48 protein-coding genes, 1 tRNA gene and 1 riboswitch (1 of these 50 running past the window's edge) are annotated in these 57,671 nt (G+C 40.3%); of the genes, 31 read left to right on the forward strand and 18 right to left on the reverse strand.

Going from position 1 to position 57,671, the window contains the following annotated elements; all coding sequences use genetic code 11:
- Positions 1-300 precede the first annotated feature (300 nt).
- From ACESQI_RS10635 to ACESQI_RS10655, 5 genes are read right to left on the reverse strand one after another with little or no spacing between them, the layout of a single operon-like run.
- A complete protein-coding gene (locus ACESQI_RS10635; protein ID WP_002559196.1) occupies positions 301-945 on the reverse strand; it encodes a MarC family protein in 645 nt (214 codons plus the stop codon).
- 58 nt (positions 946-1,003) lie between these two features.
- Positions 1,004-1,696 (reverse strand): YjjG family noncanonical pyrimidine nucleotidase, encoded by a 693-nt coding sequence (locus ACESQI_RS10640; protein WP_007483954.1) that lies wholly within the window; start codon positions 1,694-1,696, stop codon positions 1,004-1,006.
- The gene (locus ACESQI_RS10645; protein ID WP_007483952.1) at positions 1,696-2,553 is read right to left on the reverse strand and encodes a hypothetical protein; all 858 of its coding nucleotides are present in this window, start codon (positions 2,551-2,553) and stop codon (positions 1,696-1,698) included. The genes ACESQI_RS10640 and ACESQI_RS10645 overlap by 1 nt, the downstream gene beginning before the upstream one ends.
- 35 nt (positions 2,554-2,588) lie before the next feature.
- Entirely contained in the window at positions 2,589-3,263 is a 675-nt protein-coding gene (gene rsmI, locus ACESQI_RS10650) for a 16S rRNA (cytidine(1402)-2'-O)-methyltransferase (RefSeq protein WP_044095025.1), read from the reverse strand.
- Between the two features lie 13 nt (positions 3,264-3,276).
- Entirely contained in the window at positions 3,277-3,852 is a 576-nt protein-coding gene (locus ACESQI_RS10655) for a hypothetical protein (RefSeq protein WP_002559192.1), read from the reverse strand.
- 113 nt (positions 3,853-3,965) lie between these two features.
- On the opposite strand from ACESQI_RS10655, the gene ACESQI_RS10660 reads away from it, so the two are divergent.
- The 7 genes from ACESQI_RS10660 (at position 3,966) to ACESQI_RS10690 (ending at position 8,852) form a co-directional block, all read left to right on the forward strand.
- The gene (locus ACESQI_RS10660) at positions 3,966-4,565 is read left to right on the forward strand and encodes a thymidine kinase (RefSeq protein ID WP_002559191.1); all 600 of its coding nucleotides are present in this window, start codon (positions 3,966-3,968) and stop codon (positions 4,563-4,565) included.
- A 13-nt stretch (positions 4,566-4,578) separates the two neighbouring features.
- Positions 4,579-5,718: an AI-2E family transporter gene (locus ACESQI_RS10665; protein ID WP_025867977.1), complete on the forward strand. Its 1,140-nt coding sequence runs from the start codon at positions 4,579-4,581 to the stop codon at positions 5,716-5,718.
- Positions 5,719-5,811: 93 nt separating this feature from the next.
- Positions 5,812-5,884, forward strand: a tRNA-Lys gene (locus ACESQI_RS10670).
- 274 nt (positions 5,885-6,158) lie between these two features.
- Positions 6,159-7,370 (forward strand): site-specific integrase, encoded by a 1,212-nt coding sequence (locus ACESQI_RS10675; protein WP_195660453.1) that lies wholly within the window; start codon positions 6,159-6,161, stop codon positions 7,368-7,370.
- A gap of 328 nt (positions 7,371-7,698) precedes the next feature.
- Positions 7,699-8,178, forward strand: coding sequence for a hypothetical protein (locus tag ACESQI_RS10680; RefSeq protein WP_195660454.1), 480 nt, complete (start codon positions 7,699-7,701; stop codon positions 8,176-8,178).
- A complete protein-coding gene (locus ACESQI_RS10685) occupies positions 8,175-8,393 on the forward strand; it encodes a hypothetical protein (protein ID WP_373126038.1) in 219 nt (72 codons plus the stop codon). The genes ACESQI_RS10680 and ACESQI_RS10685 overlap by 4 nt, the downstream gene beginning before the upstream one ends.
- Before the next feature lie 57 nt (positions 8,394-8,450).
- The gene (locus ACESQI_RS10690; protein WP_373126039.1) at positions 8,451-8,852 is read left to right on the forward strand and encodes an HK97 family phage prohead protease; all 402 of its coding nucleotides are present in this window, start codon (positions 8,451-8,453) and stop codon (positions 8,850-8,852) included.
- Positions 8,853-9,213: 361 nt separating this feature from the next.
- On the opposite strand, the gene ACESQI_RS10695 is transcribed toward ACESQI_RS10690, so the two are convergent.
- Positions 9,214-10,071 (reverse strand): RteC domain-containing protein, encoded by an 858-nt coding sequence (locus ACESQI_RS10695; protein WP_229127623.1) that lies wholly within the window; start codon positions 10,069-10,071, stop codon positions 9,214-9,216.
- Positions 10,072-10,229: 158 nt separating this feature from the next.
- On the opposite strand from ACESQI_RS10695, the gene ACESQI_RS10700 reads away from it, so the two are divergent.
- Positions 10,230-11,648, forward strand: coding sequence for a PLP-dependent aminotransferase family protein (locus ACESQI_RS10700; protein ID WP_195660456.1), 1,419 nt, complete (start codon positions 10,230-10,232; stop codon positions 11,646-11,648).
- On the opposite strand, the gene ACESQI_RS10705 is transcribed toward ACESQI_RS10700, so the two are convergent.
- A complete protein-coding gene (locus ACESQI_RS10705) occupies positions 11,640-12,836 on the reverse strand; it encodes a PLP-dependent aminotransferase family protein (RefSeq protein ID WP_195660457.1) in 1,197 nt (398 codons plus the stop codon). The genes ACESQI_RS10700 and ACESQI_RS10705 overlap by 9 nt on opposite strands.
- A gap of 245 nt (positions 12,837-13,081) precedes the next feature.
- Between ACESQI_RS10705 and ACESQI_RS10710 the strand changes: the two genes are divergently transcribed.
- The 9 genes from ACESQI_RS10710 (at position 13,082) to ACESQI_RS10750 (ending at position 21,382) form a co-directional block, all read left to right on the forward strand.
- Positions 13,082-14,170, forward strand: a complete 1,089-nt coding sequence (locus ACESQI_RS10710; RefSeq protein WP_195660458.1) for a YhcG family protein — start codon at positions 13,082-13,084, stop codon at positions 14,168-14,170.
- 7 nt (positions 14,171-14,177) lie between these two features.
- Positions 14,178-15,809 (forward strand): ATP-dependent endonuclease, encoded by a 1,632-nt coding sequence (locus ACESQI_RS10715; RefSeq protein ID WP_195660459.1) that lies wholly within the window; start codon positions 14,178-14,180, stop codon positions 15,807-15,809.
- A gap of 790 nt (positions 15,810-16,599) precedes the next feature.
- Positions 16,600-17,277 carry an HNH endonuclease gene (locus ACESQI_RS10720; protein WP_007483885.1) on the forward strand — a complete coding sequence of 226 codons (678 nt, stop codon included), beginning with the start codon at positions 16,600-16,602 and terminating at the stop codon, positions 17,275-17,277.
- Positions 17,274-17,654: a hypothetical protein gene (locus ACESQI_RS10725; protein WP_007483884.1), complete on the forward strand. Its 381-nt coding sequence runs from the start codon at positions 17,274-17,276 to the stop codon at positions 17,652-17,654. Before ACESQI_RS10720 ends, ACESQI_RS10725 begins: the two co-directional genes overlap by 4 nt.
- Positions 17,651-17,917: a nucleotidyltransferase domain-containing protein gene (locus ACESQI_RS10730; RefSeq protein WP_002559187.1), complete on the forward strand. Its 267-nt coding sequence runs from the start codon at positions 17,651-17,653 to the stop codon at positions 17,915-17,917. The genes ACESQI_RS10725 and ACESQI_RS10730 overlap by 4 nt, the downstream gene beginning before the upstream one ends.
- A 74-nt stretch (positions 17,918-17,991) precedes the next feature.
- Positions 17,992-18,117 (forward strand): hypothetical protein, encoded by a 126-nt coding sequence (locus ACESQI_RS10735; RefSeq protein ID WP_255346502.1) that lies wholly within the window; start codon positions 17,992-17,994, stop codon positions 18,115-18,117.
- Between the two features lie 566 nt (positions 18,118-18,683).
- Positions 18,684-19,511 (forward strand): lysophospholipid acyltransferase family protein, encoded by an 828-nt coding sequence (locus ACESQI_RS10740; protein WP_373126094.1) that lies wholly within the window; start codon positions 18,684-18,686, stop codon positions 19,509-19,511.
- Positions 19,511-20,866: an MATE family efflux transporter gene (locus tag ACESQI_RS10745; protein WP_002559184.1), complete on the forward strand. Its 1,356-nt coding sequence runs from the start codon at positions 19,511-19,513 to the stop codon at positions 20,864-20,866. Before ACESQI_RS10740 ends, ACESQI_RS10745 begins: the two co-directional genes overlap by 1 nt.
- A 276-nt stretch (positions 20,867-21,142) precedes the next feature.
- The gene (locus ACESQI_RS10750) at positions 21,143-21,382 is read left to right on the forward strand and encodes a hypothetical protein (RefSeq protein ID WP_195348885.1); all 240 of its coding nucleotides are present in this window, start codon (positions 21,143-21,145) and stop codon (positions 21,380-21,382) included.
- 136 nt (positions 21,383-21,518) lie between these two features.
- Here ACESQI_RS10750 and ACESQI_RS10755 read toward each other — a convergent pair whose 3' ends face one another.
- Both ACESQI_RS10755 and ACESQI_RS10760 read right to left on the reverse strand, forming a co-directional pair.
- Positions 21,519-23,936 carry a glycoside hydrolase family 3 N-terminal domain-containing protein gene (locus tag ACESQI_RS10755; protein ID WP_373126043.1) on the reverse strand — a complete coding sequence of 806 codons (2,418 nt, stop codon included), beginning with the start codon at positions 23,934-23,936 and terminating at the stop codon, positions 21,519-21,521.
- 188 nt (positions 23,937-24,124) lie between these two features.
- Positions 24,125-25,027, reverse strand: coding sequence for a mechanosensitive ion channel family protein (locus tag ACESQI_RS10760; protein ID WP_002559181.1), 903 nt, complete (start codon positions 25,025-25,027; stop codon positions 24,125-24,127).
- A gap of 135 nt (positions 25,028-25,162) precedes the next feature.
- Positions 25,163-25,261: riboswitch (TPP riboswitch) on the forward strand.
- Here ACESQI_RS10760 and ACESQI_RS10765 point away from each other — a divergent pair.
- The 4 genes from ACESQI_RS10765 (at position 25,259) to ACESQI_RS10780 (ending at position 31,183) form a co-directional block, all read left to right on the forward strand.
- Positions 25,259-27,532, forward strand: coding sequence for a TonB-dependent receptor (locus ACESQI_RS10765; RefSeq protein WP_373126045.1), 2,274 nt, complete (start codon positions 25,259-25,261; stop codon positions 27,530-27,532). Its footprint overlaps the riboswitch before it by 3 nt.
- A 180-nt stretch (positions 27,533-27,712) precedes the next feature.
- Entirely contained in the window at positions 27,713-29,926 is a 2,214-nt protein-coding gene (locus ACESQI_RS10770) for a T9SS type A sorting domain-containing protein (protein ID WP_373126047.1), read from the forward strand.
- Positions 29,927-29,951: 25 nt separating this feature from the next.
- Entirely contained in the window at positions 29,952-30,518 is a 567-nt protein-coding gene (pnuC, locus tag ACESQI_RS10775) for a nicotinamide riboside transporter PnuC (protein WP_373126049.1), read from the forward strand.
- A gap of 56 nt (positions 30,519-30,574) precedes the next feature.
- The gene (locus ACESQI_RS10780) at positions 30,575-31,183 is read left to right on the forward strand and encodes a thiamine diphosphokinase (protein ID WP_122202252.1); all 609 of its coding nucleotides are present in this window, start codon (positions 30,575-30,577) and stop codon (positions 31,181-31,183) included.
- Between the two features lie 324 nt (positions 31,184-31,507).
- Here ACESQI_RS10780 and thrC read toward each other — a convergent pair whose 3' ends face one another.
- The 3 genes from thrC to thrA form a co-directional block, all read right to left on the reverse strand.
- Positions 31,508-32,809, reverse strand: a complete 1,302-nt coding sequence (gene thrC / locus ACESQI_RS10785) for a threonine synthase (RefSeq protein WP_263666183.1) — start codon at positions 32,807-32,809, stop codon at positions 31,508-31,510.
- 135 nt (positions 32,810-32,944) lie between these two features.
- Complete coding sequence (locus ACESQI_RS10790; RefSeq protein WP_373126052.1) at positions 32,945-34,168, reverse strand: cofactor-independent phosphoglycerate mutase; 1,224 nt, start codon at positions 34,166-34,168, stop codon at positions 32,945-32,947.
- Positions 34,169-34,261: 93 nt separating this feature from the next.
- The gene (thrA, locus tag ACESQI_RS10795; RefSeq protein ID WP_002559174.1) at positions 34,262-36,697 is read right to left on the reverse strand and encodes a bifunctional aspartate kinase/homoserine dehydrogenase I; all 2,436 of its coding nucleotides are present in this window, start codon (positions 36,695-36,697) and stop codon (positions 34,262-34,264) included.
- A gap of 394 nt (positions 36,698-37,091) precedes the next feature.
- On the opposite strand from thrA, the gene ACESQI_RS10800 reads away from it, so the two are divergent.
- From ACESQI_RS10800 to ACESQI_RS10825, 6 genes are all read left to right on the forward strand, one after another.
- Entirely contained in the window at positions 37,092-38,129 is a 1,038-nt protein-coding gene (locus tag ACESQI_RS10800; protein ID WP_373126054.1) for an asparaginase, read from the forward strand.
- A gap of 231 nt (positions 38,130-38,360) precedes the next feature.
- The gene (gene radA / locus ACESQI_RS10805; RefSeq protein WP_195660466.1) at positions 38,361-39,728 is read left to right on the forward strand and encodes a DNA repair protein RadA; all 1,368 of its coding nucleotides are present in this window, start codon (positions 38,361-38,363) and stop codon (positions 39,726-39,728) included.
- Between the two features lie 51 nt (positions 39,729-39,779).
- Positions 39,780-40,154 carry a GxxExxY protein gene (locus ACESQI_RS10810; RefSeq protein WP_007483873.1) on the forward strand — a complete coding sequence of 125 codons (375 nt, stop codon included), beginning with the start codon at positions 39,780-39,782 and terminating at the stop codon, positions 40,152-40,154.
- Positions 40,155-40,196: 42 nt separating this feature from the next.
- Positions 40,197-41,813, forward strand: coding sequence for an NAD(P)/FAD-dependent oxidoreductase (locus tag ACESQI_RS10815; RefSeq protein WP_278512434.1), 1,617 nt, complete (start codon positions 40,197-40,199; stop codon positions 41,811-41,813).
- 17 nt (positions 41,814-41,830) lie between these two features.
- Positions 41,831-42,559: a hypothetical protein gene (locus tag ACESQI_RS10820; RefSeq protein WP_002559169.1), complete on the forward strand. Its 729-nt coding sequence runs from the start codon at positions 41,831-41,833 to the stop codon at positions 42,557-42,559.
- Between the two features lie 4 nt (positions 42,560-42,563).
- Positions 42,564-43,157 (forward strand): response regulator transcription factor, encoded by a 594-nt coding sequence (locus tag ACESQI_RS10825; protein WP_007483870.1) that lies wholly within the window; start codon positions 42,564-42,566, stop codon positions 43,155-43,157.
- Here ACESQI_RS10825 and ACESQI_RS10830 read toward each other — a convergent pair.
- The gene (locus tag ACESQI_RS10830) at positions 43,154-43,924 is read right to left on the reverse strand and encodes a phosphatase PAP2 family protein (protein ID WP_002559167.1); all 771 of its coding nucleotides are present in this window, start codon (positions 43,922-43,924) and stop codon (positions 43,154-43,156) included. The two genes, ACESQI_RS10825 and ACESQI_RS10830, sit on opposite strands and share 4 nt — an antisense overlap.
- A gap of 794 nt (positions 43,925-44,718) precedes the next feature.
- Here ACESQI_RS10830 and ACESQI_RS10835 point away from each other — a divergent pair.
- Both ACESQI_RS10835 and ACESQI_RS10840 read left to right on the forward strand, forming a co-directional pair.
- Positions 44,719-46,155, forward strand: a complete 1,437-nt coding sequence (locus ACESQI_RS10835) for a polysaccharide lyase 6 family protein (RefSeq protein WP_002559166.1) — start codon at positions 44,719-44,721, stop codon at positions 46,153-46,155.
- Between the two features lie 86 nt (positions 46,156-46,241).
- Positions 46,242-48,656: a TonB-dependent receptor gene (locus ACESQI_RS10840; protein WP_221651398.1), complete on the forward strand. Its 2,415-nt coding sequence runs from the start codon at positions 46,242-46,244 to the stop codon at positions 48,654-48,656.
- A gap of 507 nt (positions 48,657-49,163) precedes the next feature.
- On the opposite strand, the gene ACESQI_RS10845 is transcribed toward ACESQI_RS10840, so the two are convergent.
- The 4 genes from ACESQI_RS10845 to ACESQI_RS10860 form a co-directional block, all read right to left on the reverse strand.
- Positions 49,164-50,096, reverse strand: coding sequence for a hypothetical protein (locus ACESQI_RS10845; RefSeq protein WP_369880925.1), 933 nt, complete (start codon positions 50,094-50,096; stop codon positions 49,164-49,166).
- Between the two features lie 80 nt (positions 50,097-50,176).
- Positions 50,177-52,006 (reverse strand): U32 family peptidase, encoded by a 1,830-nt coding sequence (locus ACESQI_RS10850; RefSeq protein ID WP_007483868.1) that lies wholly within the window; start codon positions 52,004-52,006, stop codon positions 50,177-50,179.
- Complete coding sequence (metA, locus tag ACESQI_RS10855; protein WP_007483867.1) at positions 52,003-52,920, reverse strand: homoserine O-succinyltransferase; 918 nt, start codon at positions 52,918-52,920, stop codon at positions 52,003-52,005. The genes ACESQI_RS10850 and metA overlap by 4 nt, the downstream gene beginning before the upstream one ends.
- A 159-nt stretch (positions 52,921-53,079) precedes the next feature.
- The gene (locus ACESQI_RS10860) at positions 53,080-53,781 is read right to left on the reverse strand and encodes a porin family protein (protein ID WP_007483866.1); all 702 of its coding nucleotides are present in this window, start codon (positions 53,779-53,781) and stop codon (positions 53,080-53,082) included.
- A 153-nt stretch (positions 53,782-53,934) separates the two neighbouring features.
- On the opposite strand from ACESQI_RS10860, the gene ACESQI_RS10865 reads away from it, so the two are divergent.
- Together ACESQI_RS10865 and ACESQI_RS10870 are read left to right on the forward strand one after the other, a co-directional pair.
- Complete coding sequence (locus ACESQI_RS10865) at positions 53,935-54,105, forward strand: DUF362 domain-containing protein (RefSeq protein ID WP_002559159.1); 171 nt, start codon at positions 53,935-53,937, stop codon at positions 54,103-54,105.
- A gap of 169 nt (positions 54,106-54,274) precedes the next feature.
- Entirely contained in the window at positions 54,275-56,548 is a 2,274-nt protein-coding gene (locus ACESQI_RS10870; RefSeq protein WP_373126059.1) for a CotH kinase family protein, read from the forward strand.
- Positions 56,549-56,676: 128 nt separating this feature from the next.
- Here ACESQI_RS10870 and ACESQI_RS10875 read toward each other — a convergent pair whose 3' ends face one another.
- On the reverse strand, positions 56,677-57,671 hold the 3' portion of the coding sequence (locus tag ACESQI_RS10875; RefSeq protein WP_002559157.1) for a pyridoxal phosphate-dependent aminotransferase. The gene runs 199 nt beyond the window's last position; the window shows 995 of its 1,194 coding nt (coding positions 200-1,194); the start codon falls outside the window, past its right edge — the gene reads right to left on this strand; it ends in the stop codon at positions 56,677-56,679.

Here is a 57,671-nt window from a genome sequence, read left to right on the forward strand (position 1 = left end):
TCTTTAAATTCATAGATCGTTAATTTATGGAAATTGGATTATAAGACAGCTCTTTTCAACTAAATTGAAGAAGAACCCCAAGAGTGTACAATATAGTGTGGCAAAAGTGTACAATTAACACTCGCATAAATGTACACTCTTACCTGCCTTTAAGCAAGAGGTCTGTATGCGCTATAAATCAAGAGATTACATAAGGAAAAACATTCTAATCCTGCCTCACATCTCTCCTTAAAAAAATCTTGTAATTACTTTTTTGACAATCATGCATCCATCGGATGATCTTAACAACAATGCAATTCCCTACATCATTCCTTCTTTCAATATCCCGACTAAAATAGGTCTTAATCCACTGACAAAACACTCCACAGCAATCACCATCAGGATAAGTCCCATTAAACGCATCATTACATTATTGCCCGTTTCACCTAAAACTTTAACCAACCGGGTTGAAGCACGAAGAATGAGAAAAGTAATAAAGTAAATCAATGCAATCATCCCTATCAGGACACTTTTCATTTCGATAGTGTGAGAATCCTCCATCAGCACAATGGCATTGGCAATGGCACCCGGTCCACACAACATCGGAATAGCTAAAGGGGTAATCGAAATATCATCGGCATAAGTTTTAATCTCTTCGTCTTTCAATTTCATAGGCGTATAACGCGCCTGCAACATATCAAAACCAATCTTAAAAATAATGACCCCACCAGCAATACGGAATCCATTGGTAGAGATACCGAAAAATTTAAAAAGGAGTTGCCCTGCAAACACAAAGACCATAAGGGTAAGAAAAGATACAATCGTGGCACGCCGCACAATTGCACGCCGCTCTTTATCCGTCATTCCATGTGTCATCGTCAGAAATACAGGCATCGTACCCAAAGGATTTGTCAACGTAAAAAAGGAGGTAAAACACAGTAAAGCAAAAGGCAAAAGAGTTTCCATAACAGTTGTATCTTTATACGTTATTTTTCAACGCAAAAGTACGACTTATCTATAAATACTACAATATTTCCAACAAATCTTTCAGGTCTTTCAGTTGATAAGTGGGCTGGAAAGGAAATTCGGTGCGACCGGAAACATTGTAAAAGGCCTGGTGCATCCCTACCCCATTGGCTCCTACGATATCGGCCTCCCAACTATCCCCGATCATCAATGATTCACGCAACTCTGATTGAGTAGCCGAAAGTGCAAAATGAAAGATCTGCGAAGCTGGTTTCAAAAGCCCAATGTCATCTGAAAGAATTACTTTTTTAAAATAAGATTCAATTCCCCCGGAACACATTTTACGGTATTGAAGCTCCCGAAAGCCATTGGACAAAATATAAAGATTATAACGCGAAGCCAAATTATCAAGTACCTCCTTCGCATGAGGCATCAACCGTCTTTTAGTTGGGATAACAGCAAAAAAGTCATCCGAATATGCTTTCGCTAAAGCAAAATCGCCAGCGCCCACTGCCGCAAGAGGATACAGAAAGCGCTGACGATTGAGTTCCTCTTTGGTGATTTGACCGTTACCATATTCCATCCACAATTCTATATTACGCCGTTGATAAAGCGAATAGAAATGCTCAAAGGAATCAAAGAAAGCATCCAGCTTATACTTATAATACATCTCTTCGAATGTATCACGTGCATTTGCCGAAAATGCCCAAAGTGTATCGTCTAAATCAAAAAAGAGATTTTTATACTTCATTATTTAACCTGGATAACTAAATATCTGGATACACTCCAAAATTCTTTTGGATTTGTAATCTTCAAAGTCAGTTGTCCCTTATCGTCTTTTACCAATTCATAAGAACCGGCAGGATGAGTAGTTAATAACTCTGCACGTTTTGAATACAATTTAATTTCTTTAGTAGTACGGATATCAATCTGAGTAAAATAATCTTTATTGAAATCTGCATTTTTCAATACATCACCACTTTGAAGAATCTTTTGAGACTTCAATTCTGATTTCGTTCCAAATACAAACCATGCAGCGTTGATTGCTTTATCCTGTTCTGCCACAGTCTTAGCTTTCGCTTCATTTTCAGCAGCAAGAGACTCTTTATCAGCAGCAAGGCCACTAACAGCAGCATCCAATTCCTGAATACGGATATTTTTAGAAGCAAGTTCAGCCTGCAATTCTTCGATACGTTGTTGTTTAGCAACCAACTCCTGAGTTAAAGACTCAACCGCTTTCTTCAGCTGAGCAGAATTGTTCTTACTACTCTTCAACATAGCCTGCAATTTAGCAATCTGAGCTTTGTTCTCTTCCATTTGTTTAGTGATGAATTCAATATCAGAAGCAATCTGCTGTTTTGCAGATGATGAATTTTCTGTTATTGTGCCACGTTGCAAGTCTACACGGCTCTCAGCATCGTTTATCTGGCGGAAACCTTCCTGAATTTCATTGAATGTTCCCATCATTTCGTCCAATTCGGCATTACGCTGTGTCAGTTCTATCAATAAAGAATCATTTTCAGCTTTAAGGTCTTTACTACCACCTTTAAAACCATCACACGAAGCCAACATGGCTGCGCATACAATTAAAACTGCTAACTTTTTCATACGTTTACGTTTTTACGTTTTTTAAATGAAGTTATTTAATCGTCTATTCCTGCAATTACAATTACTATCTCGCCACGAGGATCAGTCTCGGTAAAATGCTCGATTAGTTCAGTCAAATTACCCCGAACAGTCTCTTCATGGACTTTAGAAATCTCCCGGGACACACTGGCCTGACGTTCCGGACCAAAATATTCCGCAAACTGCGTCAATGTTTTCAACAAACGATGGGGAGATTCATAAAATACCATCGTACGGCGTTCCTCTACCAGAGACTTCAGCTTCGTCATACGCCCCTTTTTCTGGGGAAGAAAGCCTTCAAAACAAAACTTCTCGTTGGGCAATCCTGAAGCCACCAATGCCGGAACAAAAGCTGTTGCACCAGGTAAACATTGTACTTCAATGCCATTACGCACACATTCGCGTACTACAAGAAATCCCGGATCAGAGATACCAGGCGTACCAGCATCCGAAATCAAAGCCACCGTTTCACCAGCCTTTATTCTATTAACAACGCTCTCCACCGTTTTATGTTCATTAAACTTGTGGTGAGATTGCATTGCATTCTTTATTTCAAAATGTTTCAGCAATATTCCGGAAGTACGTGTATCCTCAGCCAGAATGAGATCAACCTCCTTCAGTATCCGGATAGCCCGAAAAGTCATATCCTCCAGATTTCCTACCGGCGTGGGTACTACGTATAATTTTCCCATATTCATTATCCGATTAATTAAAATACTTTTTGAGAAGTTCCTGGAAATCAATCATAGCCTCATTCTCTTCATCAACATTTACCTTTGAATACAGAAAAGCAATGGCAGTATCCAAAGAACTCATCTCAGAGATCTGCTCTATAACCCGATTCATCTGTTCACTATCACCATTAAATAATTCACGTGAAAAACGGAAAGAATCATTCAAACTAATAGATCGCCGTAAGTCCGTCACTGGTCTGATACGCTCTCCCAATATAGATCCTGCAGAAACATTTTTTATTGTCTCCTGCACCTCTATTTGTGATTGAGATTCTACTACTTGTAAAGTCTCTTTTTCTTCTTCCACCTCTTCGAGAATAGTTTCCTCTATCTCTTTTTCTGTTAGAATGGGTTGAATACTCTCTCCTTCAACAGGTTTCTGTACAGTATCCAGCTCTGTCAACATCTGGTCCAACCGGTCACGCATTTGCAGAATATTCCGCTTCAACACTTCGCGTAAGGTCCCATTAGGCTCACGTTCGAAAGCCTTCATCAGGTACTTTAACTCCTGAATATCCAGTTCTATGTTGGTCAATAGTGCTTGCATAGCCTTCTTGTTTACCTTTTTGTAGATGCCGCAAATGTAGAAATAAATAATGAAAAAACATCAGAAAGCGAACAAAAGTGTTATTTTTGCAACCAAATATAACACACTAAATCATGGTATTATTTTCAGAAGATCACATACAGGAAACTAGAAGAAGAGGAAGAATAGAAGTTATTTGCGGCTCCATGTTTTCGGGAAAAACAGAGGAGTTGATACGTCGTCTCAAACGTGCTAAGTTTGCTCGCCAACGTGTAGAAATTTTCAAACCTTCTATTGATGTGCGCTATTCTGAAGCCGATGTCGTTTCACATGACAGTAACGCAATCTCCTCTACTCCTATTGATTCGTCAGCCAGTATATTATTATTCACATCTGAGATTGATGTAGTAGGTATAGATGAAGCACAGTTTTTCGACAGCAGTCTGATCGATGTATGTAATCAACTGGCAAATAATGGGATAAGAGTAATCATTGCCGGACTGGATATGGATTTTAAGGGTAATCCTTTTGGCCCAATGCCCGGACTGTGTGCCATAGCCGATGAAGTTTCAAAAGTACACGCCATTTGTGTTAAGTGCGGCCAATTGGCTTCCTTTTCACATCGAACTGTAAAAAACGACAAGCAAGTAATGTTGGGAGAAACAGCCGAGTATGAACCCTTGTGCCGCGAATGCTATTTGCGTGCTTTAGAAGAAGATAAAGAAAAAGGATAAAAAATCAATAAATATGGAAAGGAAGAAAATAACATTCGACAGCTTTATACGTGGTTCAATCTGTTGTATTCTTATTGTTGGAGTATTAATGCTGGTTGAAAGGCTGAGCGGAGTATTGTTACCTTTCTTTCTGGCATGGCTCATTGCTTATTTGATTTATCCGTTAGTCAAACTTTTCCAATACAGGTTACGTTTAAAAAGCCGGGTACTTTCTATCTTTTGTGCATTATTCTCCATTACAGTAGTTGGAGTTACCGCTTTTTACTTTCTGGTACCTCCACTGTTAGAAGAATTTGGAAAAGTGAAAGATCTTTTGGTCATGTACTTCACCCATGGTATAGCCGACAATTCAAATGTGCCGAAAAGCCTTGCCGATTTTATTCAGGAAAATATAGACATGAATGCCTTGAGCCGTATTCTCAGCGAAGAAAATATAGTCAACGCTGTAAAGAGTACAGTGCCTAAGCTTTGGATGCTGTTATCTGAATCTATAAACTTCTTATTTAGTATTCTGGCGTCTTTTATCATCCTATTATATGTAGTGTTCATCTTATTGGATTACGAGTCTATTGCCGAAGGCTGGATACACTTACTACCTGCTAAATATCGTACTTTCACTACCAACCTCATTAAAGATGTCCAGAATGGTATGAATACTTATTTCCGTGGGCAAGCCCTCGTGGCTCTCTGTGTAGGTATATTATTCAGTATCGGTTTTCTCATTATAGATTTTCCAATGGCTATCGGATTAGGGTTATTTATCGGTGCTTTAAACATGGTCCCCTATCTTCAGATTATTGGTTTCCTGCCTACGATCATGTTAGCCATTCTTAAAGCGGCCGATACCGGACAGAATTTCTGGATAATCATTGCTTCGGCCTCAGCTGTATTTATAGTTGTTCAAATTATCCAGGATACATTTATTGTTCCCAAAATTATGGGAAAGATAACTGGATTAAATCCTGCCATTATTCTACTCTCACTTTCTATTTGGGGATCATTGATGGGAATGTTAGGTATGATTATAGCACTCCCACTAACAACATTGATGCTCTCTTATTATCAACGTTTCATTATTAACAGAGAAAGAATAAGTGAATCAAATCTGGAATATACTGAGGATCAGCAACGTGAAGAAGAAATTGAAAAATAGTACAAACTTTTTTATAGTTTTTGCTTGCAAATATAAAAAAAGTCACTACCTTTGCACCCGCAATCAGGAAATAACTGATTTGCAACAAGGATTGATTCGCTAGCTCAGCAGGTAGAGCACAACACTTTTAATGTTGGGGTCCTGGGTTCGAGCCCCAGGCGGATCACTGAAAGACAAGTCAAAACAAGACTTAAAAAAGACAACTCCTACAATATCAAGGTATTGCAGGAGTTTTTTCTTTGTATAATGTCCGTGACCAAAGACACCAAAAGGTCACGAAAAGACACACTTCTATGACCAATTCGTGACCAATACAAAAGCATGGAAAAATAGGTCACGGAATGTCCCAAAATGGCTAACCTCTGTCTACATTTGTCTACCATGCAAATATCTCATTTACAATCAATAAAATTAATTTTGCAACCAAAAAAAATGAGATTATGAGGACTACTTTCAAGCTACTATTTTTCGTTAAGCGAAATGCAGCGAAGAAAAACGGTAATGTGCCAATTATCGCGCGTATCACCATCGACCAAATTGTGTCGCAGTTCAACACACAAATGGAAATAAACCCCGCCAACTGGAATGTCAGTACAGGAAAGGCTTCCGGTAGAAGTGCCGAAGCTGCAAGTATCAATTCGATGTTAGACAGCATCCACAGCACCGTACACCAACATTACCATGCTCTATTGGAACAAGACGGTTATGTGACCTCTGAACGGGTAAAAAACGCCTTTTTAGGTAAGATTGAACGGGGTAAAACCTTAATTGAGTTCTTTGAGATGCACAACGAGCAATATCTTCAAAAGGTAAAGATGAACACTACCGACAAGACGTATTCACGTTACGAACTGACAAAGAAACGTCTTATCGAGTTTATGAAGTTTAAGTATTCGGTTTCGGATATGCTTATCAAAGAGATAAATGTCGTGTTCATTGATAATTTCCTGTTGTACATCAAAAACCATCATGGATGCAGCCACAACACAGCGATGAAGTTTATACAGCGTTTCCGCACGATTATAAACTTTGCCAAGAACACAGGGCTGGTTACTGCTGACCCTTTCGGGAATTATAGGGTTAAGTTTGAACAAACCGACAGGGATTATCTTACGATGGAAGAGATAACCACCATCTACAACAAGAAGTTTGCTTCTAAAAGGTTGGAACAGGTACGGGATTTGTTTGTTTTCAGTTGCTACACGGCTCTTTCGTACATTGATGTATGCGAACTTACCCAAGAAAACATTCGCACTGCATTTGATGGCAATCTTTGGATTATGACCAAGCGCCACAAAACCAATGTTGCTTCTAACATTCGATTGCTTGATGTACCCAAAGCTATTCTTGAAAAGTATAAAGACCAGTTGCCAAACGGGATGATTTTACCGATTATAAGTAACCAAAAAGTTAATGAGTACTTGAAAGAAATTGCGTCTATTTGCTCGATAAACAAGAGCTTGACATTTCATGTTGCACGTCATTCGTGTACGACTTCTGTACTGATAGCCAATGGCGTACCGATTGAAACGGCATCTAAAATCTTAGGGCATACCAATATTAGAACTACCCAAATCTATGCGAGAATTACTGATGTAAAGGTCAGTAATGATATGGAATTATTGGTGCGGAAATTAGATATGGCTAAATAATTTCAGGTGACTGAAATTGGTTATCGTCAGATAACAGCAAGGTGTGTTCAGAGCTGCTGAGATTTATCCCAGCAGCTCTGAACCTTTTTAGAAAAGCACTCCGAAGTCGTGTTTCCAATGAAAAAGAAGTTATTCAACTTAATCTCACTCATCACTTAGAAATTCCATTTTTCCCGAACTCACTCCTTACTTTACAAAATATTTCAGACCCTTTATCAGATTTTTATTGACGGCCATTTACAATGATATACATATTATTAGTATTTTTGCTAATGGCTTGAACGCTATTTCAGTGCATTAATGTGTTTTTAAATAAAGAAACTAAAAGATGGATTATAAAATTGAAGATATTAACTTACAAGCTAAGCTTGAAGAGTTGAATTTAAAACTTCCAAGTACATTAACTTTTTTTCCAGAGAATATCGAAGAGGTAAAGCAGAAAGAGGACTTTGTTTTTACAGATAGTATGCTCGATTTAAACAAGATTTTCAGACAAGAAAATCTTGATATTACTGTATTAGGAACTGATACAGAGCTCTACCGAACTAGAAAAAATGCAGATATTTATCTACCTGCAATTTTTTTTAGTCTTTCACTAGTAACAGAAAACCCATCAATAGTTTCTATCTCTTTAAATGTATTATCAAATTATATCTATGATCTTTGCAAAGGTTCATTTGGTAAAAAGACAGCTAAAGTAGACTTTTATATCGAAACAGAGGAAGAGGGAAAAATAAAGAGGATTAGTTATAGTGGAGACTCTGAAGGTTTAAAAGACTTACCCAAAATAATAAAAGCAATGAAATGAAAGATAAATTAAAAAACATCAACTTGTTAATTAACGAATTCAATAAAATAGCATCTATTGCCCAAAGAAAAGCATTTATAACTATTGCTTCCGAAATACAAAAAGAAGAAATAGAAACACTAGAAGCATATAGGAACTGTCTGTTTGAATTAAAAAGAAAATATGTTGAACACGAATTAAATGATGAGGCAAATCTTACCTTTTGTCTTGAGTAATCCTTACAATCAATACAGTACGAGTTGCAAATGCTCATAAATATAAAGGAGGATAATATGAGCGAAGCTTGGAATAATTTAGTAAAGGCACAAGTCACATATGAGAGTGTCGCTAGAAACTGCCCATATGAATCCATATCTGCTAATGGATACATGAGAAAACTTGAATGTTATGAAAAAACACTATTCCCCAGGATGATGTTTGCAAGTGTTGGTGGTATTATCAAAAAAAGTCACTGTTCGATATGCAATGAAAGCTATAACAAATGTAATCATATAAAAGGTAAATTATACAATGGCGAAATGTGTGTAAGGATGATTACTGAAATGGAATTAGAGGAAGTCTCATTAGTTGATATCCCTGCTAACAAACAATGTAGAGTATTGACTACAACCTATAATGGAAAAACCGTTGATTCTTTAACATTAAGAGAAGTAGAGAAAACAAACGATGGGTAATTTAGAATAAATTAGTCCAATTACCATTCAGCATTAAATAAAATTCTGTTGTTTATTCAAATATTCTTCGCTCGTCGAGACGGGTGGTCCCGCCCCTTGCCGCTGGGCGTTCCCCGACCGATGAGTTTTTTAGTACAGCATTGAAGTATTGTTTTCTTGAAATATTGATAGCTTGATTTCTTGATTGCAAGATGTCAAGATTGCAAGGCTGTATGAAAGTAAGACTGAAAGACTGACAGGTAGATAAACATCATTCTATCATTCATGTATAGACAAAAAATATTTTCTCTTTTCAAAAGTCCATGTAGTTTATGAGGGACTTGCGAAAAGAGAAAATAATTAGCAGAACCTTACAAGGAGGTTAATTGTCGTTTTCGTCCATCTTCCGAAGGAGTTTTTCTATTAAGCTGTTAAGGAAGGCTGTTCTATCCCTTTTGCGCTCCCTGATGGTGAGATAAGTACGGTAGTAATCACCTAAGTCTATTTTGAAAGATGCTTCTATATAGGTCATTATTTCCTTTATATCAGCATTTCCATTATTTAGCACTCCGGCAGCATATATGGCATACCCCAATTCAATGGCAGCGACCTTAGTACCCGTCCATCGAAATGGATTATCGGGAAGAGAAGCCCGACTAGTTTCTACTACTTCTATCTTTTCTACGTCTTGTAAACGTTGTTGCAGGTAAATTTCCAGCATATCATAAGCCAACATCTTGGCTACTCTATGATCACAGCAAGTAGAAAACAAAGGATCTTTGTCCAATAGCCCACAATTATGGCACAACTTGTAGTTCTCATGCCCTCTAAGGAAATAGTATCGGTCTAAATGTGTCGCTTTGGAACGATAATACTGGTAAAAATCAAGATTGTTATTGCAGAAATCTGTTATCGCAGTCTGTTTTTTCTTGTAATACTCCTTAACCACTTCTTTATTACCATTAGGTTTTCTCAATTCAAGTGTATAAATATCGTTGTAGTATATTAATTTGCTTAAAATTAACGGTTTGCTGTTTTTAAAGAAGTCTATCTCTTCCTCATTATCCCGAAAGTTATATTTGTGTATATACTCTCTTAGCTCTTCAAACAACGGTCTGATGAAATCAATCATATACAAAGCCTTATCAGAAGATATGTCACAGTCTATACAGGATGTTTCTATCTCTGCATTAATCTTCAATATTAGTTCATTAGAAACCTGTTTTACTATCATTTTCATTATATGAGTTTATATTATTTGGCTAAATGCAATACTCTATATTTCTATTATTTAGAATATTAGAAGAGCATTAAAATCAGTTTGCAAAAGTAACTCAAAATCAGCAACAGATACAGATATAGTTTTTGTATATTTGCAGGGTACAGATTATGTGGATTATGAAAAAGGAAGTTTTATATCAAGAAATTGCGAGAAGTATTGCTTGGCAGATAAAAAAGGGTGTGTGGAAAGTTGGTGAGAAATTGCCCTCTTTACGCACTATCAGCAATGAAAATGGGGTAAGTCTAAATACGGCAATTCAAGCATATTATGAACTGGAAAAGGACGGCTACATAATATCACGTCCAAAATCGGGATATATCGTCAATTATAAGCCAATACGTTTATCTGCTCCTGCTACCACACAACCATCAGTGAAAAATGAAAGTAAAGAGGTTGTAGAATTAATAGCTGAAGTGTATCGTTCATTAGAAATTGGGGATAAGTCTATTACCCGTTTTTCTTTAGGGATGCCCGAAGATATTTTACTACCAATAGCAAAACTCAATAAGGAACTAATAAGAGCAATGCAAACACTTCCGGGTAATGGTACTCGGTATGATGAAACACAAGGAAACATTCACTTGCGTAAGGCTGTAGCTCGCTTCACTTATAGTTGGAATGGTAATTTGACAGAAGATGACATAGTAACTACGGCTGGGGTTACTAATGCCGTCGCTTTAGCTTTATCTGTAATTACTAAGGCAGGAGATACGATTGCCGTCGAAAGTCCGGTTTATTTTGGAATGTTACAACTTGCCAATAGCTTGGGATTACGTGTTTTAGAACTACCTACAAATCCCCTGACAGGCATTGATCCCGACGCGCTAAGAAGAGCGTTACCACAAATTAATGCTTGCCTGCTTATAAGTAATTTCAATAATCCGTTAGGAAGTTGCATGCCTGATGAGCACAAAAAAGCGATTGTCAATATGCTGGCTGAACATGATATTCCATTAATCGAAGATGATTTGTATGGCGACATTTTCTTTGGTAACTCACGGCCTAAACCCTGTAAAGCTTTTGATAAAGAAGGAATTGTATTGTGGTGTGGAGCTGTGTCTAAAACGTTGGCTCCGGGCTATCGAGTAGGATGGATTGCTCCCGGAAGATTTAAAGAGGCTATTATTCGCCGGAAGAATATACATCTAATCTCTACGCCTACTCTTAATCAGGAAGCTGTCGCTAACTTTATGGAAAATGACAGATATGAAAATCATTTGCGTAAACTTCGCCGGGAGCTTTGTGCAAATAGTATTCATTTTGCTCACTCTATTATGGATCATTTTCCTGAAAACACAAAGATTGTAACTCCACAAGGGGGATTTATGCTTTGGGTAGAGTTAGACAAGCGGATTGATACGACAGAGCTTTATTATAAAGCTATGCAACGGAAAATAAGCATAGCCCCCGGACGTATGTTTACATTGCAAGAACAATACACAAACTGTATGCGTCTAAGTTACGGGCAACGATGGACACCACTCCTTGAAGAGCGTTTAAAACGGTTAGGCGATATAATCAAAGAATCACTTTGATGGACTGACGTATGCCTGTAACACTTCTCCGATTATTTGAAGCCCTTTTATAATTCGATCCTCTGGCATATTAGAATAATTTAGTCTAAACGTATTTTCTTTGTGCTCGACAGGATAGAATGAACCACCAGGCACGAAAGCTATTTTTCGTTCTATACACTTTTGCAGAATATCACGTGCTGAAATTCCTTCGGGTAATTCAACCCAAGTGAATAATCCGCCTTGCGGATAGGTATATCTGATGTTATGGGGGAAATAGCGTTCTATACATTCCATAGCTATATCTCTGCGTTTTCTGTATACCTCTATGATTTTACCGATATGCTTATCAATATCATATCGTTTCAAATATTCGGCAATAGTCATTTGAGCCATCGTATTACATTGAAGATCTGTACCCTGTTTAACCAAAACATACTTGCGGATAACCTCTTTATCGCCTGCAATCCAACCAATCCGGAAACCAGGACAGAATATCTTGGAGAAACTACCGGTACACAAAATATTGCCAACCTTATCAAATGATTTTATAGAGAGCAAAGCTTCTCCCTCAAATCTTAATTCTCCGTATGGATTATCTTCAATAACAGGAATGTCATATCGGGCAGATAGTTCAGCAAGTTTTTTGCGTCTTTCCAAGCTCCATGTTCTACCTGTTGGATTTTGGAAGGTTGGTACAACATAGATTAGCTTTATATGCTCTGTCGTATTCAGCACATCTTCCAAAACAGCCATATTCATACCCTCTTCATCCGTAGGAATCTCTACAAAACTACACCCGTATGATTTAAACGCACTGATTGCTGCCAAGTAGGTAGGACTTTCACATAATACTATATCGCCATTATCCAAGAAAACCTTACCTGATAAATCCAGCCCTTGCTGTGAACCATGTGTGATAAGAATATTGTCTTTATCAAACGATGTTCCTAAACGGTCATTCATCCGTTGAGAAATCCACTCTCTTAAAGGTGCGTACCCCTCTGTAGTAGTGTATTGAAGAGCTTTTGTTCCTGCCTCTTTCAGTACAATCTGGTTTACCTCATTAATTTCATCTATAGGGAATAATTCAGGAGCAGGTAGCCCACCAGCAAATGAAATAACATCTTCTTGTTCTGTTACTTTGAGTATTTCTCGTATTTCCGAAGCCTTTATATAAGACATTCTACTTGCAAATTTCAACTTCATGATGATTAAATCTATTTGAGAATTAAAATATTGCAAAGTAAAGCATAAAAGGAAAACAGAAACAGATACAAATTATATAATATTGATAGATACAGATTTCCGGTATAAGGCACAAATGCAATACTTTTTAATTCAGAGAAATACTTCAAGAACGTTTCATGACTTTCATCTAAAACGTGCTAAAAGAATGTATTTCAAAAACATACTATCATAAATTTATTTACCTTTGCAAAAAACATAGTTACATGAAGGATTATCCTATTAACGCAATAGATAGCGAATACATAGAGTGGCTGAAAACCATCAAACAGCAAATTCGTTCTACCAAAATACGAATGATAAAAACAGCCAATACAGAGTTGATACACTTTTATTGGCGGTTGGGACAAATGATTTCTCAAAAGCTGAAAGAACAGAATTGGGGTGACAAAGTAATAAATAAGCTTTCAGTAGACTTGCGAAATGAGTTTCCTGATATGCAGGGTTTTTCTCGTCAGAACCTATATTACAGTAAGAACTTCTATGAGTTCTACGCAGAGAAAATACACTTTTCATCCAATAATGTAATTGTCCCCCAAGTTGAGGGACAATTACAAGTGGCTGATAATTATAAAATTATATTCGATATACCTTGGGGACATCAAAAGGTAATAATTAGTAAAGCCCAAAACGTAGAAGAAGCATTATTTTATGCACACCAAACCCTATCTAACAGTTGGAGCAGAAGCGTTTTAGAGAATCAGTTGAAGCAACAATTCTATGAGCATTACGGACAAGGACAAACAAACTTCTCGCAAACCTTACCAGCCCTAACAGCAGATATGGCGCAGGAAGTAGTAAAAGACCCGTATTGGTTTGATTTCGTGTCTGTATCTCAAAAAGCACGGGAGCGAGATATTGAAAAGCAACTTGTCAAGCATATCACCCAGTTTCTTCTTGAACTGGGTAAAGGCTTTGCATTTGTAGGGGAGCAATACTGTTTGAACCTGAACAACAAAGAATATTTTTGCGACCTATTGTTCTATCATATCCCGTTGCGGGCTTATGTAGTTATAGAGTTGAAGAATGGCAATTTCAAACCGGAACACTTGGGACAGCTAAACTTCTATCAGAACCTAATCAATAACACACTAAGAGGAGAATATGACAATCCCACTATAGGAATGTTACTTTGTCGAGATAAAGATAGGATTGAAGTAGAATATGCATTGCAGAATATTTCGTCACCGATTGGAGTTAGCGAGTTTAATGTTAAAGAATTACTTCCTGATAATCTAAAAAGCAAGTTACCTACAATTGAAGAGGTAGAAGAGGAACTAAATAAAATTATATAAATACAACATGAAGCTTATAAGACTAATTATATCAAATTTCAGAGGGTTAAAAGGAAGTAATGTTATCGATTTTACGAACTCCAATATTATATTCCTAATTGGTCAAAATAACATAGGAAAATCTTCTTTTCTAAGAGCCTATGAATTCTTTATTGATTCAAGACAAGTTGCTAAGATTGACGATTTTAACAATTATGATTACTCAAATCCAATAATCATTGAAGGTATATTTGAATTAGACAAAGAAGATTCCGATGATCCTGACCTTAAGGAAAAAAAGGAACCTAATTGGATTGAAAAATGGGTTGATCAAAACAACCTTGTCAAAGTAAGAAAAACTTGGAAAAAGCCAGATTACACTTTTGACAAAGAGACATATTCTCCACATGAAGCAAAATGGATCGAAAATGGATTTGGCGGGTTGCATACCAAACTAACAAAATATACTCCGACTCCAATTGCCATTAATGCAATGGAAGATCAAGCTTCTTTGGAAGAAAAAGTGAATAAGCTCATTCAAGATGACTTTATAAAGAAAGTAAGGTTAGAATATCCTAAAGAGTTTAAAAGCATAATAGATGGAGTAAAAAAACTACAAGAACGCATCACAGGTTCTGAAGCAGTCGAAAAATTAAATGTAGACCTTAATAAACATTTCCAAGAAGTTTTTACTGAACTTACATTGAAAATTCAACCTTCAAAAGAAGAGAATATCAAGTTAGAAGATGCATTCAAGAAAAATCATTCTATTTCTGTGGAAAGAGTTGGGACAGATAGAAAAGAAACCTTTCTTCAAAATGGGCATGGAGTAATAAGACAAGCTCTATTCAATTTCCTTACTTTCTTAAAAAGAGAAAATGAGGGAAACAAAAAGCAATATATAATATTGTTTGAAGAGCCTGAACTCTTTTTGCATCCTAAAATTGCATTCAAATTGCGACAAAGCTTGTACGAATTGTCAAAAAATAGCCCATACCAAATTCTTTGTGCAACTCACTCTCCATTGATGATAGACATATCTCAACCACATTCATCATTAATTAGAGTCGTTAAAAACACCAATGAGGAAACACAAACATATCAAGTAGGAGAAAACTTATTTGGTAGAGATGAGGAAGCTAAAAAATGGGTGCAAATGGTAAATAGATTTAATCCTCATATATGTGAAGCATTTTATGCAGATAAAGTTTTGTTAGTAGAGGGTGATACAGAAACAATCGTATATAGAGATTTATTGACTCGTTTTTTCCCTGATGAGGAAATATTTGTTCTCAATACAGGTTCTAAAATGAATATACCTTTCTTTCAAGAAATTCTCACTGCATTTCATATAGAACACTATATCATACATGACTCGGACGATAAGACAAAAAAGGCAGCCTGGGCTATTAATACCAAAATTTGGGATAATATACAAGCTAGCAATAATTTATCAAAACGATATGTACATATTCATAATTTTGAGGATGCACATGGAATCAAGGTGAAGTCAGATGATGGCAAACCCTTAACTGCTTATAATTTTGCACAAACAATTAAAGATGTCAATATGAAATTACCATGTTTAGAATGGATAAAAGATATTATCTATAATAACGGGGTTAATCATGATCCGCAATTTATTGAAGATAATGTTTAGGTGCAAGGTGCAAGCATATATATGTATATATAGCTTGCACCTTGCACCTAAGTTGAAATATTAATAATCAAAGACTTGCGTAATTTGAAAAGAATGTATACTTTTGAACCCAAGATATAAGCAGACAGACACCGGACAGAAGCGGACTGTTTTTAAGGACTAAAGCGTGACTGATACAAAGCTTATAATTCCGAAGATATTGATTTTTAGGAGAATATACCGCAAGGTTCACGAACCAGGCGGATCACTGAAACAACAAGAAAAATCAAGCAAATCCCTGATAATTAGACATTATCAGGGATTTCTTTTTTTTTGGCAGATAGCAAAAATAGCCGTTTCAAGTATATTATCGGTGGATAAATCGTGGGACTAAAATTTAATCGAAAAATCTCCAAACCGTATGTAACTGCGAACATAATTCATGCGTAAAGTATTTATAGTATCTGAAACCAACAAGCTACATTGTTCTAAAGAACAAATATGTCACCATAAGATTCTGTTCCAACAGACAGAACAACGATTTAAAAAGCCATTCGGCTACCAACGGGAACTGTACCATATCTTTTAAATACTACAATGCTATGAAGAACAGAAGAATCCCCGGCCAACTCAACATACAAGAACAATAAATCTCCGATAAAAGAAGAAAGACAGATATATAGAACTAAATTAGACTGTTTTACAAATAATTGCTACTTTTGCGAATATTAGTGTTATGTTATTCTTACTGTATATTATATACTTTGGATAACTTATTGCATCAATCTCGAAATTATGCATATTTCTTAATATGAGTATAAGTACAGAAGTTAAAAGAAAGTTATGGGCCTCTTCAGGAGGCTACTGTGGCAAGCCAGATTGTCATGCAGACTTATTCCCATTTTTTGAAAGTGGAGAAATAACAAATATAGAAGAGCTTGCACACATTATAGGACAAAGGGAAAATGGACCAAGGGGCAAAAATAATTTACCCATAAGTCAGCGAGATGAATTTGAAAATATAATACTGCTATGTCCAACTTGCCATACAACTATTGACAAAAACCCACAGCTATTCCCTAATGATACTATAAAACAATGGAAAAAGAACCATGTGGAAAGTATCAAAAATCTTTTTCATGCACCCAAATTTGATTCACGAAAAGAAGCAGCGAAATACCTAAGACTATTATTTGCAGAGAATAAGGCAATATTTGATAAATATGGTCCTTACTCTGAAAATGCGAAAACGAAGCCGATGGAAACCGAATTTATGTGGGAAAAGCTATCGATACAAAAGTTATTACCCAATAATAGAAAAATAGAGTCAACAGTTGAACAGAATCAAGAACTTTTAAGGGATAATGAATTCGGTTTATTTATAGAATTTAAATTGCATAGAGCAGGTTTTGAGTATAATAAAATTTCCGGAGATGTAAATTCTACAGTTCCGACCTTTCCAATTGACTTTGAAAATATATTTCAATGAGAGAAAAAAACATAGAAAAAGTCGCTCCATCAAGTAAAACCTTTTTTAAGAATGGTATGAATGGGCATTCAGCAGTAAGATGTATTACTGATTTAGGAAACAACATGTATCTAATAAACAGAACCGACAATAAACCAGATATTAAGGTTTTAGTAGCTGATATCTACATTGCAGGCGAAGCTGATATACTTGAAATCAGCTCTAATTTGCATGATATAGATTGTATTGTCCTAATTGGATTTTATAATCGGTACTCAAATGAAGCCAAAAAATTGGCCAAATCAATGAATGTAGGTTTATTTAACTATAGAGAGTTCTTTGGAGCTATCCATTATAGTGGCAATGCTTTTATTGATTATACACAAAAGGAAAGATGATTAAATTAAGTATTCCCCCTCAAAAACACTTTGACCATTACCTTTTTGGATCGGTTTTATACTCAGAGAATCCTTCTGATATTGATATTGCAATAATCTATGACAAAAAATTTATCAGCTTACAAGACGCTATTCACTATCGGCACAAATTGATTGAAAGGCTGTCTGAGTTTACACCGTTAGAAATTGACACAATCCTTCTTTCAAAAGAAGAAGAAATTGAAGTTGAATTTTTATCAAATGCTAAACACCTAAAGATTTAAGACTACGTATTACACACGGTTTGTCGGTAACCTCGGACAGAATATTACGTAAAGTATGTATGACTCAATAGGATATGCTTTCTGAGATTCCCGAATTACCTGACACTGAATTCCGGGGAAGTAATATTGCCTGGTTAAGAGACGGTTCTGTAAGTGGCTCTCTGGATTTCTTTTCATTGGCAGTCACAGAGACCTTTTAAAACCCGGTGAAATGCAGTACGTTTAAGTGAGAATTTTCTCTGTCGTTTACAAGTGCTGTTATACTCCGTATCCTACATTAAACAAGATACAGAGTATAGTAGTAGAAGTGTAATCACTAAAAAAGACTAAAAAAGGTGCTTCGGAATTTGGTTGTCACAGAAACAATGCCCAACTTTGCACCGCAAAACAAGAATAAACATATAATTCCTCATCGGAGGGCATTATGTACAACGATAGTGCCGGATAAGATGAATGGTAGAAAAATCATTCATTTTATCCGGCACTTTCTTTATCAAAGAACGAACCAGAGTGAAAATTAAATATTGAAAGATATGGAAATAGTAAGTAGTAAAAAGACAAAGTTAGCGAAACCAGGTTTTGTATTTATCCAAACAGTGGTGATGAAAACACTGTATTCTGTTCCACACAACTTTATGTATAACCATCTAAATATATAGAATTATGAATATCTTGTACTCAACGACCTATCTGATCTGCTATACGATATCCTTACTGGGTTTTATATCGGATATCCGACATTCTTTACGTTCTACTCTATCATCTTATTAAATACAAGAGAAAAATCGTTCGCAATAACCTTCATATATCTTTTCCTCATAAGGAAAAGCATGAAATTCTTACCATAGAAAAAGAATTCTATTCCTTTCTATGCGATCAGTTTGTTGAGACTATCAAGCTATGCTCCATCTCAGAGAAAGAAATAAGTAAACGCATGCTCTTTGAAGGACTCCCTGAAATGCTAAATGGACTAAAAAATGAAAACAAGAATTTTGCTTTTCTCTATATGAGCCATTATGGTAACTGGGAATGGTTATCACTGCTCGCAACCAAAGTACATAAGCAAAACTCACAGATAGTCAACGGATATATCTATTATCCTTTGAAGAACAAGGTGTTTGATAAAATACTCTTTAAACTGCGGAATCGATTCGGTGGAAAAAGTATCACGATAAAAGAGACTATCCAACGAATCATTGAATTAAAAGAAAATTCCCGGAAAGCAATAATCGCTTTTGTATCCGATCAGGCACCACTATGGAGTGGGAAATACCATTGGAGTAACTTCTTCCAGTGGGAAACCCCGGTGGTTACCGGTGCCGAACAAATAGGAAAACATGTGGACGCACTCATCTTTTATGCAGAGATGGAGCGCATCAAAAGGGGATATTACCGATGCAAAATTAGTCGTATGATAGACGATATACAGCAATATGCTGACTACGAAGTAACCGACTTATTTATGAGCAAACTAGAACAATCCATACATAAAGCTCCATCATACTGGTTGTGGACACATAATAGATGGATACGTACCCGGGAAGAAATTATGGTCTGGTACAAAAGAATTATACATAAAAAAGAAAACGTTTGATGAAAGAGTTAAATCTGACACAAGGCAATGTACCTAAAGTACTATTACAATTTGCAGTACCTTTTCTAATAGCGAATATACTACAGGCACTCTATGGAGGGGCCGATCTTTTTGTTGTGGGTCAATATGACGACTCGGCAAGTGTGGCAGCCGTAGCTATCGGCAGTCAGGTAATGCAAACCATTACGGGAATTATCCTCGGCATTACAACAGGCACTACCGTACTGATCGCTATAGCGACCGGCTCAAAAGACAACCGGCAGGTAGCTTCCACAATCGGATCATCCGTGTGGTTGTTCTCAATTATCGGGGTTGTACTAACCCTGACAATGACACTTTACCACAGTCAGATAGCCGAATGGATGCATACTCCATCCGAAGCAATGTCTGATACAAAAAGTTATATTCTGGTCTGCTCAACCGGCATTCTGTTTATTGTGGGATACAACGTTGTATGTGGTATCCTACGTGGTTTAGGCGATTCAAAAACTCCACTTTATTTCGTAGCATTGGCGTGTGTTATCAATATTGTTCTCGACTTTATATTAGTCGGATATTTCCATCTTGGAGCTACCGGAGCAGCCATTGCCACCGTAACGGCACAAGGAGTCAGTTTTGCCACCGCACTTTGGTTCCTTTACCGAAAAGGGTTTCATTTTGAGTTTACACGACGTGATATCCGGCTAAACAGAAGTTTATCGAAGAGAGTTCTGACATTGGGGGCTCCCATTGCATTGCAGGATGCCCTCATCAATACCTCATTTCTATTAATTACCGTTATCGTAAACCAAATGGGGGTTATCGCATCAGCATCTCTGGGTGTTGTCGAAAAAATCATCGTATTCGCGATGTTACCTCCAATGGCCATATCATCTGCAGTAGCAACGATGACAGCACAAAATTATGGAGCCGGACTTGTACAGAGAATGAATCAATGTCTTCTCTCCGGAATAGGGTTCGCCCTTATCTTCGGAGTAACAGTTTGCCTATATTCGCAATTCCTGCCAGAAACACTTACGGTATTTTTCACCAAAGACCCTATGGTAGTAGCAATGGCCGCTGAGTATCTGAAGGGATATAGTATCGACTGTGTCATCGTTAGTTTCGTGTTCTGCATCAATTCTTATTTCAGCGGACAAGGAAACTCAATATTCCCTATGATTCATAGTTTAATAGCCACTTTCCTGTTTCGCATCCCACTCTCATACTGGTTCAGTCAAATAGACAGTTCCTCATTATATATTATGGGATTTGCACCACCTATATCAACAGTTGTATCCTTACTGATATGCATCTGGTATTTGAGATATACAAAAAACAGACGTTTGAAAGAAGGTATAATAACAGCCATTTAAACAACTTTATTAACAGCTTATCCTGGTTATTCACAACATTACTCATTACTATTGTTCATAAAGTATAAACAACCGATAGAAGATTCGGATAATCAAGAGATTACCCTGTTAATAACTTTGTTTAAACACTGATTTTCCTCGCAATAAACGGTGAGAGTCGCGCATATAAAACCGATGAATCAACCCAATTGCCCAGTGATACATTACCCCCGATGAACTGAACTTTCTTCATTGCTGGTATGTTATAACAATATAAACATTAAAAACATTGCGGTTATGGAAAAATATCTAATTCACAGTAACGAGCTGCACCTGATTGATAAGGCAAAAATCCATCAGGCTGTAGAAAAGATGGTAGAGTCTCTCGACATGGCAGCAGGGTCAACTTCTTGTTTCGACTTGTACAAAGTAGTGGAAACCTATTTTACAGACCTGGATAAACGGAAAAAGATGAACTATCTCCTGGGTATCACAGATACAGCCGAAGAGATAGAAGAAGAATTTGGAGTATGCTAACTTAATAAAAAACATCAGTACATATAAAGAAAAAGAGTCTTTAAAAAACTTTATACACTCAATAAAAAACAGCGTCACGAAGATTGCCATAATCTTCGTGACGCTGTTTTTTCACATCCTATATCATCCGTTTTTATTACTCGATGAGCGTAAACTTCTTTTTAAGACGAATATCCTCCGAACTGGCTCCCACGCGTACTTCAAATGTACCCGGTTCAACTGTCCATTCCATATTCCGGTCAAGTAGTTCCAAATCGGCGGGTTTCAGGGTGAAATGTATACGTTTCGTTTCATTGGGTTGCAATAAAACGCGTTGGAAACCACGCAAACGCGAATCATAGGTCACTACACTACTAACCAAATCACGTACATAAAGCTGCGCCACTTCCTCTCCTGCATATTTCCCTGTGTTAGTAATATCAAAAGAGACCTGTACTTCACCCTGTGTCCCTTTGTCAGGAGCTGTCACTTCAAGATTACTATAAGCAAAAGTTGTATAGCTAAGTCCATAACCGAAAGGATACAAAGCCCCCAGTACCCGTGTACTTCCGCTACCATTGGGGCCGGATGAAGGTTGAGTACCATGCGATCCTTTCTTAAACGGGAAATTTAATTCAATCTGTCCAACAGATTTCGGAAAAGTAACGGTCAGTTTACCTCCCGGATTATAATCACCAAACAGCGTTTCTGCAATAATCTTCCCACCCTGGAAACTCGGGAACCAGGCCTCAAGAATAGCCGGCAAATTCTGATCTTCCCAATTGATAGTAAGTGGCTGACCATTGATAAGTACCAATACTACCGGTTTCCCCGTGGCATGCAGTGCTTGCAGAAGTTCACGTTGACGCCCTGGTAACTCAAGTGAGGTACGAGAGCGGCTCTCTCCTACCCGGTATTCGTCTTCACCCATCACGGCAATGATCACGTCGGCAGACTGTGCCTCCAAAGCAGCCTTATCCATATCCGCCACTTCCTCTGCTGTAAGCACTGCCGGCAATACTTCACTGGCAGGCCATTCTTTATCTATTATATTACACCCCTTTGAGTAGACAACTTCCACATCTCCTTTTAAATAATCTTTGATACCCTGAAGTACAGTAATCGTTGACAAACCATTCGGTCCATAGCGGCTAATCATAAAGTTATCTTCATCTGCTAACGGTCCGGTAACCAATACTTTCTTTATCTCTTTCTTATTTAATGGTAACAGTTGTCCGTCGTTTTTAAGTAAGACCAAAGACTGACGTTGCATCTCCTTTACAAAGTCCGAATGCTTGTCTGCACCTGCCACTTCATCTGCCTCTTTCGGATTATCCCGGTAAGGAGCATCAAACAACCCCAGACGAAACTTCACTGCCAACACTTCACTTACACGCTTGTCAATCGTTGCCATTGATATCTTGTTTTCTGCCAGCAAACGACGAATTGGCAAGATGAAATCAGCCGGAGGTGTAAAATGAGTACGCACATTCAATCCCGCTTCCAACACCTGTCGTACAGCTTCGTCATAATCTTCGGCTACCTGATGCTTGGTATGCACAAATTCCACTGCCTGGCTATCGCTCACCACGTATCCGTCAAAGCCATATTCTTCACGCAATAACTTTGTCAGGAAATAGTAACTTGAAGTCACCGGCTCTCCATTCCAATCATTATAACTACTCATCACCCCCATCGGATGCGATTGTTGTATCACATGTTTAAAAGGATACAGATAAATTTCGTGCAACTCACGGGGAGTAACATGAGGATCGGTCCGGCAGTTTCCATCCCGGCCACCTTTAGGACTACTGTATACAGCAAAGTGCTTCAGAGTAGCTGCCACTCCCTGTGACTGAATACCATCTACCATTTGCACACCCAGTTCGCCAATAAGATAAGGATCTTCTCCATAACATTCCAGTGTACGCCCCCATCTCGGATCACGCACCACATCAAGAATAGGCGCATATACATTGGTATATCCTAATACGCGAGCTTCTTTACCCACAATTTCTCCCGCTTCACGTACCAGTTCTGTATTCCAGGTACTTCCAATCGCTATCGGAGCCGGAAGCGGTGTTGCTTTTGTATGATTAAGTCCGTGAATACCCTCATTAGAGAAATCGACGGGAATACCCAAACGGGTCTCTTCAATAAACCAACGCTGAGTTTCATTGATAGCCTTTACATGATTGGAAAAAGGAACAATAAGATGAGGCGCCCGTTTGGCACCTCTACCTACTCCGTTGAGTTGTTCATCGATATTCGCAATACCATCTTTCCAGATAGCTTCTTTCCAGGCAGGAGTAGGCAAAGAGTCTTTCAGAACGCGTCCAAAGCCATAGAGTGTAGCAAGCTGACAACTTTTCTCTTCTACCGTCATCTGTGAAAGTAAATCTTTTACTCGTTTCTCAACAGGTTGTGAAGGGTCTTCAAAGATATCTTTCACACCATTCTTATTAAAATCAATCCATCCTTTTTTATAGATTGATTTGGAGGATGACTGTGCAGAAACAACTGAAACACACTGCCCGGTCCAAGCAATGCATACTAAAAGAAGTAATTTTTTCATATTTATTATATAAGAGTTTGACCGCCTGCAAGACGGATAGACTGCAAATATAATAATTAATTCCAATTCACCTATAATCAAGATATTACATTTTGTGTGCGCCCACACATGTTATAAAACAATAAACGGTGAACAAACTGCGTTATCCACAGATATTCACCGTTCATGATTTATCATTTACTATCTATTTAGTTTCCCTGATGTACAGTAAGTTGCGGGAATGGAAAATTGATGCCTTTTTCATTGAAGGTATTGTAAATAGCCTTATTGATATCAAAGTAAACGCCCCAATAATCAGAGGTTTTCACCCATACACGGATCACAATATTGACACTGCTTGCATCCAGTGCATGAAGAGCTATAAAAGGCTCCGGAGTATCCAGTATACGATTGTCGGCAGCCAGTACTTCACGTACCACACGGTCTACTTTATCATAATCTTCACCATAATCCACACCAACGACCCACTCCACACGACGGGTTTCCTGCGTATTATAATTCGTCACTACACCACTGCTCAACGCACCATTCGGTACGTAAACCAATTTATTATCTCCCGTAGTTAGAATGGTATGGAATATCTGTATCTCTCTGACAGTCCCCGAGAAGTTCTGACTCTCAATCCAGTCACCTACCTTATAGGGTTTAAACAATAAAATCACCAGTCCCCCTGCAAAGTTCTGAAGATTACCGGATAATGCCATACCAATAGCCACACCGGCAGAGGCCAGTAACGCTGCAAACGAGGTCGTTTCCACACCCAATGCACCAACGACTGAAATAATCAAAAGTATCGTCAACAAAATATTTACAAGACTCTTGACAAATGTCTTGATGCTCACATCTACATGCCGCTTGTCCATCATCCGGGCAGCCAATTTGTTCAGCATCGATACAAGGAAGCGTCCTACGATAAAAACAAGTACCGCTTTCAGGATACTTCCACCGGCACGTACACCTGCGTCTATAAGCTGTTGGGTTATAAGAGATATTTTGTCAAGACCGTCAGCATTAGCAATAGCCTGGTCCAGATTGTCGGCGGCAACCTGCAGAGAATCAGTTACAGCCTGAGTAATTTGTAATAATAGCATAATTAGTTTTTTGTTTTGAGTAAATAATTCGGGTTTGTACTTTCAATCATAACAAGTTACAAAGTTACTTTGTTTTAAGTAAATATAAAAGTTTTTTTGCTTTCCTCATCCGAAAGCGCTAATTTTGCCAACGATTTCACAATACAGGGGTGCCTTAACATGACGGGCTGAGAACATACCCATAGAACCTGAACCGGGTAATGCCGGCGTAGAGAACGAATAAATTACACAATGAAAAAGAATCTATTAGCTGTTGCCTTTCTAATGGCAGCCAGCATCAACATCTTTGCACAAACGAGCGCCAAAGATAGTTTAAGAGTAGTCAACCTGCAAGAGGTGCAGGTAGTATCCACCCGTGCCACTTCTAAAACTCCGGTGGCATACAGCAATATTTCTAAAAAGGAGATCCGAAAACAGAACTTCGGACTTGACCTGCCTTTTCTGTTAACGACCACCCCATCGGTACTTACTACCTCAGATGCCGGAAGCGGAGTAGGCTATACCAGCATTCGTGTACGCGGTACAGACGCCACGCGTATCAATATTACAGCTAATGGCATTCCAATGAACGATGCAGAGAGCCATTCCATCTTTTGGGTGAATACCCCCGACCTGGCTTCTTCACTCGAAGATATGCAAATCCAGCGCGGAGCAGGTACATCGACTAATGGCGCCGGAGCATTTGGCGCAAGTATCAATCTGCGTACAGCCGGCATTCCTTCCAAAGCATACGCCGAGGTTTCCGGTTCTTACGGATCATTCAATACGCATAAGGAGACGGTTAGCGTAGGTTCCGGGGTGATAGGCAATCATTGGGCCTTTGATGCACGCGTGTCGAATATACAGAGTGACGGATATCGCGACCGTGCCACATCAGATTTGAAGTCGTACTTCCTGCAAGGAGGATATTACGGTGAAAATACGACCCTGAAGTTTATCACTTTTGGTGGCAAAGAGAAAACTTATCATGCCTGGGACGGTATCAGCCGGAAACAATTGGAGACTGACCGTACCTATAACCCAAACGGGGCCATCAAAGACGACAACCTGAACAAAGGAAACACCATAGGATTTTATGACGACCAGACGGATAATTATAATCAGACGAACTATCAGTTAATATTCAATCACCTGTTTTCTTCCGAATGGAATCTGAACATTGCCCTGCATTACACAGATGGTTTCGGATATTACCAGGAGTATAAGAATGGACGGACACTGGAAGAGTACGGACTAAAACCATTCTACCTCCCCGGAAACACAGAAGCGCAAACTAAGACCAATCTGGTACGCCAAAAGCTCGTAGACAGCGGCTTTGGCGGCGGCGTATTTTCTGTTGATTATAAAAACGAGAAGCTAAATGCCTCTCTGGGTGGAGGCTTGAATCGTTATAGTAACGATCATTATGGCAAAGTGATCTGGGTAAAGAATTATACTGAAGCGCTGAATCCGGATCATGAATACTATCGCAACAATGGTAGTAAGACAGACGGAAACATCTATGCCAAAGCCAATTATCAAATAACCGGAGGATTGCATGCTTATGCTGACCTGCAATATCGTTACATCAATTACAAGATAACGGGAGACAATGATAAATGGGATTGGACTGCAGAACCCGGACATCTCCAACGCCTGAACGTAAACGAGCACTTCAGTTTCTTCAATCCTAAAGCCGGCTTATTCTGGCAATTCAACCCATACCACAGCGCTTATGCTTCTTTTGCCGTAGCCCAGAAAGAGCCTACACGTAATAACTATACCGACGGACTATTCGAAAAACTTCCCCGTCCGGAAAAGATGTTAGATTATGAATTAGGATATACTTTCCGCAACAGTTGGTTCACTGCCGGAGTGAACCTGTATTATATGGACTATACCGACCAACTGGTACTAAATGGAAAAGTAAACGATATCGGTGAGGCAATGGCAGAAAATGTCAAAGACAGTTACCGCATGGGAATAGAGCTCTCTTTAGGCGCCCGTATCACCGACTGGCTACGCTGGGATATCAACGGGACATGGAGTAAAAACCGCATTAAGAATTACACCGGTTATGTGAGTGACTATGATGACAATTGGGATGAACTTTATACCCAAACAGCTATTTATGCGGAGAATACTCCCATTTCTTTTTCTCCTTCGTTTATGGGAAACAGCCTGATCGGTTTTAATTATAAAGGTTTCGATGTATCCTTGCAATCACAATACGTCAGCCGTCAGTATCTCGACAATTTCGGTTTAGAGGAGAACTCACTCGATCCATCTTTTGTGAGTCATCTTAGTTTAGCTTACAGTTTCAAACTGCCTTCTGTGAAACAAATCACTGTCGGTGCCACTATCTACAACCTCTTTAACACGAAGTACGAGACCAACGGATACTCACAGAATGCCGCTGTTTATGAAGGAGGAGATAAGAATCAAAAAGCTGTTCTCTCCTACGACCCACGTTTTTATCCGATGGCAGGAACCAATGTACTGGCGCACATCAGAATAACATTCTGAAATTAAGTTCCTGTTTGAATTTTCCTTCTCAAAGACTATACATTAACTTTACACACTATGAAAGCGTTTTGAGCGAAGCTAATGTTAAACAAAATTCAAACAGGATCTCATTGTATTTCAGTATTTTATTTTATCTTTGTTCCGATAGTTCCAATACCAAACTTTTAATACAATGTAGTTATGAAGCAATCTTACACCGTTTTATTTTTTGTATTGTCATTAGCCTGGTGTAACGCCAGTGCACAAGGGGTAAGCTCCAGACTATCCGGTACAAGGACCTTCGCAAAGGCTCCGGACACAAAGGTAAGCAGGCAGCAAACTCAATCCATTACGTTACTGCAGCCATTTATGGCACCATTGACAGAAGTATCTGAAACATTCGACCGCATTGCTGAAAGTAACGAATATGTATCTACTCCTACTGTGGAAAAAACACTGGAAGCAACTACCACATTTACATTTAATGCAGATAACTGGATCACCGAACAACTTAAAACATATATCAACGTTATTCCTGGTTCAGATGTAACTTCACCTAAAGAACTAAAATATGCACCAACTTATGAGGCATTGCCGGGCAATTGCCTTTTACAAACTAATATTTATTATGAACGCCCCGCCTTTCAGGAAAATGCCCCATGGACGGAGACTTCACGTAATACTGCAAAGTTTGATTCTAAAAGACGGCAATTGGAGAGTGTTAATCCCATAAGTAAAACAGTAGTCACCTATAATGACACCGATAACAGCGAAGAAGCCATATTTTACATCAAAGAAACCAATGAACCGGAAAGTTCTTTCCGTCCCAACGCCAGAATAATACGAGAAAAATTCAACGTAAATGTAGGAGTCAATCTGCGACAAACCAACTTTACGTATGAGAATAATACTTGGCAGAAAACACAAATGTTAGAATCAGAAATGACAGAAGAAGGACATATACTCACTGCCCAATATCAATGGTCAAACAATACCTGGACCGGAATCAGCAAAACCGGCAGAGAGACTGATGACGAAGGACGCCTGACTTACGATGCCCAATTCAATTGGAATCCGGATGCCGGCTCATGGGAATGCGAAAGAGAATCAGCCTATATCTACGATGTAAACGGGCTGCTCAGCCAGGAAATGGAGTATGATGAAAAGAGTATATACAGCGGTTACTTCCAGCTATTGCCGGGAGAGCTTACCCCTGCCAAACAAACGGTATATGTGCGCGAAGGCTACGGCAAAGAGTGGATATTGAGCAAAGAGTCTATTTTCACAATAAACGCACACAACCATCCAACAGACATTAAGATATATACCCTGCGCAACAATGTGCTGACCCTGACTACCCGCTCACAATTTGAGCAGCAAACCCCGGAGCAATACACCCTCATCCTCTCCCAATTGTCGGACGACAACACTCTCTGGATGGAAGTTGCCAAAAATGTAATCACTCTTAATGCCGCACAACAAATCACACAAGTAATAACCTACAATAACAGGACGGGGATAACCCCGACATGGGAAGAAAACGAGCGGACTACTTACGAGTATGTATCGCCCACAGAGATGATTGAAACCGGGCAGGAAATAGACGAAGAAGAAGGAGAGACATACTACTATAGAATCAGGTACATTCTCTATCCCACCGGCGAAATACAATCCAAAACATATTACGGTAGTGCCACAGGAGAAGAGGGAAGCTGGACCACCCAACAGACCGAAACGTACCAGAAAGACGGCACACTGGACGGATACTTGTTTGACAAAGCGCAGTTCCTTGAACAAATAGCGATGTGCCAGAATCTGAGCAGCTGGAAAGTTCCTGCAGAAGTAACCCAGGTGAAGTCATCACAGCCCTTTCTGGATATGAATGGGGACGGAATATTCAATATATCCGATTACGAAGGAACCTATATCTCTTTCATAAAAGGCTCTGAAGAGATGTTGGTATTTGCTTATGACAACAAGATGAATGCAGCCCGGCAGTCTACTTATTCCATACAGTTCGAACATCCCGATTTAACGAATCGCTATATCAAAAATGAAAGAACCACTACTTATAATGCATCAGGTGGAATACTTTTAGAAGTTATCACAACAAGTAGTGCTCCCAATATGGATATTATCCGGTACAGAGAAAATCGTTATGACAAAGTGCCTACAGGTATCAACAATGCTCCTGCCGAAAAGGTTCCTGAAGGAATGCAAGTGTACGGTACTGATAAGCTTTACATCAATGCTGCCAACAGTATGCATATCGGTATCTTTACCACAGACGGTAAACAACTGAAAACGCTGAAAGTAACCGAAGGCAACAATGAGATTGTACTACCGAAAGGCATCTACATTGTACGTCCTCTTGATAATAACAAACTTAAAAGTGCTAAAGTGATAATCCGCTAATAGCACTCATGAATAAATAAAAGGAATGAATTATCTTGAAATGCTCGGCACAGCCATCGGCTTAATCTATCTTTGGTTAGAATACCGGGCGAGTATTTATCTGTGGATAGCAGGCATTATAATGCCTGCTATCTATATATTCGTCTATTACCAAGCCGGACTATACGCCGATTTTGGTATCAATATCTATTATCTTCTCGCAGCGGTTTATGGCTGGCTGGTATGGAAGTACGGCAATAAGGCGCACGAAAAAGCAGAGTTACCCATCACGCACATTCCGTTAAAGTATCTTCCTGCTCTGATGGCTGTATTCATTATCACCTTCATAGGTATCGCCCTGATACTGATTAACTTTACCGACAGTAATGTTCCCTGGCTCGACTCATTTACTACTGCACTGAGTATCATCGGTATGTGGATGCTTGCCCGTAAATATGTAGAACAGTGGTGGGCATGGATACTGGTAGACGTGGTATGCTGCAGCCTCTACATCTACAAAGATTTGTATTTCACTTCCGGACTCTACGGACTTTATTCAATAATCGCTATCTTTGGCTTCCTTAAATGGAAAAAAATGATGCCTAAACCATAACTCCGGCAGAAATAAGTACGGAATGCGTTTTACATCTCTCTTATTTACAAATGAATATGACAACAGAAGCAGTTATTCTCGGTAATGGTGATTATCCTTCACATCCATATCCACTGAATGTATTATCACAAGCTCCATACGTAGTTTGCTGCGACGGCGCTGCCAACGAGTACATTCGCCGGGGCTTTCGTCCGGATGCTATTATCGGAGACGGAGATTCGCTCTCTCCCGAGAATCGGGAACGGTTTGCCGGAATCTTCCACCGTGTGAACGATCAGGAAACAAATGATCAGACCAAAGCCATCCGTTTTTTGCAGGCACAAGGAAAACGGCAGATCGTCATTGTGGGAGCTACAGGCAAACGTGAAGATCACACGTTGGGTAACATCAGCCTGTTAATGGACTACATGCAGGAAGGGCTTCAGGTGCAAATGATAACAGATCATGGTATTTTTATCCCCGCCTGTAACACACAGGTATTCACTTCACAACCGGGACAACAGGTTTCTATTTTCAACTTCGGAGCAACGGGATTACAGGGAGAAGGGTTAGCCTATCCGCTAAGCGATTTCAGTAATTGGTGGCAAGGTACCTTGAATGAAACCACCGAATATGAATTTTGTATTCATGCAACAGGAAAATACCTTGTATTTATAAACTTCTGAGTGCTTCCCGCACGGGGAAGTACGACGAGCGATGATTGCAGGTTGTTGTGTAATATTACTTCCTGCGTACTATCCGAAGTGCAAAAAAGAGAACCTGTAATATACTGACTATCAATATATAAATAGAGCAATTTTCTCCTCGGAGCCGAGCAGCTTTCTCCTCGGTGCCGAAGGGGTTCCTCCCCGGAGCCGAGCCCCCTCTTCCCCGGAGCCGAGCAAGACACGCGACTCCGGGGGAGTATATAATGTAAAACAATATAACTTTATTGAAGACTTTCCTTGAATCTCACTCAGGTACTTTTCATGCATCCGGCATCTTTGTTTTTAAAGAGCAAGCAGATAATTCTTGAAATCAGCAAATTCTTTTGTCATCGGCAAACTCTTCTTCTCACCTTTCATGAAGGCTTGCAGCTTAGCAGGAATCTCTACTTTATCTCCAACAATTCCTTCTACCGTATCCAGGAACTTAGCCGGATGTGCTGTTTCAAGAAACACACCGGTTTCTCCGGGCTTCAACCCCTCTTCGAGGGCACGATAACCACAGGCTCCATGCGGATCGAGCAAGTAATGAGTATCTTCATACGTTTTCTTTACCGTTTCACGGATTTGTTCATCGGTATAGGTTGTACCGGTTATCTCAGCCGAAATAGCAGCATGCGAACCACCATAAAGATCGAGCACACGGGCAAAGTTACTCGGATCGCCCACATCCATGGCATTTGCAATAGTGGCAACGGATGGACGCGGATTATACTTACCCGTTTGCAGATACTGATAGAAAATATCATTCTTATTATTAGCAGCGATAAAGCGTTTCACGGGTAACCCCATCTTTTTGCCAAAGAGTCCGGCTGTGATATTGCCAAAGTTACCACTGGGCACACAGATCACGGCATTATCCGCTTTCCCAGCTTTCTTCAATTGTGCATAGGCGTAGAAATAATAGAACGCCTGAGGCAGAAAGCGGGCCACATTAATAGAGTTGGCACTGGTCAGCTGCATATGTTCATTCAGTTCCTTATCCATAAAGGCAGACTTCACAAGCGCCTGGCAATCATCAAAAGTACCATCCACTTCGAGAGCGGTAATATTCTGTCCTAAGGTAGTGAACTGCTTTTCCTGTATTTCACTGACTTTCCCTTTGGGATAAAGCACATAGACATGAATACCGTCCACTCCGAGGAAGCCATTGGCAACCGCACTACCGGTATCACCGGAAGTAGCCACAAGTACATTCACCTGCTTTTTGCCCTCTTTACGGATAAAGTAACCCAGCAAACGTGCCATGAAGCGGCCACCTACATCTTTAAAGGCAAGCGTAGGACCGTGGAACAATTCGAGTGAATAGATATTATCTTTCACATGTACCAACGGCACATCAAAGTTCAATGTATCATAGACAATCTGTTTCAACGTATCTGCCGGAACGTCTTCTCCAAAGAAAGCATCGGCTACGCGATAGGCTATCTCCTGAAAAGTAAGCGTATCAATGGTGTCATAAAACTCCTGAGGCAGTGGTTTAATCATTTCGGGCATAAAGAGCCCTTTATCGGCAGCCAAGCCCTTCACTACGGCTTCTTCAAGAGTAGCAACAGGAGCCTGACGGTTAGTGCTGTAATATTTCATAAGTGGTATTTTAAATTTGGTTTATACTGAGTTAGTGATGAGTGATTAGTGATAAGTGATTAGTGCTGTGCAGCGTCAGTACCATTGCGCAAGCCCACTATCAACTGTCAATTGTCAATTGTCAACTGTCAATTGTCAACTCTTCACGGGTAGTGCCATAAATTCGCTAATAAATTCATCTGCCTTCATCAGCCCATACACCCCGTCACAAGCGGCCACTTCGTCATAGGTCTGTACTTCGTCCGGTGTAATGCCCGGATACCAGATAAGAAACGGAATAGGTTCGTTGGTATGGGTACGAAGTTCGCAAGGGGTAGGATGATCGGGCAATACAGCAATGGCTACCGGTTCGTCCCAATCCTTCACAGCTTCATAGATAGGGCCAACAGCACGGCTATCCAGGTTTTCAATTGTAAGAAGCTTCAACGGAATATCTCCTTCATGCCCCGCCTCATCACTGGCTTCGATATGGAGATAGACGAAGTCATCCGTCTTCAATGCTTCCAGTGCAGCTGCCACTTTGTTTTCATAATTCGTATTATAAAGTCCGGTTGCTCCTTCCACCGCAATACGGCGAAGTCCGGCATAGTATCCGATTCCATTTATCAGATCGACCGCCGAAATAACAGCTCCTCTTTTCACCTGAGGGAAAGTATCGGAAAAGGCATCCATTTGCGGACGGTATCCCGGGCTCCAGGGCCAGATACTATTGGCAGGATCTTTGCCTTCGGCCATACGTTTCAGATTCAGCGGATGATTCTTCAGCAGTTCCTGCGACTTTAAGATCAGTTCATTAATAAGATCTGCTGTCTCCCGGGCTTCCGGCACTAACGGTTTCACCATCAAAGGGCGAAAAGGCTTTAAAGGTACGTCATGAGGCGGCGTACAATCCAGCTGTTTATTTCCGTCTTTGATGACCAACAGATGACGATATTGAACACCGGTATGGAAACGTACGCGATCATTGCCTAAATGTTCCTGCAGATATTGAATCAGCACATCGGCTTCTTCAGTAGAAATATGTCCGGCGGAATGATTTTTTATATTATCTCCTTCAATACAGATGATATTGCAACGCATCGCCATCTCTCCCGGTTGAAGTTCCACACCGATACTTGCTGCCTCGAGCGGACCGCGTCCTTCATATACCTTCGGAAGATCATATCCCAATACCGACATATTGGCTACTTCACTACCGGGATGAAAACCATCCGCTACGGTCATCAGCCGTCCATTACGCCCCATGCGGGCGAGCTTATCCATATAAGGCGTTTTTGCATATTGCAGGAGCGTCTTGTCTCCCAATGACTTTACAGGCCAGTCGGCCATGCCGTCACCTAATATAATGATATGCTTCATTTTCTTAATTGACAATTGGCAGTGGACAATTGACAATTAACAAACCAACTGCAACAAAGCGCAGCAACTGTCAATTGTCAACTGTCCACTAAATTAAACGTTCGCTATACTCATAATATCCGCAAAGACTCCCGCTGCCGTCACACCTGCACCGGCACCATATCCCTGAATCATCATCGGATACTCTTTATAACGCTCTGTTGTGAGCAGGATAATATTGTTACTGCCTTCCAGTCCGTAGAACGGATGATTGGCCCCTACTTCCTGTAAGCCCACAGAAGCCTTCCCGTTTTCGAGCGTAGCAACAAAACGCCAGTGTTTATTTTCTTTCTCCAATACCTGACGACGGGCTTCAAAGTCTGCATCCAGACTCGGAACACGCTTCCAGAAATCATCCAACGATCCTTCAAAGAAATCATTCGGGACAAAAAGATTCTTCTCTACATCTTCCTGCTCCAGTTTATATCCGGCTTCACGTGCCAGAATCACCAGCTTACGAATCACATCTTTACCACTCAGGTCGATACGTGGGTCCGGTTCGGAATAACGCTCTTCCTGTGCCATCTTTATCGTACGGCTAAATGGGATATCAGCACTGATCTTATTGAATATATAGTTCAACGTACCGCTCAGCACAGCTTCAATCTTTAATATCTTGTCGCCACTATGAATCAGGTCATTGATTGTATTGATGATAGGAAGTCCTGCCCCTACGTTCGTCTCAAACAGATATTTCACACCACGCTGACGAGCTATCTGCTTCAGTTCGCGATAGTTCTCGTATTTGGAGGAAGCAGCAATCTTATTGGCAGCCACTACCGACACATTGTGCAGCAACAGATCTTTATAAAGCGAGGCTACATCCGGACTGGCAGTACAATCCACAAATACAGAATTGAAAATATTCATGCCGATAATCTCATCACGAAGAGACTCAAGCGTACTTTCGGTACCTTTCGCTTCCAACTCTTCCCGGTAATTAGCCAGGTCAAAACCCTGACGGCTGAACATGGCTTTCGTAGCGTCGGCAATACCTACCACATGGAGTTTCAAACCGTTTTCTACTTTCAGCTTTTCCTGCTGACAGCGGATCTGTTCTATCAGGCTACCTCCTACCGTACCAATACCACAGATAAAGAGATTCAGCACCTGATATTCGGACAGGAAGAATGAATCATGAATCACATTCAATGATTTGCGCAATGATTTGGAGTCAACTACAAATGAAATATTTGTCTCCGAAGCTCCCTGTGCACAAGCTATCACATTAATACCATTACGTCCCAATGTACCGAACAATTTACCGGCAATACCCGGTGTGTGTTTCATGTTCTCACCCACAATTGCTACAGTAGCCAGATTTTTCTCTGCCTGAATAGGAGATATCTCACCCATTTCTATCTCTTTGGCGAACTCCTCATTCAACACCTCACAAGCCAGATCGGCGTCGGCATTACGCACACCGATGGAAGTACTGTTCTCAGAAGAAGCCTGAGACACAAGAAATACGCTGATACCATTCTTTGCCAGAGCCTTAAAGATACGATAGTTAACACCAATAACACCCACCATACCAAGACCTTGCACAGTAATCAGGCTGGTGTCATTGATAGAAGAGATACCTTTAATCGCTTTCGTTTGCGGATCAGAAACCTCCTGTTTGATAACCGTACCCGTACCTTCAGGATTGAATGTATTCTTTATTAATATAGGTATATTCTTATGACAAACCGGGTAAATAGTAGGCGGATATACCACTTTGGCACCGAAGTTACAAAGTTCGGTAGCTTCCACATAACTCAGTTCGTTGATAGTATAAGCGGTAGAAATCACACGTGGATCGGCTGTCATGAATCCATCTACATCGGTCCATATCTCCAGGCTATCAGCATCCAGAGCAGCAGCAATGATGGCCGCTGTATAATCCGAACCACCCCGTCCAAGGTTGGTAACATCCCCCGTCACCTTGTCCGATGAAATGAATCCCGGTACCAGCGATACTTGCGGAATCACCCGGAAAGCCTCTTTCACCAATTGATGCGTCAGTTCAGTGTCAAGTGTGTGTTTGGAATGTTTTCTTTCTGTCTTTATAAAAGTGCGCGAGTCAAACCATTGGGCACCTTCAATCAGCTGCGCTACAATGATAGAAGAGAGGCGCTCACCATAACTTACAATGGTATCCGATGTTTTTGCAGAAAGGTCTTTAATCAGATAAATACCCTGAAAAATATCTTTCAGCTCATTGAGCAGTTCACCTACCTGACGTTGCAACGAAGCCTGATATTCACCTGCGGGAACCACTTCTTTAATCATCTCCACGTGGCGATAAACAATTTCGCGGAACTCACCTTCGTAGGCCGAATCACCTACAGCGGCCATTTTAGAGGTATTAATCAACTTATCGGTAATGCCGCCCAATGCGGAAACAACTACAATAACCGGTTCTCCGGCCGACTCTACTATTCTCTTTACGCTTAAAATGCTGTTCACGGAACCTACGGATGTTCCGCCGAATTTCATTACTTTCATGCAGATACTTTATATTTTCAATGCTTCCTTTTCCGGAAACAATGGTTTATTTACAACTAAAATACTAAATTTGAATTTGCTTACTTCCTGTAAGCGTGATTCACGTAGAAACACAAATACTATCCCTCAACCCCTAAGGGTCATGGTGCACATGGATGTGACTGTATGCGGATAGTACTTCATCATAGTCATTGTTTCTCGTTACTATTTGATAAGATGTCGCAAAAGTAACAATAAAAACATTCAATCTATCACTTTTTGCGATAATTTTCTAATAAAAAGATTTTCCCTGTGGAGCAGTGACAAATTAACGCGCTGCACTTTTCTGACATTTTGTTATAAAATATAAGATATATAATTATCTTTGCAGTATTCAATTGCATAAAATACGCTTATGAACCCTTCAAATACTTCCGTATTGTTAATATACACCGGTGGCACGATTGGAATGATAGAAAATGCCGAAACCGGAGCACTGGAGAACTTCAACTTTGAACAGTTGCAGAAGCACGTCCCCGAACTTCAGAAATCAAACTGTACCATTGATTCTTACCAGTTCGATCCTCCAATGGACTCATCGGACATGGAACCCGAAGCATGGCGGAAGTTAGTACGGATCATTTACGATACATACGATCAGTATAATGGTTTCGTTATCCTGCATGGTACGGACACAATGGCTTTCACAGCCTCAGCATTGAGCTTCATGCTCGAAGGACTAAGTAAACCGGTCATTCTCACAGGATCACAACTGCCTATCGGAGTATTGCGTACAGACGGTAAGGAAAACCTGATGACGAGCATAGAAATAGCTGCTGCTCAGGACAAACATGGTAATCCACTTGTCCCTGAAGTATGTATCTTCTTTGAAAATCATCTGATGCGGGGTAATCGTACTACCAAAATGAATGCTGAAAACTTCAATGCTTTCCGTTCTTTCAACTATCCGATACTGGCAGAGGTGGGAATACATATCAAATACAATTATTCTGTTATCCATACCATTCAGGAGAAACAGGAACTGAAACCACATTATTTGCTCGACACCAACATTGCCGTATTAAAACTCTTTCCCGGCATACATGAGAATGTAGTAGCAGCCACACTTACCATCGACGGATTAAGAGCCGTGGTATTAGAAACCTATGGCTCGGGCAATGCCCCTCGTAAGCAATGGTTCCTCCGCCTGCTACGTGAAGCAAGCACACGAGGAATTGTGATAGTCAACGTCACTCAATGTAGTGCCGGAACGGTGGAAATGGAACGATATGAAACCGGTTATCATTTGTTGGAATCGGGCATTGTCAGCGGATACGACAGCACCACCGAGTCCGCTGTCACCAAACTGATGTTCCTGCTGGGACACGGCTACAGCCCTGAGGAAGTGAGAGAACGAATGGCACGCCCCCTAGCGGGAGAGATTACATTATAGCCCACTACCGTTTTCACCACAGAGGACGCAGAGGACACAGAGTTATTAAAATCTTAACGGTTGTTAGAGACTAATGATTCCAATACTTAAAACTCTGTGTCCTCTGCGTCCTCTGTGGTGAAAACGATGGTGAATTTATGACTAATATTAAATAAAACTCTGTGAGACTCTGCATTTTTCTGTGGTGAATTTATTACTTTTGTCCATCTTATAAAGTAAAGGACAAAAAGAATGGCCAAAGAGAAAACCGTATATGTATGCAGCAATTGTGGACAGGACTCTCCCAAATGGGTAGGAAAATGTCCTTCGTGTGGCGAATGGAACACCTATGTAGAAGAGATAGTCCGGAAAGAACCTACAAACCGCCGCCCCGTATCGGGCATAAATACAGCCAAAGCCAAACCTATTACTTTAAATGAAATAGAAGCAGATGACGAGCCACGTATCGACATGCACGACGAAGAGTTAAACCGTGTGTTAGGTGGTGGTCTTGTCCCGGGTTCACTGGTACTGATAGGTGGTGAACCGGGCATTGGGAAATCGACTCTTGTGCTCCAAACAGTACTACGTATGCCCGAAAAACGTATTCTTTATATCTCCGGTGAAGAGAGCGCCCGACAATTAAAATTACGTGCCGACCGTCTGACAACTGCTTCCAGTGATTGCCTCATCGTTTGTGAGACCTCTCTGGAGCAGATCTATGTACATATCAAAAATACCAATCCCGATTTAGTCATCATAGACTCTATACAAACCATTTCTACAGAAAATATCGAATCTTCTCCCGGTAGCATTGCACAGGTACGTGAATGTTCGGCATCCATTCTCCGTTTTGCCAAAGAGACCCATACGCCGGTACTGCTTATCGGACATATCAACAAGGAAGGCAGTATTGCCGGACCAAAGGTTTTGGAACACATCGTAGATGCCGTACTTCAGTTTGAAGGCGATCAGCATTATATGTATCGTATCTTGCGAAGCATAAAAAACCGCTTTGGGAGTACAGCAGAATTAGGCATTTATGAAATGCGGCAAGACGGGCTCCGGCAAGTCAGTAACCCATCGGAATTGCTCCTTTCGCAAGACCACGAAGGTATGAGCGGAGTAGCTATTGCCTCTGCCATCGAAGGGGTACGCCCATTTTTGATTGAAACACAGGCATTGGTCAGTTCTGCTGTATATGGTAACCCGCAACGCTCTGCCACAGGGTTTGATCTTCGCCGTATGAATATGCTGTTGGCTGTACTCGAAAAACGGGTAGGCTTTAAACTGGCACAAAAAGACGTGTTTCTCAATATTGCCGGAGGGCTGAAAGTAAATGATCCCGCCATTGACCTTGCCGTTATCAGCGCTATCCTCTCCTCCAACATGGATGCATCTATCGAACCGGAAGTTTGTATGGCCGGTGAGATCGGACTATCCGGTGAAATACGCCCGGTAAACCGGATCGAACAACGCATCGGTGAAGCAGAAAAGTTAGGATTTAAACGCATTCTGTTACCTAAGCATAATCTGCAAGGAATTGATACAAAGAAAATAAAGATAGAATTGGTGCCGGTTAGAAAGGTGGAAGAAGCATTCAGGACACTATTCGGATGATTCACCACAGAGGACACAGAGGGCACAGAGTTCAATTTAGAAAACAAAGAAATGGAAGATATTAATATACTCACTAATAAGGTTCTTGGTCTTGCTTTTGAAGTACACACACAATTGGGAGCGGGATTATTGGAAAGTACATATGAAACCTGTCTATATCACGAACTTATAGAAACAAATATACAAGTAGAAAGACAAAAAAAATTGCCAATCATTTACAAGGGTATCAAACTGGACACCGACTACAGGATAGACTTATTAATTGATAAGCGGCTTATTATAGAGTTGAAAAGTGTAGAGACATTACAGCCTGTACACTCAGCTCAAATATTAACATATATGAAGCTTAGTAAGCTCAAATATGGATTATTACTGAACTTCAATGTACCAAGACTCAAAAATGGCATTAAACGTTTTATATTATAAACTAATTAAACTCTGTGACCTCTGCGTCCTCTGTGGTGAATCATGATACAAGAATACCAGTTACGTCTACTCCCCGAAATTGCTGCCAACGAGCAACGATTAAAGGAATATTTGTCCAAAGAAAAAGGATTAAGTTTAAAGAATATTACCACTATACGTATTCTGAAACGAAGTATTGATGCGCGGCAACGTACTATTTTTATCAATCTGAAGGTACGGGCTTATATTAATGAAATGCCTGCGGATGATGAATACGAACGAACCGTATATAGTAATGTGGAAGGTAAGCCACAGGTTATTGTAGTGGGCGCAGGACCTGGCGGACTATTTGCAGCTCTGAAACTTATTGAATCAGGACTTCGCCCCATTGTAGTAGAGCGTGGAAAAAACGTACGTGAACGTAAAAAAGATCTCGCACTGATAAGCCGGGAACACGCTGTGAACCCGGAATCAAATTATAGTTTCGGAGAAGGAGGTGCAGGAGCCTATTCTGACGGAAAACTTTATACCCGAAGTAAAAAACGGGGAAATGTAGACAAAATACTAAATGTATTCTGCCAGCATGGAGCTTCTACTGCAATTCTTGCCGACGCACATCCGCATATCGGTACAGACAAACTGCCACGGGTTATTGAAAACATGCGTAATACCATTATCAATTGTGGAGGTGAAGTGCATTTTGAGACACGAATGGATGCACTGATCATCGAGAACGAGGAGGTAAAAGGCATTGAAACAAATACAGGAAAAACATTTCTCGGTCCGGTAATACTGGCTACAGGACACTCGGCACGTGATGTATATCGCTGGCTGGCAACCAACAACGTAACGCTTGAGGCAAAAGGAATAGCTGTTGGTGTCCGTCTGGAGCATCCTGCAGAATTGATAGACCAGATACAGTATCACAATAAAAACGGTCGGGGAAAGTACTTACCTGCTGCCGAATACAGCTTCGTAACACAGGTCGAAGGACGAGGAGTATACAGTTTCTGTATGTGTCCCGGTGGTTTTATCGTTCCTGCTGCCAGCGGACCCGAACAGGTGGTAGTCAACGGAATGTCTCCTTCCAACCGTGGTTCACGATGGAGCAATTCAGGAATGGTGATAGAGGTACAACCGGAAGATTTAGACAATGGACAGTGGACAATGGACAATGGACAGTCAGCTACACAATCCAACTGTCAATTGTCAACTGTCAATTGTCAACTCCTAAAAGTGTTGCATTTTCAGGAAGAACTGGAACGGCAAGCCTGGTTACAGGGAGGAATGAAGCAAACGGCTCCGGCACAACGCATGATGGACTTTACGCGGAAGAAACTGAGCTATGATTTACCGGACTCCTCTTATAGTCCGGGATTGATATCTTCACCCTTACACTTCTGGATGCCGGAATTTATCAGTAAACGTTTGTCACAAGGCTTTCAGCAATTCGGACGGATGAGTCACGGTTTTCTTACCAACGAGGCAGTGATGATCGGAGTAGAAACACGTACTTCTTCCCCTGTGCGTATTGTACGTGACAAAGATACGCTGCAGCATGTAACAGTCCGCGGCTTATTCCCTTGTGGTGAAGGAGCAGGATATGCGGGAGGAATTGTATCTGCGGGAGTTGACGGAGAACGGTGCGCAGAAGCTGTTGCAAACTATTTAAATCATTAATTCAATAATTGAGAGTTATGAAGAACATTATTTTTTCTCTTACTATAGGAGCAATTCTCCTATTTAAATCATTGTCATTTAATTGTTATGCTCAATCCGATACCACCTTTCTATCTAAAAATGAAAACAGAAAGGTATATATCGAAAACAACAGAAAATCAGAAGTTTTTCAAAAATTACTCGACCCTACAATTCAAGAAAAAGCCTATCCGGAACTAAGACAATACAGACTGGAAGAACTGAAAGAAAGCGAGAAGATATTAAAGCAGGCTCATCCACAAACTATTACAAAACATAATTTATATGAACTACCGGAAGATTGGATCGCTCTCCATTCTTACAAAGGGAAATACTATGTTTATTCTCCATGCCAAATAGATACTCCTACAAACCGTTGGTTGACGGATTCTTGCCTTTACTATAAATACCTGGACGGTCCTTTTCCTGTAATCATTAAATCAGTGGAAAAGAAATCTGATAATCTATATGATATAAAATTATGGAATGTCATTCAACATCCGGATAACAGTCAGGCTTTGGATGAATTACAAATCCACATCATTGATAAGAAAAGAAAAATTTCTATTTGGGAATATAAAAGTTATCAAGGTGAGTCAACCTATGAACTGCTAATACCGAGGAAATCAGCACAGCATTTCGATTTAATCGTTTGTGACTGCCAAGACTTAGATAGTGAATTTGATTTTGATTCCATAGATTTTCCAAACCTTATTTTATCTCATTAAACCTATGAACCACAAACCAGAAATCGCTATCGTTGAAGCGAATACACTTACAGCACTCGGTCTGAAAATGATATTGGAAGAGATTATTCCAATGGCAATTATACGAACTTTCCATAGTTTTGGTGAGCTAACGGATGACACACCCGACATGTATGCGCACTATTTTATAGGCGCACAAGTATATGTGGAGCACAATGCCTTTTTTCTGCCCCGGAAAAAGAAAACAATTGTTCTGGCAGGAGAAAGCCACTCTCTCCAACTATCTGCCGTACGCGTACTGAACATTTATCAATCAGAAGAGCAGCTGGTGAAAGACATTCTGAAACTTCACCAACATGCTCACCACGACGGACATCCGGCTGAAGCCATACCACCAATGCCGGTTATTGAGCATGAATTGTCTGCACGGGAGATCGAGGTACTTGTATTGATAACCAAAGGGTTCATCAATAAAGAGATAGCCGATAAACTAAATATCAGTCTGACCACTGTTATCACCCATCGGAAAAACATTACAGAGAAATTGGGTATCAAATCCGTCTCCGGGCTAACAATTTATGCCGTAATGAACGGCTATGTAGAGGCTGACCGGATTTAAAAACGTACAACGATCATACCACCGTATTCCTTTGAAAAATGATTGTAATAAGGAGAAGCAGCCAGATTAACTCTGCTCTTTTTCTTATCCAATCCAAACAATTTCTTTTCAAAAGGCAGGAGCCAGTATCCGATCCGTGCACTTAATATACCAATTCCCGCACCAGCCAGAACATCATTGCACCAATGTCGTTCATTATAAAGTCGCAGGAAGGCTACCCCACAGGCAATAGTATATGCACCTATACCATAAAGCGGAGAGGAATCTTTATACTCCATCCGTACCAACTCAGCTCCCATAAAAACAGTGGCTGTATGCCCCGAAGGAAAGGAATTAAAAGCTGTTCCGTCCGGACGTTGTTCATCTACCGCCCACTTCACCGCATTGACCATAATCCCCATAGCTGCATAAGAAGTGGCAGTAATCAATACACGATCCACATAACTATGCTTAGCCTTTGCTCCCAGCAGACTTAATCCGAAGTTTGCAATAACGGGTACATATTGTATATAATCATCGGCATGAAAATAGCGTCCATTGCGCCATCCGGCAATATCATCACGCACTTCCCTATTCAGAGATCTCAACCAGGGATTGGCCACCCCAAGTGCTCCTACAGTGATGAGTGAAGCAGGTAGTATTAATTGTGAAGGACGGAAAGAATAGCCCCGTTCAGTGATTTTCAGAGAGTCTGTCGAAGCCGTTTGTGCCCACAACTGAAACGGGTATAGTAATATCATAAGAAGAAAAAACAATTTGATTTTCATCTTTTATTGTTGTAAATAAAATGAATACTGAATGTTAACTGTCGCTTTGCATTTCTGTCTCAGAAACACAACAGGTCACATCCGCTTCGGCCTTTACAACTTCAAAAAGAGGAAAGCAAAACAAGATCCGCCCCATTGCATTCCCCCCGGTCATATAAAAATTCTTGGTCGTTTTTTCTATAAGAGAAATGCTAATGAGTTATTTCTAACTGTTATATGTCACTCTATCTGATCTATACCATAGGCTATGTGTTTTAAAGAGAGGTTAATAAAAAAAGTGTGTTCCCGACACTATCCAGACTATAGTTAGGTACGACCAAGTAACCTATGACCGACTGAATATATCGATGGAACACACCCTGTTTCAGGGCGCATCCACAAAGCATATTCTTTCGGTCTGTTAAATTTGGTCGTTTCACTATAGAAAGAATGACAATGCAAACACTCCGTATCTTGTTTTTTTATCTTTAAATAAAGACTCTACTTTATTTAATGTTTATCGAAAGACAAAAATAAGAATATCTTTCTTTATAGACAAACTTTATTTGTATAATCCTTATAAATCGGATACCGGAGTAAGTCCCCCTAATTTCAGATTTGCATATACCCACAATGCATATTCTGTTATTTCAATGTATATTCGGAATATTTTTTCTAAATTCCGCGATAACTCCTTACCTCATATGTATAACAAACAAATATTGAGTTATATCTTACAGAAAGCGATATAATATTGCAAGCTTGCAGCCAGAGAGTTTTGTACCTTAGCATCCTAAAATTATAGATTGATTATTATGAGAAAATTATTGTTACTGCTAGTAATTCTGAGTTGTAACCCTCTTCTGGCAAAAAAGTACTATTTCACCCCCGGGGAGAGTGAATCTTTAAAAAGAATATTAAGTGAAGGGAAATTACTCCCTGGTGACGAAGTCATTCTTAAAGACGGAGTTTTCAAAAATCTGCAGAAAGTGCTCTTTCAGGCAAAAGGAACTGTACAGGATTCAATAAAACTGAAAGCCGAGCACCCCGGAAAAACAATCATATCGGGTGCATTGGATTTTAAAGTCTATGGCGAATATCTGCAAATAGAAGGTTTGTGTTTTCTGAAAGCATGGGCATTGTCTTTCAATATGATTGATTTTCAGAAAGAAACAGGGAAGTATGCTTCACACTGCCGTTTCACCAATTGCGTGATTGATGACTGTAACGACCCCAACAAGAGCGAACAGCCTGCAACGAACGGACAGCAACCCGCCTCCGTGAGCGAATACTGGCTCGGACTCCGAGGTGAGAATAACCGGGTAGACCATTGTTACTTTGCCAACAAACGAATTGGCGGATTGGTACTGCAAGTATGGCTCGACAAAGACAATCACCTGAATAACCACCAGATAGATCACAATCTGTTCGGCACGCGTAAACCCTATGGTGGAAACGGCGCCGAGATCATTCGCATCGGGCATTCATGGTCTTCTCAACTGGAATCACGCACCGTTGTCGAAAACAATGTATTTCTGCACTGTGACGGAGAAAGTGAAATCATTTCGGTAAAATCGTGTCATAATGTACTTCGCCGAAATCTGTTTTACGAGTCAAGAGGAGGTCTGGTATGCCGGCATGGTCATTACAATGTGCTCGAATCCAACACCTTTATCGGTAACAATATAAAAGGTACAGTAGGAATCCGCATTATCAACCAGGGACATACTGTATATGATAACTATATGAGTAAACTGAATGGTTTCGGCCTGTTGGTACGTATTGGCGTCTTTGAAAAACCTACTGCTGATACAGACATAAAAAAAGAACCGCTGACCTCCTACCACCGGGTAGAAAATGTAGATATCGCCTATAACCATTTTATCAACTGCCGGGTATTGGAATTCGGTTCGGGCAAAGGAGATAAAGCACCCCGTAACCTACGTTTTGCCAACAATACCATCTACAACTCAACTCCGAATGTGAGAGTCTTTCAACCGGAAGAGGTTATGCCGGGTATTACTTTCCTGGATAATACTTATTATTTTGAAAATAAAGAGCCAATCGGGCTACCCGGATTTATGGAAGGTAAAATACCAGATACCCTCTTAGCTTTAGAGAATGAAAAAGTAGAAAAATCTATCAACGGAATAGGTCCGGTGTGGTATGCGCCCAATACTGCTGAGATAACTTATATAAGGAATAAAGCGCTTCCCGCACGGGGAGATACGGCAAGCAATGTTAATTATTAAAACGCAGATAATTTGCATAATCCTAATAAATGAGGATTGTGTAACTGATAAGTTTCCCGTTCCTTTGCAAGCAAAATAAGATTATGATGAAAAGAAACAGTATTCTAATTGCTCTAACTCTCTTGACGGCAAGTACCGCTTGGGCCGAAGAAGTACCTAAAGACACGATTAAAGTAGTAGACGTAGAAGAGGTGCTCGTTATCGCATCACCCAAAGAAAACCGCAAACTTCGCGAATTACCCACAGCCAGCACTCTCCTGTCACAGCACGACATGCAAGCCAACCAGGTAACTAATCTGAAAGGCCTGACAGCACTGGTTCCCAACCTGTTTATTCCCGACTATGGTTCAAGGCTTACATCAGCCATTTATATCCGTGGTATCGGTTCACGCATCAACACTCCTTCAGTGGGACTTTATGTAGATAACGTTCCTTATATAGACAAATCAGCCTTCGATTTCAACTATGCGGATATTGAACGTATCGATGTACTTCGTGGACCTCAGGGAACACTATACGGACGTAACACCATGGGAGGACTTATCCGTGTACACACTAAATCGCCATTCAGCTATCAGGGTACAGACCTTAGACTGAGTGCCGGAACTTATGGCAATTATAACGCATCAGTAACTCACTATCACCGTATGTCTGAGCAATTTGCTTTCTCAGTCGGAGGATTCTACGAACATGCAGATGGGTTCTTCAAAAACTCTGCTCTCAACAATAAAAAAATAGACCGTAGTAACGCCGGAGGCGGACGTATCCGTAGTATCTATTTACCGACAGAAAACCTGAAACTCGACTTTAACGTAAATTATGAATATAGCGATCAAGGCGGATATCCATATTTCTATACAGGAAAAGTTAACGAAGAAGAAAGAAAAGAAGATACCCGTAAAGATAAAATCGGACTGATTTCATATAATGACGAAAGTAGCTACTATCGCAGCCTGCTGAATGCAAGTGTCAACATCGAATATCAGGCACAGAACTTCATCTTAAGTGCAGTAACAGGCTATCAACATCTTAAGGACCGGATGTTTCTTGACCAGGATTTTACAGAAAAAGATATTTTTAATCTGGAACAGAAACAGAAATTAAATACCATTTCCGAAGAGATTGTATTCAAATCCAAACCAGGTAGAAGATGGCAATGGGCAACCGGAGCTTTCGGTTTTTACCAATGGTTACACACCAGTGGTCCTGTACTGTTTAAACGGCAAGGCGTGGAAGAAATGATCGAAGATAAAGCCAACGAAAACTTCCCTAATTCACCTATGGCCCCAAGCATGAAAATGACGATTAATAATGAGACACTAAACATAGGAGGAAGTTTTGATACGCCCTCTTTGAGTGGAGCTATCTATCATCAGTCTACTTTCAATGATCTTTTTGTAAAAGGGTTGTCAGCTACCGTTGGGTTACGTTTGGACTATGAAAAAACATCTATGAAATACCGTTCTATCAGCGAACCAATCGATTTCGATTTCAGTATTTCAATGCAACGCCCTCTACTAAACCTTTCAGACCAGCACATGAAAGCCCCTTCCACATTCATTGGAAAGTTAAGCAATGACTATTTGCAATTATTGCCTAAGTTCGCTCTTCAATATGAATGGAAAAAAGGAAACAGTGTATATGCTACAGTTTCACGAGGATATCGTTCAGGAGGATATAATATCCAGATGTTCTCTGACCTGGCTCAGACCGAATTCCAAAGAAACATGATGTATGCGGTCAAAGAGAGTGAAAAAATAGACGATCCACAATATGGGGCAATGATAGACAAAATGATTGATGGAATGATACCTGAGGCAGTCGATGTAAAAGCAGCTACCAGTTACAAACCGGAATACTCATGGAACTATGAAGCCGGTGCACACCTTACTTTATTGGAAAGTCGTTTATGGGCCGACCTTGCAGCTTTCTATATGGATACCCGTGATCAGCAAGTAGCAAAATTCTCGGAAAACGGATTCGGACGTATCACGATTAATGCCGGCAAGAGCCGGAGCTATGGAGCCGAAGCTGCCATACGCGCTGCTATTACCAATGCGCTCGGATTGAATGTGAGTTACGGATATACCTACGCTACATTTACAGATTATGTGACCGAAAAGAAGCAAGGGAAGGAAAAAGTAGATGTTTCTTATAATGGTAATTATGTCCCCTTTGTTCCCAAACATACCCTCAGCGTAGGTGCACAATACATCTTCCGTATCGCCCCACGCCACTGGCTGGACCGCGTACAAGTTAATGCAAATTACAATGCTGCCGGACGTATCTACTGGACAGAAGAAAATAATGTCAGCCAGGCATTTTACGGAACTCTGAACGGACGTGTCAGCCTGGAAAAAGGGAACGGCGTCCTTGCATTCTGGATACGTAATGCATTGGACAAAGAATATCAGGCATTTTATTTTGAATCAATGGGCAATGGATTTATGCAAAAAGGACGTCCCATGCAATTGGGAGTAGATGTACGTTGCCGCTTCTAAAACATAATCGTAATCGTCTAAAAACCAGTATTTTTAAGAGTGTACACTTTTGTTATACAAGAATGTGCACTCTTGTCATACTAAAATGTACATTCTTGCTATACCAAAGTGTACACTTTTGCATTCCTTCATTTTATTTACAAGAAATCATTACATTGAGTTTGTCTAAAATACGCTGTTCATTCTCTGTGTTGTCACATCTTATACCCGATCGATATATATGTCGTAGAGAAACGTAGTGAAACTCTACGAGAATCGGGGCGTTCCTCGTAGAGTTTCGACCCGTTCCTCTACGAGAAAAAACAAGCCTACATATTTCATTGATATACAGCTATTTAACAATCCATAAAATTGTCTATTATTTTCACTATCGAAATCTATTTTCTTTCTATTTTCAAAGCCCTACAAATTATCTGAAATAATTACAAAGAAAAAAGCCGTAAGAAGATAAATCAAGAAGCAGCAGTATAACCAGTCAACATGTTGCCATATTGCCACGTTGGCAAATTATTCATTTATAGCTCCACAATGCGGACAGACTCCCTTCTCCCGTAATTTCCCTCCACAACGTCCACACTGGTATTTATACCCGTTACTTTTATGCAGTTTTTTCGCAAACAGCCACACAAAGCAGAAAAGGAAAAGATAACCGATATATATATGTGTAGTCAGAATAAAAAAGAAGTAACAGAAAATACAACAGGAAGTCAATCCAAGCAAATAGAAGACAGCAGCGGCCGGAGCCAGTTGCCGGAACAGGTCATCGAGCACTGCCAGAAAGACAATAAGAAAAATCCAGATACTCAACAGGAACACCGACAAAACAAGTGGTACCTTAAAAGGTGAAAGTGTAGGGTTAAAATAGAAATGTTGCCATGTATCAGGTACAAATACCTGCATCGACTCATATATAGTGGCACTAAACGCCATCAACAGACAAAGAAAAAGCGGATAAATACTATCAATGTCATTGAAATAAACCATCTGTAATTGCTTACGCCGAAAAGCACGAAAAAGATAAACACCAACGAACAAGGCAAAGACAATCACAAAATAAGAGGCATGAGTATCACTGAACAAATAAATAAACTGAGATATACTATCGGTAGGCACAAAAGACTTTATCAATTCCGTTTCACGCATCCATCCCTGGATTTCCTGTGAATGAGCCAGTTTTACCCATACACTATCCACACTGTCTGCCGGATGGATAGCGAACTCTGCCACTACAACACGGTCTCCCCGGTGAAGACTGACAAAAGAATCCTTCACAGGCAAACGTTCCAAAACAACAGAATCTGTTTGTACTTCCAGATTCGTGTTATAGGTGTAATGCCGTTCAAATAAATAAGTAAGAGAATCTTTCGTCTTATCGCTCATTCCCTCGGCAAAAAGATCGGGACGGGGATAATGGCAGGCTGCAAACAAAAAAAGAGTCATCACAGAGTAGCACAAAGCAACCCAAAGCTTCCTGAAACTGCTCTTCGTGTTACCATGATTCATTCTATGATACCTTGTTTTCATAATGCGGCACTCACTTTCATCTGGCAAATCTTACAATCAAATGATAGCCGGAAACGTTTTCCATCCGTCCCTACCAAGTAATAAGGTTCTTTATAGGGCGAACGTTCACGCTGGTGAACAGGACACCAACCCATACTATAACGCAAGCAATGTTTGCAAAACATAAGGACAGCCTCTTCCACCGCCTGTTTTTCATAAGCAGGCTCAATATCTTTCACCCCATGATCCTGATAGAAAGAAGCAGCACGGGTGTTCATCACATTGCCTAAATAAGAAAGCGTCTGTTGCGGATAAGCGTGTGTGGTTGGTTTTAAGACAGCCAACTCACGATGAAATGTCATTCTGCGGGCAGCTATCAGTTTATCGACCACCTGCCTGCGCAGATCGGAGAGTACAGAGGCCGGAATAAACCAATTCCCGGTAAGGTCAATATCTATCCGCATTGCCTCAAAGGGAGTATTCCCCAGTTTGGATAGCTGATTTCTGAGATTATCCTCCTGAGGGGTACGGGCAAGTTCCTTATCACGAGGCAATGTAAGCGTCACACTATTATCATCTTCATCTGTCAGGGTAAGGGAGAAACCAAAGTTATTCTCCGCCAGCAAAATAGAAACGGCAATCTTTCTTTCAGAAGACTTACGGGCAAGTACGCGTTCGAACTCCTGATCAAAATTACGATACAATACAGTCCGGGGTTTAATACGGGGCATCTCCTGCGGATACAGCTTATTGCCATCAACTCGATTGATACGAAATCCTTGTAAACGCCCCTGCTCATCAATGTAGCAAACACCATCCCCGTTATTGAAAGATTTCAGCCCGGCCACCGTAAGATAATTTCCACGAACCTCTTTCATCGTACCCATTTCCTCTCCTAATGACTTGGGAGTATCAAAAGAAAAAATATCTTTACTCCGACCCTTCAAAAAATAATGTGTAAAGCCACGGCTAAAACTCTTATCCAACTGAGGTTTAAACTCAAAACGACAGGAACCGGAAGAGGCACGGACATACTCTTTACGCCGGGAGAAAATGGTATCCAGTTTCTGACGATAGGCAGCGGTAACATTTTTCACATAAGAAACATCCTTCAACCGTCCTTCAATCTTCAAAGAGGTGACTCCTGCATCCAGCAACGCCTCCAGTTCCTCGCTTTGGTTAAGGTCTTTCAGCGAAAGTAAATGCTTATCTTTCACAATTGTCTTACCATCAGCATCGACCAGACTAAAAGGCAAACGGCAGAATTGCGCACACTCGCCACGATTGGCACTCCGGCCAAAACAGGCTTGACTAACATAACACTGACCACTATAACTGACACACAAAGCGCCATGTACAAAGACTTCAAGCGCCGTGTCAGGGCAGGCTTCGTGTATTTTACTTATCTCCCGCAAAGAAAGTTCACGGGCAAGTACTACCTGATGGAATCCCGTATCGGCAAGAAACTTAACTTTATCCGCCGTCCGGTTATCCATCTGTGTACTGGCATGCAACGGGATAGGCGGCAGGTTTAATTGCGTGATCGCCATATCTTGTACGATCAACGCATCCACTCCTATCCGATACAATTCGCCTATCATCTCTTCTGTCTCTTTCAACTCTTCTTCTTTCAGAATTGTGTTGACAGTGACATAGATACGTGCATTGTATAGATGCGCATGCTCCACAAGGGCAGCAATATCATCCAATGAGTTGACAGCAGCAGCACGGGCACCAAACTTTGGTGCACCAATATATACAGCATCCGCTCCGTGATTAATAGCCTCTATTCCACATTCCAAATTCTTGGCCGGAGCCAGAAGTTCTATTTTACGCTGCTTTATCATTTAATATCATTAATATCGTAAGGAGTTTCCTGATAAACAAAGTAGTTCAACCAGTTTGAAAATAACAAGTTGGCATGAGCACGCCAACGTACAACAGGCCCTTTCTCCGGATCATCGTCTATATAATAATTACGCGGTACATCAATCGGCAGTCCTTTTGCCAGATCCCGCCTATATTCCGTATCAAGCGTTAACGGAGAATATTCCGAATGCCCGGTTACAAAGAATTCGCGCCCTCCACGAGCCATTACCATATATACACCTGATTCATCCGATTCGGAAAGCAATGTCAATTCAGGTACTTTAACAATATCCTCTTTACGCACTTCCGTATGACGGCTGTGAGGAACATAAAAAGTATCATCAAATCCACGGAAGATAGCTTGCAACGGATCGAGAGTACGGTGCTCGAAGATACCGAACATCTTTTTATCTAAAGCATATTTAGGAACACCGTAATGGTGATACAAGCCCGCCTGAGCCGCCCAGCAAATATAAAGCGTTGAAGTGACATGGGTACGTGCCCAATCGAAGATTTCCATTATCTCATCCCAATAACTGACTTCTTCAAAGTCCATCTGCTCCACCGGGGCACCGGTAATAATCATACCGTCATACTTCTCGCCACGCATTTTATCAAAGTCCGTGTAAAAGGTCTTCATATGTTCAACAGGCGTATTCTTGGATGTATGACTCTTTATTTTCATAAAAGAGATTTCCACCTGGAGTGGTGTATTGGACAGCAGACGCACCAAGTCAGTCTCTGTGGTTATTTTCAACGGCATCAGGTTCAGAATTACAATCCGCAACGGACGTATATCCTGTTGTGTCGCACGCGAGTTGTCAATCACAAAGATATTTTCTTCCTTCAGCAATTCTATCGCAGGTAGCTTATCAGGTAAATTTAATGGCATGAGGGTATTTACTATTTACGATTTAACGATTTACGATTGCCATTCGGCAAATTCTTTGCAAAAATAACGATTTCACCACAGAGTAGCACAGAGTTTCACAGAGAAATATGTTCAAAAGAGATAAAACTCTGTGAAACTCAGTACTACTCTGTGATGAACTTATTCGAAGTAGAAAGTCAATACGATCATCCGGGACTTTACTTTATCCAGAGATTCGGTAAACTTCATCAATGATTTATCAGTAAGATCAGGGCGCTTTTTCTCCAGCAGATTGGCTAATCCGAAGCAGAATTTCAACTCCGGTATCAGCTTAAAGAAAGGAAGATATAAGTCACATCCAAGGCCGACTTCGATATAACAATCAAAAGGCTTCACCAACAACGGACGTGCATTTTTTACACTCAAATCAAAGGTAGGGCTAAGGCCAAGCATCGCATAAGGACGATAGTTATTGAACCGTTCGGCGCTGAATTTCATATCAATAGGGAATGCAAGGTAAGCCGATTTTACATTTTGAGAAACCGTTTCACCACTTGTCTGTTCACGGAACACCACTCTTTTATCACCAAAATGAAGCGTAGGAATCAGGCGGAGCGCCATGTATTTATTCAAATATAATTCTCCTAATACACCTACTGAAAATCCAGGAGAATATTCGGGTACATCGGCAAACCAAACCTGTCCGTCTTCGGTGACATAACCATTGTTTACAAACTTAAGATCCTGCATATGGATACCTGCCAGAAAACCATAATGCCAGATCCGCTGGTCGATATACGGGCGGTTCTGTACCTTACGCTTCTGGGCAGAGGCACCTGCCACCAACAGCGAAACAATGAGAAGTAATACGATTCGTTTCACAATAATAAAAACGATTTTATAGTTAAATTATTGTTTCGCTTATTTAGAAGCGGTACAAATTAAAGGATTTTAATCAAGATTGAGATCAACTAATGAATAAAACGTGTATTTTTGCCCAATAAATTAGTACTAATAATTTAAATTTTAAAGAAAATGGCTTACGTAATTAGTGACGATTGTATTGCTTGCGGAACTTGTATTGACGAGTGTCCGGTAGAAGCTATCTCTGAAGGCGATATCTACTCTATTAACCCGGATGTATGTACAGACTGTGGCACTTGTGCTGATGTTTGTCCTTCTGAAGCAATTCACCCGGCTGAATAATACAATCAGACAAAAGAACCGTGAAAGCTGCTTTCCATCTCAGGAAAGCAGCTTTTTTTATTGATACGCACATCCGCAAAAGAAAAAAGAATCACCAGCTAAGTGTTTTCCTCCCATCCGCTGTTTTATCTATATAGAGAACCTTTTATTACCTAATAACATCAATATCATGAGAAAATTACTACTACTCTCATTACTCCTTTCTTCTTCTGTCTGTGCCCAACGAGCAGACAATTACAAGCCCGATAATAAAAATGTGGTTTTCACTGAGACAAACCTTCCTATCGTGTTTATCAACACACAAGGACAAATGATTGATCGGGAAAACCGGATTACTGCCAAAATGAAAATAATAGATAACGGAGAAGGTGAACTTAATTACATGGATACCATTGCTCACCCAGATCAGAAAGCAGACTATACCGGGTATATAGATTTAAAATATCGTGGCAACTCTTCTTTTACCAACTCCGACAAGAAACCATATGCCATCCGCGCATTAGACAAACCTTTGGAAGATGGCGGCAAAAAGCAAAAAGTCTCTATGCTTGGCATGGGTAAAGATAATGACTGGGCACTATTGGCGCCATATGCGGACAAAAGTATGATCAGAGACGTGCTTGCCTTCACCCTGGCAAGACCTTTCTTTGAATATGTACCTACCGGAAAATACTGTGAAATGATCATGGATGGTACTTATTACGGAGTGTTTATTTTATCTGAAAGAGTAAGGAAGGGTAAATTTCGTTTAGATCTGCCGGATCCGGGTGATAGTGATGATGCTCTGACGGGAGGCTACCACATGGAGGTAGACAGGGATGACGAACCAGTCTATTACTCTAAGCATACTCCGGTCAATTCAAAAGGAACTCCTATTTATGGAAAGAAAATCTCTTTCCAATATAAAAACATGGATCAGGATGAGTTTAGTAATGCACAATTAAACTACATCCATGGATACATTGACGCTTTTGAAAACAGTCTGGCTGCCACCGATTATAAGAATCCGGAAACCGGATACAGAAAATATATCGACGTCACATCTTTTATAGATTATATGCTGTCAACAGAATTTTGCCACAACGTAGATGGTTATCGCCTGAGTACTAACCTATATAAATACAGAGACAGCAAAGACTCTAAATTCAAAACATCTTTGTGGGATATGAATTTAGGGTTTGGTAATGCAGACTATAGTGAAGGCTGGAGATCGGATACATGGGCATATAACTTCAATGATGTATCACCGGGTGACAATCAGTTAGTCCCGTTCTGGTGGTATAAGTTACTCAAAGACGATTCTTTTATGAAAGAGGTAAAAGAACGTTGGGAGCTGTATCGTGAAACGAGCTATTCTGACGAACACATCGAACAAACCATTGATTCATTGACCACTTTATTAAATGCTAAAGGAGCACAAGGACGCAATTCACAAGCCTGGCCAAGGTGGGGAAGATACGTATGGCCCAACAAGTACGTAGCAAAATCTTATGATGATGAAATATCTTATCTGAAAAGCTGGATCAACGAACGGCTGATTTTCATGGACAGAGCTTTGCTTGGGAAAGAACCCGAAACGCCGGAATATACCCAGCTGGTTGTTAGTTCAGGATTCAATGAAGATGTTATAGCAGAGGCACTTCCTGCCGTCAGCCATTCTACAACTTCTCTTGATAATCAGGGTTGGATTTATTATGCTTCAGCAGTTCAGGAACAGGGATCATTGCCAACTGACGGTGCTATTATTTCCAATACCGGTGTCAAATACCAGCTTGCTGCATATGACAAGAAAAATGCTGCCGTATTAAAAGAAGAGACTGTAGTAACCTTACATTTTGAGGATACTCCACAAACTGAAGCCCTGCATCTCCTATCAACCTGTACAGACGGTAGTTCCTTAATAGACGTAACCGTATATTATACAGATGCTACTCATTCCAATACCCAGACTATTTCGGTAGGCGACTGGTTCAGTGATGATCCCACAGGCAAGGCTGTATACAATCTGGACAGAATTGCCCTGACCGGTGACAAACTGGACGGACGTCGTAAATTCTGTATGTTTGAACATAAAATAGCTACTAACAAAAGTAAAGTAATAGCATCTTTGAAAATCGAAAATGCAGGAAACGGGCATCCCAGTATATTTGCCGTCACAAAAGAAGGGAAAGAGTCAGGTGGAATTGTGGGAATTGGCAATATCTCCTGCGGTAATGCTGCAAGTGTATATCCCAACCCTATCACCAACGGTGAGACATTAACCATTGAAACAATCTCAGGCTCATCTATCCGATTGATTACAATACAAGGAGCTACCCTAATACAGTTAGAAGCAACAGATAATGTTACAAAATTGCCAGTCAATAACCTTTCTCAAGGTATATATCTATTAACCATCACCAATAATACAGGTAAACAGACCTTCAAAATAATAGTGAAATAAGCCCCGTTCATCCTGAATGATCAAATAAAAATAACCTGTATCAATCCAGAATCCAATGTTCTGTATCGATACAGGTTACTCTATCTTTTGTACTTGTCAACCGAATGATAAACATCCGGAATCACCTATTATTTCAGTTTAGCCAATGCTTCTTTAATACGACGAATAGATTCAACTATATTTTCGTCACTTGTGGCATAACTCATACGAATACACTCAGGAGCGCCAAAAGAAGCACCACCTACACAAGCTACATGAGCAACTTCCAATAAGTACATAGCCAAGTCATCAGAATCAGCAATAGTACGTTCGCCATCCGATTTGCCAAAGAAGTAGTCACATTTCGGGAATAAGTAAAAAGCTCCCTCAGGAACATTCACTTCAAAGCCCGGAACTTCTTTCGCTAACCTCACAATAAGGTCACGACGACGTTCGAATGCTTTACGCATCTCTTCTACCGGAGCCTGAGAACCTGTATAAGCAGCTTCTGCAGCCTTCTGAGATACAGAACAAGGTCCTGATGTATATTGTCCCTGCAGTTTATTGCAGGCTTTCACAAGCCATTCCGGTCCGGCTATAAAACCGATTCTCCATCCTGTCATTGCATAAGCTTTTGATACACCATTTACGATTACGGTACGTTCCTTCATCTCAGGGAACTGAGCAATACTCTGATGTTTGCCAATATAATTGATATGTTCGTAGATTTCGTCAGCAATAACAATTACCTGCGGATGTTTAGCCAATACAGCAGCCAATCCGGCAAGTTCTTCCTTGCTATAAACCGAACCTGTAGGGTTAGACGGTGAGCAAAGAATCAAAGCTTTGGTCTTCGGAGTAATAGCCGCTTCAAGCTGTGCAGGAGTAATCTTGAAATCCTGCTCTATACCGGCAGTAACGATAACCGGAGTACCTTCAGCCAACTTCACCATCTCAGGATAGCTAACCCAATAAGGAGCAGGTACAATCACCTCATCACCCGGATTTACCAATACAAGAACCGCATTACACACAGATTGTTTTGCACCATTAGCACAAGATATCTGAGCGGCTGTATATTCCAGACCATTCTCTTTCTTCAACTTCTCTACAATAGCGTTACGCAATGCCGGATAACCCGGAA

It is taken from the genome of Bacteroides sp. HPS0048 (genome assembly GCF_964240755.1).
Classification (GTDB): domain Bacteria; phylum Bacteroidota; class Bacteroidia; order Bacteroidales; family Bacteroidaceae; genus Bacteroides; species Bacteroides nordii.

Bases quoted from the DNA above. Each gene is read 5' to 3' on its own strand.
- ACESQI_RS10635 (WP_002559196.1), bottom strand. From the start codon at position 945: ATGGAAACTCTTTTGCCTTTTGCTTTACTGTGTTTTACCTCCTTTTTT.
- ACESQI_RS10640 (WP_007483954.1), bottom strand. From the start codon at position 1,696: ATGAAGTATAAAAATCTCTTTTTTGATTTAGACGATACACTTTGGGCA.
- ACESQI_RS10645 (WP_007483952.1), bottom strand. From the start codon at position 2,553: ATGAAAAAGTTAGCAGTTTTAATTGTATGCGCAGCCATGTTGGCTTCG.
- rsmI (WP_044095025.1), bottom strand. From the start codon at position 3,263: ATGGGAAAATTATACGTAGTACCCACGCCGGTAGGAAATCTGGAGGAT.
- ACESQI_RS10655 (WP_002559192.1), bottom strand. From the start codon at position 3,852: ATGCAAGCACTATTGACCAACATAGAACTGGATATTCAGGAGTTAAAG.
- ACESQI_RS10660 (WP_002559191.1), top strand. From the start codon at position 3,966: ATGGTATTATTTTCAGAAGATCACATACAGGAAACTAGAAGAAGAGGA.
- ACESQI_RS10665 (WP_025867977.1), top strand. From the start codon at position 4,579: ATGGAAAGGAAGAAAATAACATTCGACAGCTTTATACGTGGTTCAATC.
- ACESQI_RS10675 (WP_195660453.1), top strand. From the start codon at position 6,159: ATGAGGACTACTTTCAAGCTACTATTTTTCGTTAAGCGAAATGCAGCG.
- ACESQI_RS10680 (WP_195660454.1), top strand. From the start codon at position 7,699: ATGGATTATAAAATTGAAGATATTAACTTACAAGCTAAGCTTGAAGAG.
- ACESQI_RS10685 (WP_373126038.1), top strand. From the start codon at position 8,175: ATGAAAGATAAATTAAAAAACATCAACTTGTTAATTAACGAATTCAAT.
- ACESQI_RS10690 (WP_373126039.1), top strand. From the start codon at position 8,451: ATGAGCGAAGCTTGGAATAATTTAGTAAAGGCACAAGTCACATATGAG.
- ACESQI_RS10695 (WP_229127623.1), bottom strand. From the start codon at position 10,071: ATGAAAATGATAGTAAAACAGGTTTCTAATGAACTAATATTGAAGATT.
- ACESQI_RS10700 (WP_195660456.1), top strand. From the start codon at position 10,230: ATGAAAAAGGAAGTTTTATATCAAGAAATTGCGAGAAGTATTGCTTGG.
- ACESQI_RS10705 (WP_195660457.1), bottom strand. From the start codon at position 12,836: ATGAAGTTGAAATTTGCAAGTAGAATGTCTTATATAAAGGCTTCGGAA.
- ACESQI_RS10710 (WP_195660458.1), top strand. From the start codon at position 13,082: ATGAAGGATTATCCTATTAACGCAATAGATAGCGAATACATAGAGTGG.
- ACESQI_RS10715 (WP_195660459.1), top strand. From the start codon at position 14,178: ATGAAGCTTATAAGACTAATTATATCAAATTTCAGAGGGTTAAAAGGA.
- ACESQI_RS10720 (WP_007483885.1), top strand. From the start codon at position 16,600: ATGAGTATAAGTACAGAAGTTAAAAGAAAGTTATGGGCCTCTTCAGGA.
- ACESQI_RS10725 (WP_007483884.1), top strand. From the start codon at position 17,274: ATGAGAGAAAAAAACATAGAAAAAGTCGCTCCATCAAGTAAAACCTTT.
- ACESQI_RS10730 (WP_002559187.1), top strand. From the start codon at position 17,651: ATGATTAAATTAAGTATTCCCCCTCAAAAACACTTTGACCATTACCTT.
- ACESQI_RS10735 (WP_255346502.1), top strand. From the start codon at position 17,992: ATGCTTTCTGAGATTCCCGAATTACCTGACACTGAATTCCGGGGAAGT.
- ACESQI_RS10745 (WP_002559184.1), top strand. From the start codon at position 19,511: ATGAAAGAGTTAAATCTGACACAAGGCAATGTACCTAAAGTACTATTA.
- ACESQI_RS10750 (WP_195348885.1), top strand. From the start codon at position 21,143: ATGGAAAAATATCTAATTCACAGTAACGAGCTGCACCTGATTGATAAG.
- ACESQI_RS10755 (WP_373126043.1), bottom strand. From the start codon at position 23,936: ATGAAAAAATTACTTCTTTTAGTATGCATTGCTTGGACCGGGCAGTGT.
- ACESQI_RS10760 (WP_002559181.1), bottom strand. From the start codon at position 25,027: ATGCTATTATTACAAATTACTCAGGCTGTAACTGATTCTCTGCAGGTT.
- ACESQI_RS10765 (WP_373126045.1), top strand. From the start codon at position 25,259: ATGAAAAAGAATCTATTAGCTGTTGCCTTTCTAATGGCAGCCAGCATC.
- ACESQI_RS10770 (WP_373126047.1), top strand. From the start codon at position 27,713: ATGAAGCAATCTTACACCGTTTTATTTTTTGTATTGTCATTAGCCTGG.
- pnuC (WP_373126049.1), top strand. From the start codon at position 29,952: ATGAATTATCTTGAAATGCTCGGCACAGCCATCGGCTTAATCTATCTT.
- ACESQI_RS10780 (WP_122202252.1), top strand. From the start codon at position 30,575: ATGACAACAGAAGCAGTTATTCTCGGTAATGGTGATTATCCTTCACAT.
- thrC (WP_263666183.1), bottom strand. From the start codon at position 32,809: ATGAAATATTACAGCACTAACCGTCAGGCTCCTGTTGCTACTCTTGAA.
- ACESQI_RS10790 (WP_373126052.1), bottom strand. From the start codon at position 34,168: ATGAAGCATATCATTATATTAGGTGACGGCATGGCCGACTGGCCTGTA.
- thrA (WP_002559174.1), bottom strand. From the start codon at position 36,697: ATGAAAGTAATGAAATTCGGCGGAACATCCGTAGGTTCCGTGAACAGC.
- ACESQI_RS10800 (WP_373126054.1), top strand. From the start codon at position 37,092: ATGAACCCTTCAAATACTTCCGTATTGTTAATATACACCGGTGGCACG.
- radA (WP_195660466.1), top strand. From the start codon at position 38,361: ATGGCCAAAGAGAAAACCGTATATGTATGCAGCAATTGTGGACAGGAC.
- ACESQI_RS10810 (WP_007483873.1), top strand. From the start codon at position 39,780: ATGGAAGATATTAATATACTCACTAATAAGGTTCTTGGTCTTGCTTTT.
- ACESQI_RS10815 (WP_278512434.1), top strand. From the start codon at position 40,197: ATGATACAAGAATACCAGTTACGTCTACTCCCCGAAATTGCTGCCAAC.
- ACESQI_RS10820 (WP_002559169.1), top strand. From the start codon at position 41,831: ATGAAGAACATTATTTTTTCTCTTACTATAGGAGCAATTCTCCTATTT.
- ACESQI_RS10825 (WP_007483870.1), top strand. From the start codon at position 42,564: ATGAACCACAAACCAGAAATCGCTATCGTTGAAGCGAATACACTTACA.
- ACESQI_RS10830 (WP_002559167.1), bottom strand. From the start codon at position 43,924: ATGAAAATCAAATTGTTTTTTCTTCTTATGATATTACTATACCCGTTT.
- ACESQI_RS10835 (WP_002559166.1), top strand. From the start codon at position 44,719: ATGAGAAAATTATTGTTACTGCTAGTAATTCTGAGTTGTAACCCTCTT.
- ACESQI_RS10840 (WP_221651398.1), top strand. From the start codon at position 46,242: ATGAAAAGAAACAGTATTCTAATTGCTCTAACTCTCTTGACGGCAAGT.
- ACESQI_RS10845 (WP_369880925.1), bottom strand. From the start codon at position 50,096: ATGACTCTTTTTTTGTTTGCAGCCTGCCATTATCCCCGTCCCGATCTT.
- ACESQI_RS10850 (WP_007483868.1), bottom strand. From the start codon at position 52,006: ATGATAAAGCAGCGTAAAATAGAACTTCTGGCTCCGGCCAAGAATTTG.
- metA (WP_007483867.1), bottom strand. From the start codon at position 52,920: ATGCCATTAAATTTACCTGATAAGCTACCTGCGATAGAATTGCTGAAG.
- ACESQI_RS10865 (WP_002559159.1), top strand. From the start codon at position 53,935: ATGGCTTACGTAATTAGTGACGATTGTATTGCTTGCGGAACTTGTATT.
- ACESQI_RS10870 (WP_373126059.1), top strand. From the start codon at position 54,275: ATGAGAAAATTACTACTACTCTCATTACTCCTTTCTTCTTCTGTCTGT.